51 protein-coding genes and 3 tRNA genes (2 of these 54 running past the window's edge) are annotated in these 56,966 nt (G+C 64.6%); 18 read left to right on the top strand and 36 right to left on the bottom strand.

Annotated elements, in window-relative coordinates; genetic code table 11:
* The 6 genes from RT614_RS10975 to RT614_RS10950 form a co-directional block, all read right to left on the bottom strand.
* Positions 1-745, bottom strand: the 5' portion of a protein-coding gene (locus RT614_RS10975) for a YrbL family protein (protein WP_313622146.1). The gene continues 32 nt to the left of window position 1, outside the view; the window shows 745 of its 777 coding nt (coding positions 1-745); its start codon is at positions 743-745; its stop codon lies off the left edge, out of view.
* A 9-nt stretch (positions 746-754) separates the two neighbouring features.
* Positions 755-1,876 carry a glycosyltransferase family 4 protein gene (locus tag RT614_RS10970; protein ID WP_313622145.1) on the bottom strand — a complete coding sequence of 374 codons (1,122 nt, stop codon included), beginning with the start codon at positions 1,874-1,876 and terminating at the stop codon, positions 755-757.
* A 551-nt stretch (positions 1,877-2,427) separates the two neighbouring features.
* Positions 2,428-2,512: transfer RNA gene (locus RT614_RS10965), tRNA-Leu, on the bottom strand.
* 297 nt (positions 2,513-2,809) lie between these two features.
* The gene (gene secG, locus RT614_RS10960; protein WP_313622144.1) at positions 2,810-3,286 is read right to left on the bottom strand and encodes a preprotein translocase subunit SecG; all 477 of its coding nucleotides are present in this window, start codon (positions 3,284-3,286) and stop codon (positions 2,810-2,812) included.
* A 21-nt stretch (positions 3,287-3,307) separates the two neighbouring features.
* Complete coding sequence (gene tpiA / locus RT614_RS10955) at positions 3,308-4,054, bottom strand: triose-phosphate isomerase (RefSeq protein ID WP_313622143.1); 747 nt, start codon at positions 4,052-4,054, stop codon at positions 3,308-3,310.
* Positions 4,055-4,309: 255 nt separating this feature from the next.
* Positions 4,310-5,287: an NAD(P)H-quinone oxidoreductase gene (locus RT614_RS10950; protein ID WP_313622142.1), complete on the bottom strand. Its 978-nt coding sequence runs from the start codon at positions 5,285-5,287 to the stop codon at positions 4,310-4,312.
* A gap of 131 nt (positions 5,288-5,418) precedes the next feature.
* Between RT614_RS10950 and RT614_RS10945 the strand changes: the two genes are divergently transcribed.
* Positions 5,419-5,506, top strand: a tRNA-Ser gene (locus tag RT614_RS10945).
* Positions 5,507-5,683: 177 nt separating this feature from the next.
* Here the strand turns inward: RT614_RS10945 and RT614_RS10940 are convergent.
* A complete protein-coding gene (locus RT614_RS10940) occupies positions 5,684-6,676 on the bottom strand; it encodes a polysaccharide pyruvyl transferase family protein (RefSeq protein ID WP_313622141.1) in 993 nt (330 codons plus the stop codon).
* A 275-nt stretch (positions 6,677-6,951) separates the two neighbouring features.
* Here RT614_RS10940 and RT614_RS10935 point away from each other — a divergent pair, with 275 nt between their 5' ends.
* Positions 6,952-7,389, top strand: a complete 438-nt coding sequence (locus RT614_RS10935) for a universal stress protein (RefSeq protein ID WP_313622140.1) — start codon at positions 6,952-6,954, stop codon at positions 7,387-7,389.
* Position 7,390: 1 nt separating this feature from the next.
* On the opposite strand, the gene RT614_RS10930 is transcribed toward RT614_RS10935, so the two are convergent.
* The 4 genes from RT614_RS10930 to RT614_RS10915 form a co-directional block, all read right to left on the bottom strand.
* On the bottom strand, positions 7,391-8,305 hold the full coding sequence (locus RT614_RS10930; RefSeq protein ID WP_313622139.1) for a hydroxymethylglutaryl-CoA lyase: 915 nt from the start codon (positions 8,303-8,305) through the stop codon (positions 7,391-7,393).
* A 25-nt stretch (positions 8,306-8,330) separates the two neighbouring features.
* Complete coding sequence (locus RT614_RS10925; RefSeq protein WP_313622138.1) at positions 8,331-9,290, bottom strand: tripartite tricarboxylate transporter substrate binding protein; 960 nt, start codon at positions 9,288-9,290, stop codon at positions 8,331-8,333.
* A gap of 77 nt (positions 9,291-9,367) precedes the next feature.
* Positions 9,368-10,576 (bottom strand): CaiB/BaiF CoA-transferase family protein, encoded by a 1,209-nt coding sequence (locus RT614_RS10920; protein WP_313622137.1) that lies wholly within the window; start codon positions 10,574-10,576, stop codon positions 9,368-9,370.
* 184 nt (positions 10,577-10,760) lie between these two features.
* Positions 10,761-11,684, bottom strand: a complete 924-nt coding sequence (locus RT614_RS10915) for a LysR family transcriptional regulator (protein ID WP_313622136.1) — start codon at positions 11,682-11,684, stop codon at positions 10,761-10,763.
* A gap of 172 nt (positions 11,685-11,856) precedes the next feature.
* Here RT614_RS10915 and RT614_RS10910 point away from each other — a divergent pair, with 172 nt between their 5' ends.
* The 5 genes from RT614_RS10910 (at position 11,857) to RT614_RS10890 (ending at position 17,267) form a co-directional block, all read left to right on the top strand.
* Positions 11,857-12,918 carry an RDD family protein gene (locus tag RT614_RS10910; protein WP_313622135.1) on the top strand — a complete coding sequence of 354 codons (1,062 nt, stop codon included), beginning with the start codon at positions 11,857-11,859 and terminating at the stop codon, positions 12,916-12,918.
* A gap of 29 nt (positions 12,919-12,947) precedes the next feature.
* Positions 12,948-14,483, top strand: a complete 1,536-nt coding sequence (locus RT614_RS10905; protein WP_313622134.1) for a tetratricopeptide repeat protein — start codon at positions 12,948-12,950, stop codon at positions 14,481-14,483.
* Positions 14,484-15,075: 592 nt separating this feature from the next.
* Positions 15,076-15,765, top strand: a complete 690-nt coding sequence (locus tag RT614_RS10900) for an SOS response-associated peptidase (protein ID WP_313622133.1) — start codon at positions 15,076-15,078, stop codon at positions 15,763-15,765.
* A gap of 81 nt (positions 15,766-15,846) precedes the next feature.
* On the top strand, positions 15,847-16,536 hold the full coding sequence (locus RT614_RS10895; RefSeq protein WP_313622132.1) for a glutathione S-transferase family protein: 690 nt from the start codon (positions 15,847-15,849) through the stop codon (positions 16,534-16,536).
* Between the two features lie 188 nt (positions 16,537-16,724).
* Entirely contained in the window at positions 16,725-17,267 is a 543-nt protein-coding gene (locus RT614_RS10890) for a PIN domain-containing protein (RefSeq protein ID WP_409558448.1), read from the top strand.
* Between the two features lie 57 nt (positions 17,268-17,324).
* Here RT614_RS10890 and RT614_RS10885 read toward each other — a convergent pair whose 3' ends face one another.
* From RT614_RS10885 to rpsO, 6 genes are all read right to left on the bottom strand, one after another.
* A complete protein-coding gene (locus RT614_RS10885; protein WP_313622130.1) occupies positions 17,325-18,830 on the bottom strand; it encodes a tripartite tricarboxylate transporter permease in 1,506 nt (501 codons plus the stop codon).
* Between the two features lie 10 nt (positions 18,831-18,840).
* Entirely contained in the window at positions 18,841-19,263 is a 423-nt protein-coding gene (locus RT614_RS10880; RefSeq protein ID WP_313622129.1) for a tripartite tricarboxylate transporter TctB family protein, read from the bottom strand.
* A gap of 557 nt (positions 19,264-19,820) precedes the next feature.
* Positions 19,821-21,038, bottom strand: a complete 1,218-nt coding sequence (locus tag RT614_RS10875; protein WP_313622128.1) for a threonine ammonia-lyase — start codon at positions 21,036-21,038, stop codon at positions 19,821-19,823.
* A gap of 13 nt (positions 21,039-21,051) precedes the next feature.
* Positions 21,052-21,777 carry a hypothetical protein gene (locus RT614_RS10870; protein WP_313622127.1) on the bottom strand — a complete coding sequence of 242 codons (726 nt, stop codon included), beginning with the start codon at positions 21,775-21,777 and terminating at the stop codon, positions 21,052-21,054.
* Positions 21,778-21,979: 202 nt separating this feature from the next.
* Entirely contained in the window at positions 21,980-24,142 is a 2,163-nt protein-coding gene (pnp, locus tag RT614_RS10865; RefSeq protein ID WP_313622126.1) for a polyribonucleotide nucleotidyltransferase, read from the bottom strand.
* Between the two features lie 90 nt (positions 24,143-24,232).
* Entirely contained in the window at positions 24,233-24,502 is a 270-nt protein-coding gene (rpsO, locus tag RT614_RS10860) for a 30S ribosomal protein S15 (protein WP_006223612.1), read from the bottom strand.
* Between the two features lie 313 nt (positions 24,503-24,815).
* On the opposite strand from rpsO, the gene RT614_RS10855 reads away from it, so the two are divergent.
* On the top strand, positions 24,816-25,334 hold the full coding sequence (locus tag RT614_RS10855) for a hypothetical protein (protein WP_313622125.1): 519 nt from the start codon (positions 24,816-24,818) through the stop codon (positions 25,332-25,334).
* Between the two features lie 54 nt (positions 25,335-25,388).
* On the opposite strand, the gene pssA is transcribed toward RT614_RS10855, so the two are convergent.
* From pssA to RT614_RS10835, 4 genes are all read right to left on the bottom strand, one after another.
* Complete coding sequence (pssA, locus tag RT614_RS10850) at positions 25,389-26,162, bottom strand: CDP-diacylglycerol--serine O-phosphatidyltransferase (protein ID WP_105237630.1); 774 nt, start codon at positions 26,160-26,162, stop codon at positions 25,389-25,391.
* 187 nt (positions 26,163-26,349) lie between these two features.
* On the bottom strand, positions 26,350-27,366 hold the full coding sequence (gene ilvC, locus RT614_RS10845; RefSeq protein WP_313622124.1) for a ketol-acid reductoisomerase: 1,017 nt from the start codon (positions 27,364-27,366) through the stop codon (positions 26,350-26,352).
* Between the two features lie 74 nt (positions 27,367-27,440).
* Positions 27,441-27,932, bottom strand: a complete 492-nt coding sequence (gene ilvN, locus RT614_RS10840) for an acetolactate synthase small subunit (RefSeq protein WP_006223608.1) — start codon at positions 27,930-27,932, stop codon at positions 27,441-27,443.
* A gap of 11 nt (positions 27,933-27,943) precedes the next feature.
* Positions 27,944-29,659: an acetolactate synthase 3 catalytic subunit gene (locus tag RT614_RS10835; protein WP_409558447.1), complete on the bottom strand. Its 1,716-nt coding sequence runs from the start codon at positions 29,657-29,659 to the stop codon at positions 27,944-27,946.
* Positions 29,660-30,131: 472 nt separating this feature from the next.
* On the opposite strand from RT614_RS10835, the gene RT614_RS10830 reads away from it, so the two are divergent.
* The gene (locus tag RT614_RS10830) at positions 30,132-32,357 is read left to right on the top strand and encodes an FUSC family membrane protein (protein WP_313622123.1); all 2,226 of its coding nucleotides are present in this window, start codon (positions 30,132-30,134) and stop codon (positions 32,355-32,357) included.
* 81 nt (positions 32,358-32,438) lie between these two features.
* Here the strand turns inward: RT614_RS10830 and yaaA are convergent, their stop codons facing one another.
* From yaaA to RT614_RS10815, 3 genes are all read right to left on the bottom strand, one after another.
* Positions 32,439-33,212 (bottom strand): peroxide stress protein YaaA, encoded by a 774-nt coding sequence (gene yaaA / locus RT614_RS10825; RefSeq protein WP_313622122.1) that lies wholly within the window; start codon positions 33,210-33,212, stop codon positions 32,439-32,441.
* A 15-nt stretch (positions 33,213-33,227) separates the two neighbouring features.
* A complete protein-coding gene (locus tag RT614_RS10820; protein WP_313622121.1) occupies positions 33,228-34,010 on the bottom strand; it encodes a 3-hydroxybutyrate dehydrogenase in 783 nt (260 codons plus the stop codon).
* Between the two features lie 106 nt (positions 34,011-34,116).
* Positions 34,117-35,352, bottom strand: a complete 1,236-nt coding sequence (locus tag RT614_RS10815) for a cation:proton antiporter (RefSeq protein WP_313622120.1) — start codon at positions 35,350-35,352, stop codon at positions 34,117-34,119.
* Positions 35,353-35,591: 239 nt separating this feature from the next.
* Here RT614_RS10815 and RT614_RS10810 point away from each other — a divergent pair.
* A tRNA-Ser gene (locus RT614_RS10810) sits at positions 35,592-35,682 on the top strand.
* A gap of 261 nt (positions 35,683-35,943) precedes the next feature.
* Here the strand turns inward: RT614_RS10810 and RT614_RS10805 are convergent.
* The 4 genes from RT614_RS10805 to RT614_RS10790 form a co-directional block, all read right to left on the bottom strand.
* Positions 35,944-37,560 carry a methyl-accepting chemotaxis protein gene (locus RT614_RS10805; RefSeq protein ID WP_313622119.1) on the bottom strand — a complete coding sequence of 539 codons (1,617 nt, stop codon included), beginning with the start codon at positions 37,558-37,560 and terminating at the stop codon, positions 35,944-35,946.
* A 343-nt stretch (positions 37,561-37,903) separates the two neighbouring features.
* Complete coding sequence (locus tag RT614_RS10800) at positions 37,904-38,521, bottom strand: flavin reductase family protein (protein WP_313622118.1); 618 nt, start codon at positions 38,519-38,521, stop codon at positions 37,904-37,906.
* A 3-nt stretch (positions 38,522-38,524) separates the two neighbouring features.
* Positions 38,525-39,484, bottom strand: coding sequence for a carbon-nitrogen hydrolase family protein (locus tag RT614_RS10795; RefSeq protein WP_313622117.1), 960 nt, complete (start codon positions 39,482-39,484; stop codon positions 38,525-38,527).
* Positions 39,485-39,506: 22 nt separating this feature from the next.
* Positions 39,507-41,159: an MFS transporter gene (locus RT614_RS10790; RefSeq protein ID WP_313622116.1), complete on the bottom strand. Its 1,653-nt coding sequence runs from the start codon at positions 41,157-41,159 to the stop codon at positions 39,507-39,509.
* A 171-nt stretch (positions 41,160-41,330) separates the two neighbouring features.
* On the opposite strand from RT614_RS10790, the gene RT614_RS10785 reads away from it, so the two are divergent.
* Positions 41,331-42,179, top strand: a complete 849-nt coding sequence (locus RT614_RS10785; RefSeq protein ID WP_313622115.1) for an IclR family transcriptional regulator — start codon at positions 41,331-41,333, stop codon at positions 42,177-42,179.
* 67 nt (positions 42,180-42,246) lie between these two features.
* Here the strand turns inward: RT614_RS10785 and RT614_RS10780 are convergent, their stop codons facing one another.
* Positions 42,247-43,227, bottom strand: a complete 981-nt coding sequence (locus tag RT614_RS10780; RefSeq protein ID WP_313622114.1) for a tripartite tricarboxylate transporter substrate binding protein — start codon at positions 43,225-43,227, stop codon at positions 42,247-42,249.
* A gap of 148 nt (positions 43,228-43,375) precedes the next feature.
* Positions 43,376-44,503 (bottom strand): mandelate racemase/muconate lactonizing enzyme family protein, encoded by a 1,128-nt coding sequence (locus tag RT614_RS10775; protein WP_313622113.1) that lies wholly within the window; start codon positions 44,501-44,503, stop codon positions 43,376-43,378.
* Positions 44,504-44,642: 139 nt separating this feature from the next.
* Between RT614_RS10775 and RT614_RS10770 the strand changes: the two genes are divergently transcribed.
* Positions 44,643-45,545, top strand: a complete 903-nt coding sequence (locus tag RT614_RS10770) for a LysR family transcriptional regulator (protein WP_313622112.1) — start codon at positions 44,643-44,645, stop codon at positions 45,543-45,545.
* Here the strand turns inward: RT614_RS10770 and RT614_RS10765 are convergent.
* Together RT614_RS10765 and RT614_RS10760 are read right to left on the bottom strand one after the other, a co-directional pair.
* Entirely contained in the window at positions 45,542-46,732 is a 1,191-nt protein-coding gene (locus tag RT614_RS10765; RefSeq protein WP_313622111.1) for an amidohydrolase family protein, read from the bottom strand. The two genes, RT614_RS10770 and RT614_RS10765, sit on opposite strands and share 4 nt — an antisense overlap.
* Position 46,733: 1 nt before the next feature.
* Positions 46,734-46,931, bottom strand: coding sequence for a hypothetical protein (locus RT614_RS10760; protein ID WP_313622110.1), 198 nt, complete (start codon positions 46,929-46,931; stop codon positions 46,734-46,736).
* 191 nt (positions 46,932-47,122) lie between these two features.
* Here RT614_RS10760 and RT614_RS10755 point away from each other — a divergent pair, with 191 nt between their 5' ends.
* Positions 47,123-47,635, top strand: coding sequence for a hypothetical protein (locus tag RT614_RS10755; RefSeq protein ID WP_313622109.1), 513 nt, complete (start codon positions 47,123-47,125; stop codon positions 47,633-47,635).
* A gap of 296 nt (positions 47,636-47,931) precedes the next feature.
* Entirely contained in the window at positions 47,932-48,252 is a 321-nt protein-coding gene (locus RT614_RS10750; protein ID WP_313622108.1) for a virulence factor, read from the top strand.
* A 234-nt stretch (positions 48,253-48,486) separates the two neighbouring features.
* On the opposite strand, the gene RT614_RS10745 is transcribed toward RT614_RS10750, so the two are convergent.
* From RT614_RS10745 to RT614_RS10730, 4 genes are all read right to left on the bottom strand, one after another.
* On the bottom strand, positions 48,487-48,735 hold the full coding sequence (locus RT614_RS10745) for a hypothetical protein (protein ID WP_313622107.1): 249 nt from the start codon (positions 48,733-48,735) through the stop codon (positions 48,487-48,489).
* Between the two features lie 232 nt (positions 48,736-48,967).
* A complete protein-coding gene (gene serS / locus RT614_RS10740; RefSeq protein WP_313622106.1) occupies positions 48,968-50,314 on the bottom strand; it encodes a serine--tRNA ligase in 1,347 nt (448 codons plus the stop codon).
* Between the two features lie 45 nt (positions 50,315-50,359).
* The gene (locus RT614_RS10735) at positions 50,360-51,700 is read right to left on the bottom strand and encodes a replication-associated recombination protein A (protein WP_313622105.1); all 1,341 of its coding nucleotides are present in this window, start codon (positions 51,698-51,700) and stop codon (positions 50,360-50,362) included.
* A 109-nt stretch (positions 51,701-51,809) separates the two neighbouring features.
* Positions 51,810-52,601: a deaminated glutathione amidase gene (locus RT614_RS10730; RefSeq protein WP_313622104.1), complete on the bottom strand. Its 792-nt coding sequence runs from the start codon at positions 52,599-52,601 to the stop codon at positions 51,810-51,812.
* A 181-nt stretch (positions 52,602-52,782) separates the two neighbouring features.
* Between RT614_RS10730 and RT614_RS10725 the strand changes: the two genes are divergently transcribed.
* The 4 genes from RT614_RS10725 to RT614_RS10710 form a co-directional block, all read left to right on the top strand.
* Positions 52,783-54,051: an amino acid deaminase gene (locus RT614_RS10725; RefSeq protein ID WP_313622103.1), complete on the top strand. Its 1,269-nt coding sequence runs from the start codon at positions 52,783-52,785 to the stop codon at positions 54,049-54,051.
* Positions 54,052-54,165: 114 nt separating this feature from the next.
* Complete coding sequence (locus RT614_RS10720; protein WP_313622102.1) at positions 54,166-55,722, top strand: ABC transporter substrate-binding protein; 1,557 nt, start codon at positions 54,166-54,168, stop codon at positions 55,720-55,722.
* Positions 55,723-55,815: 93 nt separating this feature from the next.
* Positions 55,816-56,757 (top strand): ABC transporter permease, encoded by a 942-nt coding sequence (locus RT614_RS10715; RefSeq protein WP_313622101.1) that lies wholly within the window; start codon positions 55,816-55,818, stop codon positions 56,755-56,757.
* Between the two features lies 1 nt (position 56,758).
* Positions 56,759-56,966, top strand: the 5' portion of a protein-coding gene (locus RT614_RS10710; protein WP_313622100.1) for an ABC transporter permease. The gene runs 674 nt beyond the window's last position; the window shows 208 of its 882 coding nt (coding positions 1-208); its start codon is at positions 56,759-56,761; the stop codon falls past the right edge of the window.

The raw sequence follows: 56,966 nt of genomic DNA, 5'->3' as shown, positions 1-56,966 counted from the left end.
GCAATTGGCGGCGCTCGCTCGCGGCAATCAGCTTTTTCGCCATCCGGTCGTATCGGCGCAGGATGCGCCGGCCATTCAGCGTCTTGCTCCAGGAATACACGGGAAGCAGTTGCTTGGAACCGTATCCATCCACCAGATAAAGGCCTTCCCGCCCGCTGGCATTGAAGCCCACGACGATGTTGCTGGCGCTGACGTCATTGAAGACGACGTGCGCATCCACCAACGCCATGATGAACTCGTGTACCCGAGCGCGCAGGTCGGGTCCGAAGCCCTGCTGCCTCACCACCTCTTTCAGGGTGGGCGCAAGATCTCCGTGAGCATCGACGATGCGCTCCACGACCAGCCCCAATCCCTTCGAGGTCAATACCAGGCCGAAGATGCGCGCCATCAGCATATTGCCCATGTGCGCGCCTTGCTGCGCCGTCGTGGCGATGTACTCGACGGTTTCCGCGATAAAGACCCCATGCTCGTCCTCGCGCTGGAAACGCTTGTACCAGGGCCGCTTCGCGCTCATTTGACTGCTGCGGACCCGATTGACGATTTTGATCAGCAGGGAATTGTCGGTGGGGTGCAGATACACGTCGCGCTCGCTGCCAGCCGCGGCAATGGCAAGCGGTTTCATGTCGAGGATCTCGAACGGACCGACTGACCGCACAGGGGCCAGATCCTGTCGGGGCAGAACTTCCACGCCCTTCAAGGGCGTCGGCGTCTTGGTCAGGTCTCGCCGGACAGTTGCATTCAGCATGGCCAAGCCTCAGTCCGCCCGCTGCATAGCGGTCGATCCGGGACAGCCTCGCTGTGCGAGCCACTCGCCGTAAACCTGTTCGGTGCGTGCTGCCAACCCCGCCAGGGAAAACTTGCCCTCTCCATACACCATGCGCTTGCCCGCCTCTCCCATGCGCGTTCGCAACGCGCCATCATCGATCAGGCTGGCCAACGCCGCCCTGAGCTTCACGATATCGCCAGGGGGCACCAGGATGCCCGTCTCGCCGTCGTCCACCATTTCGCTGACACCGCCCACATCGACCCCGATGACGGGAAGGCCGGCGGCCGAGGCCTCGACATATACCGTACCCGACGCTTCCTTCTGTGTCGCAAGCGCGAAAATGTCGCTGCCAGCCAGAATGCTGGGGACGTCATGCCGGAATCCCAGCATATGAATGCGGTCGGCCAAGCCGATTTCCGCGATAAGCGCCTGCAGCTGATCGAACAACGGGTCGCCGTTGCCGACCAGCACCAAGTGTACGTGAGGCCGCGCCTCCATCAGGGGCCGCAGCGCTTCGATAAGTTCTCGGTGTCCCTTCGTCGCCCGCAGGATCGCCACACAGCAGACCACGATGGCGTCTGCTGGCAGATTGAGTTCTTCGCGCAGGCCGGACTGGATGCCTTTCGGCGGCAGCATGATGGGGGAGTAAACGGTCTCTACGCGATCGGCGGGCACTCCGCGCTCGATCAGGTAGTCCCGGACGTGATTGCTGACCGTGGTGATTCGGTGCGGCACCCACGTATAAGCCAGCATGGAGTTGACGCGATTGGTCAGGTGACGCGTGCGTACGATCAACGGCGTGCCCGCAAGGCGTGCGCCCAGGCCCGCAAGCAGCGTGTCGATACGGCTGTGCGTATTGAGAACATCGAAGCGTCCCTTTCGCAGGATGCGCGCCACCTGCGGCGCGCCGCGTAGCAAATTCAACAATCCCCCCATCTGCAGCGTATGTACGGTGATGCCGACGTCAGTGGCGGCTTGAACGAGTTTTGCCTCCGGCCTGCAAATCAGTTCCACGTGATGGCCGCGATCGCGCATGGCTTGCATTTCTTTGAGGATTCGGCGTTCCTGACCGGCAAAGCCCAAAGCGGCTTCAGCATGCGCAATGCGCATGGATCGTGGTGTTTCAGAAGGCATAGAGAACGAGGCAATCCGTTGGATTCAAACGGCTGCGGAATGTCTTGATGACGTAGTGGCCATATGGTATTCGCGCGAATCCAAGCACACAAGCGGCCGATTATGCCCTGTCAGAGCGGAAATTCGGAAAAAAATACCGTTTTGACGGTCTGTCTGAGGCTGCGCCGCTTTGTTTCACGATCTGGAAATGTGTTTTCCAGACCGGTCGGCATGCGGCGTTTTGTTGCGTGGGGGACACAGTGATTGCGCACTCATGAGTCGAAACTCGTGACCCCAGACTGCCAGATCGCCCGAACTTCCTGCTTGAGAGCATGCAGTTCTCTTCACGCGCGAAGCGCGCTCATCCAGGGCGGCAGTGGCGCGTGCCGTCGGTGCTGGTATCGCTGCACGCGTCCGCAGCAACCGCGACCGATATCTGTAGGGCGTTCGACGTTGGCGGCCTATTCAGCCGCCACGCAACAAAAAACCCGCGATCTCTGAAGAGAATTGCGGGTTCTTTCTTGCGCCAGGATTACCTGGAAAATTCTTGGTGCCGACGGCGAGACTCGAACTCGCACAGCTTTCGCCACTACCCCCTCAAGATAGCGTGTCTACCAATTTCACCACGTCGGCTTGACCAACTCCAGAAAGGCTTACCTTCCTGGAAAGTCGAGCATTCTATCACGTAAATTTGAAAGCAGGAAACCTGGCCACTTTATCCGTGAAGATCGCCCCACCGGCCCCGCCCGGCTCGCTTCATGTGCGGCTCCCAGCTGGCCGGTGTCATGCTCAATTGCCGCGCACAGCCTCGGCACACTGGGGCGCCATCATCGACGTCTTCCAGCGCTTTTCCATAAATCCGCTTTGCGGTCACTGGCCTGCGCGCATAAAAAAAGGCCGGCATGCGCCGGCCTTTTCGCTGCTGCCACCTTACTTTGCCGGAGCGGCGGGCGTTTCCGCCGGCTTTTCGCCAGCCGGTGCGGCAGGCACGGACGGCACGGAGGCGTCGGGCTTGGCGGCGGGGGCCGGAGCCGCGCCGGGAACCGACGACGCGCCGGGCACCGAGGACGCGCCAGGAGCGGCAGGCACCGAACCCGGGGCTTGCGGGACCGAGCGGTCGGCCGGGAAGCTTTGCATCACGCCGGAATCAACGGCGGGGCCGCTGGTTCCCTTGTGGCTGACATACGCCAGACCGGCGGTGGACGCGAAGAAAACCACGGCGGCCCACTTGGTAGCGCGCGACAGGAAGTTGGCCGCGCCGGTGGCGCCGAACAGGCTGCCGGACGATCCGCTACCGAAAGCGGAGCCCATGTCGGCGCCTTTGCCCTGCTGAAGCAGGACCAGGACGATGATAGCCAGCGCCGAGATCACTTGGACGGCCAGCAGGATTTTGAGCATCAGGGGCATTACAGACTCCGGAACGGAAACTTAGATGGCGGCAATTCGCAAAAACTCTTCGGCCACGAGCGACGCGCCGCCGACCAGGGCTCCGTCGATATCGGTCATGGCGAACAAACTGGAGGCGTTGGCGGCCTTGACGCTGCCGCCGTACAACACTTGCACTTGCGCGGCGCCCAGCGCGCGCAGCGCGGCGCGGATCGCGCCGTGGACTTCCTGGGCCTGCTCCGGCGTGGCCGTGCGGCCGGTGCCGATGGCCCAGACGGGTTCGTAGGCCAGAACCATGCGCGACACGGCATCGGCGCCCAGGGCCAGCACGGGCTTCAACTGGCGCTCGATGACCGCCAGGGTATTGCCGGCTTCGCGGTCAGCCAGGGACTCGCCCACGCAAACCACGGGGGTCAGACCTGCAGCCAGCGCGGCCTGGGCCTTGGCGGCAACCGCTTCGTCGGTTTCGCCGTGCAGCACGCGGCGCTCGGAGTGACCGGCCAGCGCCCAGCGGCAGCCGAATTCCTTCAGCATCGAGCCAGATACCTCGCCCGTGTAGGCGCCCTTGTCATGCGCACTGACGTCTTGCGCGCCCCAGGACACGCTGCTGCCGGTGAGGGCAGACGCAGCCTGCGCCAGGTAGGGGAACGGAACACAGATGCCGATTTCGCAGTGGCCCGCAGCATCCGCGGCACGAAGCTCGGTCAGCAACGCGGCGTTCTCGGCCAGGTTGCCGTGCATCTTCCAGTTGCCCAACACGAGGCGGGCGCGGTTTTCGACTGAAGTCATGGCGAATATGTCTGACGAATGGGTCTGAGTTGGGCCTGCGGTGGTCAGCCGGGAAAAGCATGCGCCCTGAACCTGAAGGCGGCCCCGGGCGCGAAACATTGCAGCCCGCCTGGAAAACCAGCAATTTCCAGCGTTTGGGATCCTGATACAGGGGCCTGGCGCAGCAACCGCCCACGGGCCTGCCTGGAAAAAATTCCAGGCGAAACCCGAGATTGTATCCTGTTGCGCGGCGATGCGCCGAACGCCGCGCGTTTCTTACACAGTCAGGATGATTTTGCCGATGTTTTCCCCGCCCTCCATCATGGCGTGCGCCTTGGAAGCTTCGGCAAGCGGGAACGTCGCGTGGACGATCGGTTTGATGGCCCCTTTTTCCAGCAAAGGCCACGCATGCTCGCGCAGGGCGCGGGCAATGGCGCCCTTGAAGGCGACCGGACGGGGCCGCAAGGTGGAACCCGTGATGGTCAGGCGACGGCGCATGACCTGCGCAGTATCCACATTGGCGTGCGAGCCGCCCAACTGGGCGATGATGACGATGCGCCCGTCATCGGCCAGGCACTGCATGTCGCGGGCGATGTAGTCGCCGGCAACCATGTCCAGGATCACGTCCACGCCGCGCCCACCGCTGGCGTCCAGGACTTCCTTCACGAAATCCTGGGTCTTGTAGTTGATGCCCTTGTCGGCGCCCAGCGCCTCGACGGCGCGCGCGCGGTCGTCGCTGCCCACCGTTGCATAAACCTTGTGGCCCATGGCGCGGGCCAGCTGGATCGCCGTGGTGCCGATGCCGCTGGCGCCGCCGTGGACCAGCAGCGCCTCGCCTTCGGAAAGGCGGCCGCGGTCGAACACGTTGCTCCACACGGTGAAATAGGTTTCCGGCAGGCCGGCCGCCTCGATATCGGACAGGCCCTTGGGGATGGGCAGGCATTGCGCGACCGGTGCGACGCAGTATTCGGCATAGCCGCCGCCCGCGACCAGCGCGCAGACCTTGTCGCCCACGGCAAAGCCGCTGCCCGCCACGTCGCCGCCGACAATCTCGCCGGCGACTTCAAGACCCGGCAGATCGGAAGCGCCGCGAGGCGGGGCATAGTTGCCCTTGCGCTGAAATACGTCCGGACGATTGACGCCCGCGGCGGTCACTTTGATCAGAACTTCGCCTGCGCCGGCCTCGGGCGTGGGACGCTCCACGGGGACGAGGACCTCGGGTCCGCCGGGGCGGGTGATTTCAACAGCGTGCATCGCGTGCCTCCTTTGCAGCAAATGGATTATTATTGCGCCCTTTACGGCGTATCGCATCGCCGTTCAGGCAGAATGTTTGCCAGGCGGCCGCTTCAAATCGGCAAGCCCGGGCAACTGCAAGGCAAGACCCAGGAAGCGTGGCAGAGTGGTCGATTGCACCGGTCTTGAAAACCGGCAACGGGCAACCGTTCGTGAGTTCGAATCTCACCGCTTCCGCCAAAAGGCCTTTGCTCACGTCAGGCCCATGAGTACGCGTGCCCCGGGGACGCATAGCCCCGCGACGCGCAGCCCCGGAACGCGCAGCCCCGCGTGTCACGATGCATGCTGGGCAGAGCAGTATCGGTCCTTGCGCGGGCGCGGCGCAGCCTTGCCGCCCCGCCCCCGCCCGTCATCCGTTCAACGTTTCCCGAAGATTCTCTTGAGACGCCGCCGCAGCTTGGACTGCGTGCGCGGCTGCAACACGGGCGCTGCATCAAACGTCTTCGCAAGCACAGCCATGTCCTCGGCTTCGGGCTTTGCGCCTTGGACCAGTTTTCCGGCCACGCCGATCATCGCTCCCTTGAGCGATTCAACCTCGTGCGAGACCACGTTCCAGCCTATCGACGAAAACTCTGACGGCGTGTAGACCGGCACCATCCGGTCGATCGCCGAAAAGCGGTCGTCCCTGTCCCGTCGCGCCAGCACGACGGGGATGCCCATGGCCAGACAGGGGCTTGCCACATGAAGCAGCGGCGTCACGACGACAGAAGCCTCGTTCATGTAAACGTCCAGATAGCTCTGCGCCAAGGAGTCCATCTTCTTGACCGCGTCATCGCTCAGCGGCACTTCGTTCACGGGCTCGCGTTGATAGATCAGCCGCGCATGCTCCAGGATGGGCTTGGGTATGTTTTCAAGCAGATTCTGTTGAAGCACGCCCGACCCCGCGCCAAACGCAATGACTGGCCTGCCGCCGGCAGGCGGCGCCTTGCGCTTTGCCAGCGTAAGCGTCGCGCACCCCGTCACGAAGGCGGCGATGCGATGCTTGTCGAACAGTCGCTTGGTGGCGTTGTCGCGACAGCCGATCGGCTGATGCTTCAGAAACAACGCCTTGTTCTTGGTGATGACCGATTCGGTTTCCGCATTGAACCCGAAAAAAACGGGTTCGATTTGCGGGGGAAGCGGGAAACAGTCGTCATGGAAACAACCGTTCATGATGAGTTTGACGGGCTCTCCGTCGTAGTCGCGCAGGGAGTCGCGGTCGATCCCGACGATGCGGGTGTCCTGGACATCCAGGCGATTCAACAATCTGCGCACCGCGATGGATTGAATGTTGTCGCCAACGTTGACGGTGCGCCGCTTGGGGTTATTGCCGTACCGGAATTCCAGATAGCCGAACTTTTGGGGATGCATGAGTTTCGAATGTGAAGATCTGCGCAGACAGATTGACCACCCGCAGGCCTGGTCGTAAGCGCAATTGCGTGAGGCTCATCGCTTTCAGGAAGGTCCGTAACGGCTACCCGAGGGCCTTCTCTCGCTGAGAGGTGAAGCCGCCATGAACGACATAAATTGTAAATGATCAACACAAAACGAAAGTTGGAGCAGGATCAAAACTTCACGCTGCCCGCGTTTGTCTGGCTCGCTCCCTTCAGGCGTACCATGGACCCAGATTCCCCCTGGAGGTTGCCATGTACAAGCACATACTCATCCCCATCGACGGATCAAGCCTGGCCAATTCGGGCCTGGCGCAGGGCCTGGCGCTGGCCCGCGCGCTGGAGGCCAGCGTCACGGTGCTGACGGTCTACAGCCTTTTCCACGTCCCCTCCATGGAGTCCGTGCAGCTACAGGGCGTACGCGAGGTCTACGAAAACCAGGCGCGCGAGCTGGCCGCCTCGTACCTGTCGGAGGCCGCCGGCAAGGCCAGCACGGCGGGCGTCGCGTGTGTGACGGAGATGCGCGAGAGCGACACCCCCTATCAGGTGATCGTGGATGTGGCCTTGACTCGCAACTGCGACCTGATCGCCATGTCCTCGCACGGGCGCGGCGGCATGGCCGCCCTGCTGCTGGGCAGCCAGACGCAGAAGGTGCTGGCGCATTCCACGCTGCCGGTGCTGGTGTACCGCTGATTTATCCGGCGTAGGTGCGCGGGATGCCCGCGGCGGCCACGCCGCTGCGCAGCGTTTCCTGCGGCAAGGATTCCGCCAGCAGCTCGCGCGCCGCCAGCAGCCGGGACAGATCGATGCCGGTCCGGTACCCCATGCTTTCCAGCATGAAGACCAGGTCCTCGGTGACGATGTTGCCCGACGCGCCCGGCGCGAACGGGCAGCCGCCCAGCCCACCCAGGCAGGAATCGAAGGCGCGGATGCCTTCGTAGAGGCCCGCCAGCGCATTGGCCAGTCCCAGCCCCATCGTGTCGTGCAGGTGCAGCTTGGTCAGCCGCGCGCCCACCGCGTCCTGCGTGGCGCGCACGGCCTCGCGCACGAGCGCCGGATGGGCGTAGCCCACGGTGTCGGCCAGCGCGATTTCGTCGGCGCCGGCGCGCGCCACCGCTGCCGCCATTTCGGCGACACGCCGCACCGGCACCTCTCCTTCCATCGAACACCCGAACGCCGTGGCGACCGCCGCATCGATGCGCATCGGCCGCGCCTGCGCGCGGACCCAGTCGACGATGGACGCCAGCATCTCGACTTGCGCATCCGTGCCTTTGCCGACGTTGGCATGGCTGTGGGTGTCGCTGACCGACACCGGAAAGGCCAGCACGTGCGCGCCCGCCTCGTGGGCGGCGATGGCGCCCTTCAGGTTGCACGCCAGTGCGCAGATCGTCAGGCCGTCGATTTTCAGGACCTCGGGCAGGATGTCGCCCGTGTCCGCCATCTGCGGCACCAGCCGGGGCGACACGAAGCTGCCCACTTCGATCTCGCGCAGCCCGGCGTCGGCCAGTTGCCGTATCCAGCGCAGCTTTGCTGCGGCGGGCATCATGCCCTTCGCCATCTGCAAGCCATCGCGCGGCCCCACTTCGCAAAGCCTGATTTCCTTGTTCATGTGCTGTCCTGTAATCCTTGCGCGCCTATTGCTGGATGACGATGCCGGCGCTCTTGATGGTCTGGCGCGCCTTGCCGATGTCCGACTGGATCAGCGCCGCAAATTGCTCGCTGGACACCGGATCGGTCTCCAGCCCCTGCGACGCCAGCGCCTCCTGCACGTCCTTGCGCGCCAGCAACTTATTGAAGTCCGTGTTCAGGCGCGAGACGATGGCGGGCGGCGTCTTGGCTGGCGCCAGCACACCGTAGTAGGTCACCACGCTGAAATCCTTGTATCCCAGCTCCGCCACCGTGGGCACATCGGGCAGCGCCGGATTGCGCTTTGGCGACGTCACGGCCAGCGCGCGCACCTTGCCGGATTTGATGAGGGTTGCGGCCGACGAGATCGACGAGCCCGCGAACTGCAGGTGGCCGCCCATCAGGTCCGCCAGGGCCGGCGCCGAGCCCTTGTAGGGCACGTGCTGCATCTTGAAGCCGGCTTCGTGCTGCAGCATCTCCATGGCGATGTGCACGCCGCCCCCGGTGCCGGAAGTGCCGTATGAGATCTTGTTGGGCTCTTTCTTGGCCGCTTCGATCACTTCCGGCAGCGTCTTATAGGGCGATTGCTCGGCCACCAGCAGCACCATCGGCGTGGTGGCCACGAGCGCCACGGGCGCCAGGTCCTTGACCGGGTCGTAAGCCACTTTCATCAAGAGCGGAATCAACGTGACGTTGTCGGACTGGCCGATCACCAGGTCATAGCCCTGGGCGGGCGAACGCGCTGCCTCGGCCAGCCCCAGCGCCGTGCCGGCGCCGGGCTTGTTTTCGGGCACGACCGCCCAGCCGTTCAATTCGTGCAGCTTGGTGCTCATCAGCCGGCCGATGTAATCGGTGCCGCCGCCCGGCGTGGACGGGATGATGATGCGGATGGGCTTGCTGGGATAGTCCTGCGCATGAGCGGCGCATGCGACGGCCAGTGCGGCCAGCGCAACGAGTTTGCGGATCATCGGGTTGTCTCCTCTTTGATGGACGTCTTGGCGGTCTGGCGCCGCCTCGACAGGGATCAGGCGCTAGCGCCTGGTCTTCATGCAATGACTCCCGCGGTGCGCAAGGCGTCGATGCGTTCGGCATCCAGGCCCAGGTCCTGCAGGATGGCCTGTGTATGCGCGCCTTGCGCCGGGGGATCGAACCGCTTGCCCGCCTTACGGCCATCGAACTCGATGGGCAGCGCGGCGGCCGCTATTTCTCCGCCGTCCGGCAGGCGGGTAGCAAGCAATGCGCCGCCCGCGTTCAGGTGCGCATCCTCCAGCAGGTCGTGCGGCTGGCGGATCGGGCCATAGGACAGGTTGGCGTCCTCCAGCGCGGCGCACAATTCATCGGTCTTCCAGGTCTTCAGGATCTCGGCCACGCCGGGCACCAGCCAGGAACGCGCCGCCTCGCGGTCGACGGCCGTGGCCAGGCGAGGATCGGCGGCCCATTCGGGCGGCAGGAATTTCTGCGCGAAATTGCGCCATTGCGCGTCGCCCACCACGGCGACGAACACGCGGCCGTCGGCGGTCTCGAAGACGTCGTACACGCCCCATGGCGGCTTGCGCTCCGCGCCCATGGGCTTGGGCGCCGTTCCCGTCAGCTGGTACTGCGCGATGAACTGCGCGACCAGCAACAGGTTGTTTTCAAACAGCCCCGACCGCACGTGGCGTCCCCGGCCGGTCGCATGCCGGTCGTGCAGCGCGGCCAGCGCGCCCACCACCCCGAACGTGCCGCCCAGGATGTCGTTGACGGATGCCGCCACCCGCTGCGGCGTGTCTGCCCCGCCGTTGATATAGGCCAGCCCGCCCATCATCTGCACCACTTCGTCCAGCGCGGTGCGATGCTTGTAAGGCCCGGACAGGAAGCCCTTGAGCGAGACGTAGATCAGCCTCGGGTTCTCGGCCGACAGCGACTCGTAGTCCAGTCCATACTGGCGCAGGCTGCCGTCGCGGAAGTTCTCCACCACCATGTCGGCCCGCAGCGCCAGTTTGCGCACGACCTCCTGCCCCTCGGGGGATTTGAGATCGATGGCCAGGCTCTGCTTGTTGCGATTGAAGACGGGAAAGTAGCCGCTGCCAGACCCTTTCAGGCGGCGCGTGCGATCGCCATCGATGGGTTCGACCTTGATCACGTCCGCCCCCAGGTCCGCCAGCGACAGGCCGGCGGCCGGCCCCATGATCATGTGGGACAGTTCCAGGACCTTGATGCCGCGCAAGGGCAGTTCGGTGCTGTCCATGAAAGGTGAAGCCGGTGCTGCTGTCATCAACGATTTCCTCTTGCCTGCCTGTTCAACGGGTGCGCGACGGCGAGGGGTAAAAATCGAGTCTGCCGCCGTCGGCATGCATGCATCATCGCGGGCATGCGCGGACCGCGGGTAGCGGTCTTTCAGCACGGGGGCATTCTCGTTTCGGAACGTCCGGGTTAGCCCTGACGCCCGCGTCCCGCCATCAGGCCGGGGCCGCAGGCAGCACGCCAAGATGGGCCAGCAGCGCGCGGGCGGCGGGCGACAGCGCGTGCAGATCCCGCACCGCGATGCACAACGGCGTGCTGGACCAGGGCCCGCGCAATGCAATGAAGCGGATGTCCAGGTGCGCCAGGCGCGCCTTCAGGTAGTGCGGCACCACGGCCACGCCCATGCCGCGCGCCACCAGCAGGCAGATGGTCTCGTGAGAGCTGACGCGGGCGCTGATGCGTCGCGTCACACCCGCTTCCCGCGCCGACTGCTCGAAGACGCTGCTGATGCCGTTGTCGCGATTCAGCTCGATCTGCTCGAACGGCAGCAGTTGCGCGTAGTCCAGCGTCTCGCGGTCGGCCAGCAGGTGCTGGCCCGGCACCACGGCCGCCAGCTCGCAGTGGCCGCAGGGAAACACCTGCAGGCCGTCATGGCCGAAATCGGACCCCGCGGCCACGTCTGCCTGGCCTTCCAACACCGCGCGAAACGCCGCCTGGGTCGTGTCCTCTTCCAGCGAGATGTCGATCTGCGGATAGGCCCGACGGAACGACTGGATCTGCGCCGGCAGGTCCCCCGACAAAGCCGCGAAGCTGACCGCCAGCCGGATGTGTCCGCGCACGCCGGTCGCAAATCCTGCCATGTCGCGATGCATGCGATCCATGTCTTGCAGCACGCGGCGCACATGGGCGGCCAGCGCGTCGCCGGCTGGCGTCGGCTGCACGCCCTTCACGCCCCGCTCCAGCAGCGGCACGCCAAAGGCGTCCTCCATTTCCGACATGCGCTTGCTGACGGCCGAGGGCACGATGTTCTCGCGCGCGGCGGCGCGCGCGAGACTGCCCTCCTCCAGCGCGGCCAGGAAAAGACGCAGGGAAACGGGGTCGATATCGCGGGTGGGCGAGGCGGTCGGGATCGGCTTCATGGCGCAAAGTGTCGTTCCTAGTTCATCTTGGCAGGGATGGGGGTTTTCCCGCACGACTCGTACGAGCCCCCCGGGCGCCAAATCCCCGTCTGATCGCCATTTTTCCGACGCCCAAGGCGCGTATGATCCACAATTCCGCCGACCCGGCCCCAATATCCGCATCCACCCCTTCATGCAATGCGCCCGCTGCAACTGGCAAAACCCCGCCGCTCATAAGGTCTGCTTCAACTGCAACGCGCCCTTGTCGCTGGCCCCTTCTGCTGCGGGTTCTCCTGCGCCGGCCGCCGCACGCGACACGCGCGTCTTCGCCAGCTTCTGGGCCCGGCTTGGCGCGACCGCGATCGACGCGAGCTTCATGGTGGGGGCGATAGTTGTGCTCTGCCTGGCCGCTTCCTACACCTACCAAGGCCTGACGGGTGATCATAGGCCCACCGTGCTGCTGCTTGCGGCCGGGCTGCTGGGCTGGCTGTTGCCCGCTTTCATGGACGCGTGGGGGAATGGATCGCCGGGAAAGCGGCTGTTGAAACTGCGGGTGGTCACTCGGCAGGGCAGCGCGCCGGGCCTGCTCCGCTCCTTCTGGCGGCACACTCTGAAGTACACACTGAACGTCGCCCTGCCCGGCATCTTCCACCACCTTCAGCAGACCATCTTTGGCGAGCGCGCCGTGCACAATTCGCTTGCCGGAACGCATGTGGTGTCCAGCCAGGCCGATCCCCGGAAGGTGAACGCGGCAGTGGCCACGGCGCCCGCCGTTACGGGCGCCGGGAAATTCCTGATCACGGTCTTCGGCGTGCTGGCCCTGGTCCTGGCGGGGATCGTGCTCGGCGCCGTCGCCCTGGACAAGGACGAGGACAGCCCGCTACGCGCCGAAGTGGCGCACCTGGACCGCGTGTCCGACCCCATCCGCCGGGTTGCCGAAAGCCACTACCAGCGCACCGGGACCTTCGCGCCTGACATCGCTGCCCTCGGCATCACGCAGGCATCGCTGGACGCCATCGGCTTCAGCAGGCTGGATCTGAATCCGGTCAACGGCGTGCTTCGCTTCACCATCGCCGGCGAACCCGGCACGGCCGAGTCGCCTTCGCTGGGCGGAAGGCATCTGGCCTACCTGCCCGAGCTCCGTTCGGAGAAGAAGGGCGGCGGCGTGCGCCGCTGGCAGTGCGGCAGCGACGACATCCCCCGCGAAGACCGCCCCTATGGCTGCCGCCACGAAACGGGCGCTTTCGCCCGATAGCCCGCCGACCCTTGATTCCGGAATTCCGCATGTCCAGCCTGATGGAAGCCATACACCGCGCCGACGATGGCGACGACCACGCGCAAATGCTCGCCTTGTGCGAACAGGGAGTACGCGAACAGCCGGGTTCGGCCGTGATGTGGGCGTTGCGCGCCCGCTATCACGACAAACGCCGGGCGTACGCCCAGCGGGACGCGGACCTGGAGCGCGCCCTGGCGCTGGATGCCCATTGCAGCGAGGCCACCCGGGTGCGCGCCACGGCGCTCTACGACGCGGGGCAGCAGCAGGAAGCCTGGCGCATTTTGAGCGACGCCCTGCGGCGCGCGCCTTCGCATTTCGGGCTGTTGATGGCGCAGGGCTACCTGCTGATCAACGATCGCCGGCTGGACGACGCCATTGCCAGCTGGACCCGCGCCACGCAGATCCGTCCCGGCGCCGCGGCCCCGCACTGCTATATCGGTTCGAACCTGCACAATGCGGGCCGGTACCAGGATGCCGTGCCCCATCACCGGCGCGCCGTGGAACTGGCCCCCGGCAATGGCGGCTTCCTGTACGACGCAGGCAACAATTACCGACGGCTGGGCGACCTTGCCAACGCAATCGCCATGTTCGATCGCGCCCGCGTGATCCTGGGCGAGGACAATGCCGTCCAGCACAACCGGGCCTCCTGCCTTCAGGCGCTGGAGCGCCACGAAGAAGCGGTGGAAGAATGGACCGCGTTGCTGCGCCGCGAGCCTGACTGGGACTGGCCGCTGGAGGGCAAGGCGCGCTCGCTGCACCGGCTGGGCCGGGCGGATGAAGCCACGCCGCTGTGGCTGCGGCTGGACGTCCTGTCGGACGAAGGTTGGGCCGGCCGCCGCGAGCAGGCCAGGGAGTATGTGCGCAGCGGCGAACCGGCCTTGGCCGAGCGGGCGCTCCAGGGCCTGGATCCGCTGGCCAGCGGGGATTCGCAGTTGTTGTTCGTCGCCGGCAACGCAAAGCGCGACTCACGCCGCTGGGACGAGGCGCTACCCTATTACCTGCGCGGCTACGAACTCGATCCGAATAATGACTTCCTGCCCGGCAATGCGGGCGACATGCTGAATCGCCTGGAACGATATGCCGAAGCCCTGCCCTTGTCGGAAGTGGCCATCTCGCTGGACCCGGACTGGCTGAAATGGCGAAGGGTTCGCATCGAGGCGCTGACCGGCCTGGGCCGCAGCACCGAAGCCGTAACCGACGCGGACGCCGCCTTGGCGCGGTGGCCCGACGATGCGCCCTTGCAGGGCGAGCGCATTGACGCGTTGATTGCCGACGGCCAATACGACAGGGCGCTGTCCGCCTGCGACGCTCTCGTCGCGCTGGACCCCAGGCATCAGGGCTGGGTGATGTTCTCGCGTGGGGAAATCTACGGCCACATGAAACGCCATGCGGAATCGGCGCTGGCCTACCGCCAGGCCAGCGCCGCTTTCCAGCAGAACGGCAAGGCTGACATGCAGGCGCTTTCCCTGCAAAACGCGTTGGCGGCCGAAACCGCCGCGGCCGCGCCTCGCGGGTTCCTGCGGCGCCTGTTCGGCGGCAAATAGCATCCCGGGCGCGCCAGGACTTGCGCCGCGGGTTACGGTCCCCGCCCGGCCCCCATCTTCTGGCCGTGGTCCGAACTCCTCCCCCGTCCGTCCCGTTCATTGCGTGATTACCCTCGCTGGGGCCATGCGCAGCAATTCCCTGTGTCCAAGGTGGTATAGTCTCGCCCGCTGCCGGCCCGACAGGGTTGCGCATCGCCCGAGTGGTGAAATTGGTAGACACAAGGGACTTGAACTAATTTGAGCCCTTTGGGGGAAACTCCAAAGGTGTAGCCCGTCAAACTCGGTGAAGGCCCTGGACCCGTTCCGCGCTAATGCCGAGCCAAGCCCCGATCGAACGATCGGGGAAGGTGTAGAGAGCAGACGGCGGGCACCTAAGGCCGAACGGCTATGGTGAAGGCGTGCTCCAGACCACGAACAGCAGTGCCTGCTGGCGGCGAAAGCCGAAGTGGTACGAAAATCCCTCGGCCTCGCGGCCGTACCGGTTCGATTCCGGTCTCGGGCACCATCATTGCTGGACAACATGCGCTCCCCCGGAGCAAGCTTCCACATCAGGATGCGGCTTGCCGCCGCTTCGGAAGTCCGGGAGCCGCGCATGTGTTCGCACTATCAGACGCTTAAGGATGCCGAACTGCTGCTGAAGAAATTCGGCGTCAGGCGGAAACCGGCCGCGCTCGGCAAATACGATATGTGGCCCCGATACGAGGGTCTGTTCGTGCGCCGCCCCATCGAGCATGACGCCGGCGACGAGGCCGTGCCTGAGCGCGAGGCCGTTTCCGGCCGCTGGGGCCTGATCAGCGCGATGACGCGGGCCGACGGACTGGATCGTGCCGGCAAGCTGTCCACCTTCAATGCCCGTGCCGAGACGGCCGCCACGTCGTTCACCTTCGGCAATGCCTGGCGCCGTGCCCAGCACTGCATCATTCCTGCCGACGCGATCTTCGAACCCGACTGGACGTCCGGCGTCGCCGTCGCCACCCGCTTTACCCGCCTGGACGGGGAGCCACTTGGCATTGCCGGACTGTGGGACCGGTATCGCGATGCGGCCGGCCAATGGCATGAAAGCTACACCATGCTGACCGTCAATGCCGACAACGACCCGGTTTTCAGCCGCTACCACCAGGCGGGCAAGGAGAAGCGCATGGTCGTCATCCTGCCCGAAGGCGCATACGGCGACTGGCTGACCGCCAACCCGCTGCACAGACGGGATCTCCTGACGCCTGTCCCGTCCGACATGCTGCTTGCCGCACCCATGACGGAGTCCGTCCAGCTATCCATCCTCTGACCGGGCCCGTCTCCCTGATGACGTGGATTTTTTCGCAACGTGCAACGCGGCCGCATGATCCGGCTGCCTGGGAGCGGCGCCATGATGACATTGCATTCCTATCCCGGACTCTTCGGCCTGGAAGACAACAATCCGTACGGCCTGAAGGTCTACGCCTTCCTGAAGCTTTGCGGTCTGCCGTTCAACCATGAACATGGGATCGACGTCAGCGCCGCCCCCAGGGGACAACTGCCCTACCTGACCGACAACGGCCTGCCCCTCGGCGACAGCGACGCCATCATCGGCTACCTGAAGCGCCAGTACGCGCTGTCGATCGACGCCGCGCTGAATCCTGCGCAACGGATGCAGGACCTGATGATCCGGCGCACCCTGGACGATCTGTATTGGGTGATGTCCTATTCAAGATGGCGTGATGAGCGCTATTGGCCGTTATTTCGCAAAGCGCTGCTGGACACGCATCCCGACGTGACGCCCGAGCAGTTGGAAGCCGCCCGGCAGTTCAATTTCCAGCGTTACCACTTTCAGGGCATCGGCCGGTACGCCCCCGAGGACGCTTACGCGCGCGGCATCGCGGACCTGGATGCGATCGCCGGCCTGCTGGGCGACAATGGCTTCATGTTCGGCCCGCTACCCGTCAGCACGGACGCCGGGCTGTATGGCTTTCTGGCCAACATCTACTATTACGACATCGATACGCCGCTCAAGCGCGAATTGCTGGCCCGGAAGAATCTGGTCGACCACTGCCTGGCGCTGCGGGCGGAAATCTCCTGAGCCCTGCGGTCCGCACGACACGGCGATCGAAAAACCATTATTCTTCAGCCTCTTCCCATCCTGAACCGTCCGGGCGGCATGGCCTTGCCGCCCCTTCCGCATGCCTCGCGGGCCGTCCTGCGTTATTTCCGATCTTGACCTCCACCCCACCCTCTCCTCCCTTCATCGTCCTGGACGCCTGTGTCCTCATGTCCGGCATCTTGCGCCGGCTCTTGCTGCGCCTGGCCGAGGCCGGCGTGTTCCTGCCGGTCTGGACCGAACGAATCGGCGAGGAATGGCGGCGCAATGCATCGCGCATCTGGGACATCCCGGCCGAAGTGATGACCGAGTTCTGGACGGACATGAACGCGCGGTTCCCGGCCGCGATCGAATCCGACACGCAAGTGTATGAAGCGTCGCTGCGCTACAGCGACCCCAAGGACTTCCATGTGATCGCCGCCGGTCTGGCGCGCCGGGCGCGTTGCGGCCTGCCCCAGACGCCCGTCGTCCAGGTGCTGACCTGGAATCTGAAGGATTTCAACCGGTCGGAGCTGCGTCGCCAGGGCCTGGATGTCTACAACCCGGACCGCATGCTCGTGCATTGGTGGCAGGCGAACTCGGATCGCATGCGGGACGCCATTGCCCAGATTCCGGCCGACTACGTCGCGCTGGGCCGCGAGCCCGAGCCCCTTGTGGCGACGCTGCATCGCGAACGCCTTTACGGGCTGAAGAGCCTGGTGGCCCGGCAATAAAAAGAAGCCTGGGCGGCTTGCGCCGCACCAGGCCAAGAGCCAATCTGTGCCTGCCTGTCAGTCGACTTCGACGAAGGCTTCCTCGCGCTTCTTGCGCAGCGCCGGCATTGCCACCAGCACCAGCAAAATCGCGGCAAGCCCCAGCAGCGTGGCCGACAGGGGCCGCGTGACGAAGGTCGAGAATTCACCGCGCGACAGCAACAGCGCCCGGCGGAAGTTCTCTTCCATCATGGGCCCCAGCACCAGACCCAGCAGCAGCGGCGCGCCTTCGCAGCCCAGCTTGCTCCAGACGTACCCGATGATGCCGAAGATGGCGAACATGAAAATGTCGAACGCGTTGTAGTTCAGCGAGTACACGCCGATCGTGCAGAAGACCAGGATCGCGGGAAAAAGCATGCGATATGGCACGCGCAGCAGCTTCACCCAGATGCCGATCAGGGGCAGGTTCAGGATCACCAGCATCAGGTTCCCGATCCACATCGACGCGATCAAGCCCCAGAACAGCTCGGGGTGGCTGGACATAACCTGGGGGCCCGGCTGGATGTTGTGGATGGTCATTGCGCCCACCATCAGCGCCATCACCGCGTTCCCGGGGATGCCCAGGGTCAGCAACGGAATGAACGAGGTCTGCGCGCCGGCGTTGTTGGCCGATTCGGGGCCCGCCAGGCCCGCAGGATGGCCCTTGCCGAACCGCTGCGGCTCTTTGGAGAGCTTCTTTTCCAGCGTGTACGACGCAAATGCCGACAACACCGATCCGCCGCCGGGCAGAATGCCCAAGGCAGAGCCCAGCGCGGTGCCTCGCAAGATGGCCGGCGCGGCCTCGCGGAATTCCTCGCGGCTCGGATAGAGCGACCCGACCTTGTCGGTGATTTCCACCCGGTTCTCTTTCAGTTCCAAGTTGGCCATGATTTCCGACAGGCCGAACACGCCCATGGCCACGATGGCGAAGTCGATGCCGTCCTGCAGCTCCGGAATGCTGAAGTCGTAACGGGCAACGCCCGAATTGACGTCGGTGCCCACCATGCCCAGCAGCAGGCCCAGGAGGATCATGCAGATCGCCTTGGGCAACGAGCCCGACGCCAGCACCACTGCGCCGATCAGGCCCAGCGCCATCAGCGAGAAGTACTCGGCAGGGCCAAAGGCGAAAGCCACTTCGGCCAGGGGCGGGGCGAAGGCGGCGATCAGCACGGTCGCGACGCTGCCGGCGAAGAACGACCCGATGGCAGCCAGCGACAACGCGGCGCCCGCGCGGCCGTTTCGCGCCATCTGGTGTCCGTCCAGCACGGTCACCACCGCCGACGTTTCACCAGGCAGGTTGACCAGGATGGCCGTGGTTGACCCCCCGTATTGCGTGCCGTAATAGATACCGGCCAGCATGATCAGCCCGGCAGTCGGAGGCAGCACGTACGTGATGGGCAGCAGCATGGCGATCGTGGGCACCGGTCCAAGGCCGGGCAATACGCCGACGAGCGTGCCCAACAGGCAGCCGATGAATGCGTAGGTCAGGTTCTCGGGCGTAAAGGCGACCGAAAACCCCAGCATCAGGTTGTGTAGCAGTTCCATGTCCGGTCTCCTAATTGGTCAGCACGCTGGGCCACAGCGGAAAGATCAAGCCCAACCCACGGATAAAGGCAACGTAGGAGAACGCCACCAGGAACAGGCCGTTGGCCACGGCGACCTTCCAGTTGAATTCGTGACTGGCATAGCTGCTGACCAGAACCAGCAGGAATACCGAGATGTACAGCCCGAGATAGCGCAGGGCGAAGCCATACATGAACACGGACCCCACGACCAGAAACAGGATGCGGAAGTCGTAGCGGCTGATAGTGGTGGTCTCGGCGCGCGGGGACAAGGCGCTCATCAGGACGGTGGCGCCCATCAGAGCCAGCACGATGCCGAGCCAGAACGGGAAATAGCCGGGTCCCATGCGGGCCGCGCTACCCATGGAGTACTGGGTCGCCTGCACCGCAAAACCTCCCCCCAACGCGATGAACATGACCCCGGACCAGAAGTCCTGTCTATTTCTTATCAATCTGCTTTCTCCCAAATCTTCCGCGCTCCGGTGGTCATGGTCCGGGCTGGCGCGCATTTCTCATTCAGCGCAACCGATCGCACCCGCGTGGAAACGCCCTGAATGCCGGATGATATATCGCAAGACGACATAAATAACACCCGGGGGAACCATGATCTCGCTGGGGATATCCCTAGACCACGGGTTGGACAGGGCCTTGGCAGCAGACGCAGTGCCGACGACAACTAGTGGGGATAACCCCTTTCAAACGCTTGATTCGAAAGAGGGTTGGCGGTTTCCAGGAAAGTTCCAGGGCGAACGGAGATTTCCGCAGGAGAAATATGCAGATGCATTTTTCCTGATCACGCGCGCGCTGACCTTAGCCCACCGATGGAGACGCCAGCCGGGAGGCGTGGCTCCAGTCGGGGCGCTGCGTTGAAGCCATCCGCAAAGCACGCAGCCGGTCATGCCGCGTGGCGGCCCGACCGACGGCTTGATGAAAGCGGATTGAAAGTAGCGCCGCGCGGCGCCACTCCGGCGACTCAGTGATCGTGATTGCTGGCGGCGAAGCCCGCCGCATTCAGCACGTCGATCACTTCCTGGATATGGTCAGGGCCGCGAGTCTGGAGCACGAAATCCACCTCGACATTGCGTACGGGCAAAGAGGTGAACGCGCGCTGGTGATGAACCTCGGTGATGTTGGCCTGCGCATCGGCGATGAGCTTTGTCGCATGGGCCAGCGCGCCCGGCAGGTCGCGCAGATCGACGCGGATGCGCGCCAGCCTGCCCGCCCGCACCATGCCGCGCTCGATCAGTTCGCCCAGCATCAGCGGGTCGATATTGCCGCCCGTCAGGACCAGGCCGATGCGCTTGCCCTTGTAGCGCTCGCTGCCTTCTTCCTTGGCGCGCAGGATTGCGGCAAGCCCGGCCGCTCCAGCACCTTCGACGACGGTTTTTTCGATTTCCAGCAAGACCACGATGGCGTGCTCGATGTCGGCTTCGCTGACCAGCTCGACGCGGTCGACCAGGCGCCGCACGACAGGCAGGGTCAGGTCGCCGGGAGATTTGACGGCGATCCCTTCCGCGATGGTGTACTGGCCCGGCGGCATGGACACGCCCTTGACCGCCGCATACATGGCCGGAAACCGTTCGGTCTGCACGCCGACGATCTCGATGGCGGGATTCAGCGCTTTGGCGGCCGTGGCAATGCCGGAGATCAGGCCGCCTCCGCCGATGGCGATGACCAGCGTGTCGAGCTGCGGCTGGTCCTCCAGCATTTCCAGGGCCACGGTGCCCTGCCCCGCGATCACGGCTTCGTCGTCGTAGGGATGAATCATGATCAGGCCGCGCTCCTGGGCCAGTTCATAGCCGCGGGCCTTGGCGTCGTCGAACGTATCGCCCGCCAGGACGACCTCGGCGCCAAAGCGCCGCGTGTTCGCGACCTTCACCGTGGGCGTGAAGCGGGGCATCACGATCACGGCGGGCACGCCCATGCGTTGCGCGTGGTAGGCCACCCCCTGCGCGTGGTTGCCCGCCGACACCGCGATCACACCCTTGGCGCGTTCCTCGTCCGACAGCGTGAGCATTCGGTTCAGCGCGCCCCGTTCCTTGAAGGAGGCGGTGAACTGCAGGTTCTCGAACTTCAGCCAGATCTCGGCGCCAAAAATGTCTGACAGCGTCCTGGACAGGGTAAACGGGGTCTTCAGCACCTGGCCGCGCAGGTTCTCGCGGGCGGTCTGTATGGAGGCGATATCGATCACGGTGGAAATCCTGTTAACGCACAGGCAGGAAATTGAACAGCAAAAGGCCCTGGGCGTAGTTGATCCCGATGCGCCGGGAATTTTCGCCGAGCAGGTTGGCGATCAGGTCGAGCCGGCCGATGATGGCGCCGAACTCGCGTTCGAAACTGAGGTTCGTGACAGTCGGCGATATTTCGTTGGCCAGCAACAAGGGTTCGCCCTGGTTGTTGCGGCGCGACGCCAGCAGCCAGGCCGCCGCCTCGACGTTCCGTGCGGCATTGTAGACCCGCTGCCCGTCCAGCGTGTCGGTGGCGTAGAGGCGCGTCTTGCCGTTGTGCGCGGCGATGATGGTGTCGGCCATGCCATAGATGAAGGCGCCGACGCGGTCGCCCGAATAGTTGGGATCCAGCGCCACCGCCAGGATCTGGATGTCGCGCAGGCCGGTGAGACCGCTGGGCGGGACGCGGACCTCGATGGAGTGTTTGACCCGATTTACCGCCGTAACCAGATCCGGCGCGCCGGTCTTGCGCCATTCACGCGGATTGCGTCGGTACAGCTTGTCCAGGAGCGAATACAGACTGGCCAGGTTGTCCCGCACTTCCAGCGTGACGGTGCGGTTGAAGTCCGTCTGCGCGAGCTGGTCGGCAGTCATGTCTTCGCCCTTGGGCCCTCGTTGGCCGGGCCCGGGGCTGGACACACAGCCGGTCAGCAACGCGGCAAGCAGCGCCGTCGTGGCTGCGGTAATCGGCCACGCGGTCATGCGTCGCTCATCCGTGATCCCCCTTCGAATCGTGCTTCGAGCGCGCACCGAACATCCGGGCGGCGCCTCTCTCGCGCAAGACTTTACAGTAAGGCCGGCAAGCTGGGGAGCCGCCTGACGGAAGGTGCGAACATCCAGGCCATCGAACCCCGAAAAAAAACGGCGCCTCGCGGCGCCGTCTTTCAATCGGGATCCAGCAGCCTTATTCGGCTTGCGGTTCCGACTGAGGGGCAGCTTCCGGAGCCGCAGCGGCTTGCTGTTGCTCGATGCCGCCGATCGCCTTGATGGACAGGCGCAGGCGGCCCTTGTCGTCGGCCTCGATGACCTTGACGCGGACTTGCTGGCCGACCTTCAGCACATCGTTGATGTTCGCGATGCGGTAGTTGGCGATTTCGGAGATGTGCAGCAGGCCGTCGCGGCCCGGCAGCACTTGCACGATGGCGCCGAAGTCCAGCAGACGCAGGACCGAACCTTCGTAGATCTGGCCCACTTCGACGTCGGCGGTCAGTTCGACGATGCGGCGCTGAGCTTCCTTGGCCTGAGCTTCGTCGACGCTGGCGATCACGATCGTGCCGTCGTCGGAGATGTCGATCTGCGTGCCGGTTTCTTCGGTCAGCGCGCGGATGGTGGCGCCGCCCTTGCCGATCACGTCACGGATCTTTTCCGGGTTGATCTTGATGGTCAGCATGCGCGGAGCGAATGCGGACAGTTCGCCACGCGAGCCGTCCAGCGCTTCCTTCATCTTGGTCAGGATGTGCAGGCGGCCTTCGCGGGCTTGAGCCAGCGCCACTTGCATGATTTCCTTCGTGATGCCCTGGATCTTGATGTCCATCTGCAGTGCGGTGACGCCGTTTTCGGTGCCCGCAACCTTGAAGTCCATGTCGCCCAGGTGATCTTCGTCGCCCAGGATGTCCGTCAGCACGGCGAACTTGCCGCCGTCCAGGATCAGGCCCATGGCCACACCGGCCACGTGATCCTTGACCGGCACGCCGGCGTCCATCATGGCCAGCGAACCGCCGCAGACCGACGCCATCGACGACGAACCGTTGGATTCCGTGATTTCCGAGACCAGGCGGATCGTGTACTGGAAGTCTTCCGGAGCCGGCAGCAGCGGCACCAGCGAGCGCTTGGCGAGGCGGCCGTGGCCGATTTCGCGGCGCTTGGGCACACCGATGCGGCCCGTTTCGCCGGTGGCGAACGGAGGCATGTTGTAGTGCATCATGAAGCGGTCACGGTATTCGCCCATGAGCGCGTCGATGATCTGTTCATCCTGCTTGGTGCCCAGCGTGGCCACGACCAGCGCCTGGGTTTCGCCACGGGTGAACAGTGCGCTGCCGTGCGCGCGGGGCAGCACGCCCAGGCGCACGCTGATCGGGCGCACCGTGCGGGTGTCGCGGCCGTCGATGCGCGGTTCGCCGTTCAGGATCTGGCCGCGGACGATGGCCGATTCCAGCGAGAACATGATGTTGTCGACGGTGACGGCGTCCGGGGCGGATTCACCCTTTTCAGCGGCGGCGGCAGCCAGCTTGGCCGACACGTCGGCCGACACTTCGCGCAGCTTGGCCGTGCGGGCCTGCTTTTCACGGATCTGGTAGGCGGCGTTCAGGCCTTCCTGGCCGGCGGCGGTGACCGCGGCGATCAGGGCTTCGTCCTTGGCGGGCGCTTGCCAGTCCCAGTCGGGCTTGCCGGCGTCCTTCACGAGTTCGTGAATGGCGTTGATGACGGCTTGCATCTGCTCGTGGCCGTAGACCACGCCGCCCAGCATGATTTCTTCGGACAGCTGGTCGGCTTCCGATTCCACCATCAGCACGGCGTTTTCAGTGCCGGCGACGATCAGGTCCAGCTTCGAGGACTTGAGCTGCGAGGCGGTGGGGTTCAGGGCGTATTGGCCGTCGATGTAGCCCACGCGAGCGGCGCCGATGGGGCCATTGAACGGGATGCCCGAGATGGCCAGTGCGGCCGAGGCGCCGATCATGGCGGCGATGTCGGGATCGATTTCCGGATTGACGGACAGCGTGTGGATGACCACCTGGACTTCGTTGTAGAAGTCTTCGGGGAAGAGCGGACGCAGCGGACGATCGATCAGGCGCGAGGTCAGCGTTTCCTTTTCGGACGGCTTGCCTTCGCGCTTGAAGAACCCACCCGGGATACGGCCGGCGGCGTAGGTCTTTTCGATGTAGTCGACCGTGAGCGGGAAGAACGTCTGGCCCGGCTTGGCCTTCTTGGAAGCCACGACAGTGGCCAGGACGACGGTGTCCTCGATCGACACCACAACGGCGCCGGAAGCCTGGCGGGCGATCTCGCCAGTTTCCAGGACGACCGTGTGCTGGCCGTACTGGAACGATTTAGTCACTTTATTGAACATGACGATTATTCCTTACAAATGAAAAACCGTGGCCGTCGCGACATACGTCGCACCGACCACGGTTGCGTCATGGGGAGCCAGCCCCGTCGATCACTTGCGCAGACCGAGTTTTTCGATCAGTGCGCGGTACGAATCGGGATTGCGGCCCTTGAGATAGTCGAGCAGCTTGCGGCGACGGCTGACCATACGCAGCAGACCGCGGCGCGAGTGATGGTCCTTCATGTGTTCTTTGAAGTGACCAGTCAGTTCGTTGATACGGGCGGTGAGCAGAGCCACCTGAACTTCGGGGGAGCCGGTATCGCCCTGAGCGCGTTGGAATTGCGCAACGATATCGGATTTCTTGATGTCAGCTACAGACATTGATGACCTCTTCGGACATGCGACAGGGCCGAGGCGCCCTGACGTGGTTTGGAAAAATTTGCGCGAGCCTTGGGTAAATTCGCTTTCTCACTGCTGCCAATGGCGGGTTGGGCAGAACCTGTACATGGGGCATGCGCGCCATGTTCCAAGCACCTGCGTCTACCACCAGCGGCTGGCGCAAAGTATCTTGCAAAATCAATACACTTGATAAAGCTCGATGATTATAGCTGATTCGCTAGAATTACCCCAGCAGCCGCTCCAGGGCCTCCCCTGGGGCGGACCTGGCGCGGCGCGCACCAAAAAGGAGCAGGACATGGCAAGTCATTACAGAGCGGCCCGCATGGCCGTGGCGTCGTTTGCGCTGGCCGGGCTGGCCGCCTGCGCGAACATGACCCAGGTGGCGCCCGGCACGCCGCTGGCCCAGGTGCAGGCCCAGTTCGGCGCCCCCAATTTCGAATGTCCGCAGGCCGATGGCGGCCGCCGGGTGATCTGGACCCAGCAACCCATGGGCCAGTACGCCTGGGGCGCCAACGTGGGACAGGACGGACGGGTCGACCGCGTGTTGCCCATCTTGACCGACGCGCACTTCAAGGTCCTGGAAACCGGAGATTGGGGGCCGGAACGTGTCCGCTGCGAATTCGGGCCGCCCGCCCGCATCTCCGAGGCCGGCCTTGGCGAAAAGCGCGAAGTCGTCTGGTCCTATCGCTACAAGGAAAACGGCGTGTGGAATTCGCTGATGTACGTCTACATGAGCCGGGACGGCAGCAAGGTGACTCACTTCCACCCCGGGCCGGACCCCATGTACGACGATGACCGGTTCAATTTCTGGTAGCCCCGCCAATGAAAAACCCCGCCTGTTTTCGTCAGGCGGGGTTTTTGTTTTGGGTCAGGACGAATGCCCGCGGCGCTCTTGTTGCAGGCGACGGACCTTGTTCCACCGCCACAGCCACGTGACCCACCCAGACAGGCCATACAGCACAAACAGGCCAAATAGCACGACCGGAGGATCGCTGGAAACGAATACGAACACGGCGACGACCAGCAGGATGCCCCAGAACGGCACGCTGCGGCCCAGGGCGAAACTCTTGCCGCTGAAGAACGGCGCGTTCGACACCATGGTGATGCCTGCGTACATGGTGAGCGTGAACGCCACCCAGGCCATCAGGCTGTCATGGATGGGCAGCTTGTTGTCCACGGCCAGCCAGACGAATCCGGCCACCAGCGCCGCCGCTGCCGGACTGGGCAAGCCCTGGAAAAAGCGCTTGTCCACGACCGCGATATTGGTGTTGAAGCGCGCCAGGCGCAGCGCCGCGCCAGAGACGTAGACGAATGCCGCCAGCCAGCCCCAGCGACCCAGGTCGTTCAGTATCCATTCGTACATGACCAGCGCGGGCGCCACGCCGAAGGACGTCATGTCGGACAGGGAATCGTATTGTTCGCCAAAGGCGGACTGGGTGTTGGTCAGTCGGGCCACCCGGCCGTCCATGCCGTCCAGCACCATGGCGACGAAAATGGCGATGGCGGCGACTTCGAAGCGGTCGTTCATTGCCTGCACAACGGCATAGAACCCGGCGAACAAAGCGGCGGTGGTGAACGCGTTGGGAAGCAGGTAGATGCTTCGGTGGCGGTTCTCGGAATCGCGCATGGAAAAATTGGGCATGGTCTCAATAACTTACAACGGACTTTGAAAGGTTAACCTATCTGGCCCTGCTTGCGGGATACAGCAAGGATCGTGCCCGGCCCCAAATTTGCCCCGACGGCGCAAAGGGCCAAAAAAAGCGGCATGCCCTTGCAGGCATGCCGCTTCGATCCTGACCGGCGGGGCCATGCCCCGCCCGCCGCGAGGATCAGTTCTTGGACTTGTCCACCAGCTTGTTGGCGGCGATCCAGGGCATCATGGCGCGCAGCTTGCCGCCCACTTGCTCGATCTGCGATTCCGCGTTGATGCGGCGGCGCGAGGTCAGCGTCGGGGCGCCGGCGGTGTTTTCCAGGATGAACTTCTTGGCGTATTCGCCGGTCTGGATGTCCGTCAGACACTGGCGCATGACCTTGCGGGTTTCTTCCGTGACGATCTTCGGACCCGTTTCGTATTCGCCGAATTCGGCGTTGTTCGAAATCGAGTAGTTCATGTTGGCGATGCCGCCTTCGTAGATCAGGTCGACGATCAGCTTCAGTTCGTGCAGGCACTCGAAATAGGCCATTTCGGGCGCGTAGCCGGCGTCCACCAGCGTGTCGAAGCCGGCCTTGATGAGTTCGACGGTGCCGCCGCACAGCACGGCCTGTTCGCCGAACAGGTCGGTTTCGGTTTCTTCGCGGAAGTTGGTTTCAATGATGCCGGCACGGCCGCCGCCGTTGGCGCTGGCGTACGACAGGGCCACGTCGCGGGCGGCGCCCGACTTGTCCTGGTACACGGCCACCAGGTGGGGCACGCCGCCACCCTGCTTGTACGTGTTGCGCACGGTGTGGCCCGGAGCCTTGGGGGCGATCATGATGACGTCGATGTCTTCGCGCGGCACGACCTGGCCGTAGTGGACATTGAAGCCGTGGGCGAACGCCAGGGCGGCGCCAGCCTTGATGTTGGCGTGGACTTCCTTGTTGTAGACCGAAGCGATGTTCTCGTCGGGCAGCAGCATCATGACGATGTCGGCCGACTTGACGGCGTCCGCCACTTCCTTGACTTCCAGGCCGGCGTTGGCGGCCTTGTTCCACGAAGCGCCGTCCTTGCGCAGGCCGACGATGACCTTCACGCCCGATTCATGCAGGTTCTGCGCGTGCGCATGGCCTTGCGAACCGTAGCCGATGATGGCGACGGTCTTGCCTTTGATGAGGGACAGATCGCAGTCTTTATCGTAGAAAACTTTCATGTTGTGCTCCAGATTCCAGTATTTGGATATTTGTGTGATTCAGATGTAGGGTGAGGCAAGGCCAGCAAGGCCGGTCAAATCTTCAAGATCCGTTCACCGCGTCCGATGCCGGACACGCCGGTGCGCACGGTTTCAAGGATGGCACTGCGGTCCAGGGCCTCGAGGAAGGCCTGCACTTTTTCCTGCACCCCGGTCAGTTCGATGGTGTAGGACTTGTCGGTGACGTCGATGATGCGGCCGCGGAAGATGTCCGCCATGCGCTTCATTTCCTCGCGTTCCTTGCCCACGGCGCGCACCTTCACGAGCATCAGCTCGCGCTCTATGTGGGCGCCTTCGGTCAGGTCCACCACCTTCACGACATCCACCAGGCGGTTCAGGTGCTTGGTGATCTGTTCGATGACTTCATCGGAACCGGTCGTCACGATGGTCATGCGCGACAACGTGGAGTCCTCGGTGGGGGCCACGGTCAGGGTTTCGATGTTGTAGCCCCGCGCCGAAAACAGGCCCACCACGCGCGACAGCGCGCCGGGTTCGTTCTCGAGGAGGACGGAAATCACGTGCTTCATGGGTGGCCTCCTTACAGGTCTTCTGAGCCGAGCAGCATTTCAGTCAGCCCGCGGCCGGCCTTGACCATCGGCCACACGTTTTCGGTGCGGTCGGTGATGAAGTCCAGGAAGACCAGGCGCTCTTTGTGCTTGCCGAACGCTTCGCGCAGCGCCGGTTCGACGTCGGCCGGGCGCTCGATGCGCAGGCCCACGTGGCCATAGGCCTCGGCCACCTTGACGAAGTCGGGCAGCGAATCCATATACGACTCGGAATAGCGCGAGCCGTAGTCGATCTGCTGCCACTGGCGGACCATGCCCAGGAAGCGGTTGTTCAGGCAGATGATCTTGGGCGACAGGCGGTACTGGTGGCAGGTCGACAGTTCCTGGATGTTCATCTGGATGGAACCTTCGCCCGTGATGACGGCTACGTCATGTCCGGGATTGGCCATCTGCACGCCCATCGCGTAGGGCAGCCCCACGCCCATGGTGCCCAGGCCACCGGAATTGATCCAGCGGCGCGGCTTGTCGAACTTGTAGTACTGGGCCGCCCACATCTGGTGCTGGCCCACGTCCGAGGTGACGAAGGCGTCGCCGCCGGTCACTTCCCAGAGCTTTTCCACCACGTACTGCGGCTTGATGACTTCCGTCGAGTTGGCGAACTTCAGGCATTCCTTGCCGCGCCAGGTCTCGACCTGATCCCACCATTTGGCGATGTTGGCCGGCTTGTGCTCAGCAGTGGCTGCTTCGTATTGCGCGCTGAGGTCGGCCAGAACGTCCTTGACGTTGCCCACGATCGGGACGTCCACGCGCACGCGCTTGGAGATCGACGAGGGATCGATGTCGATATGGATGATCTTGCGGGCGTTCTGCGCGAAGTGCTTGGGGTTGCCGATCACGCGGTCATCGAAGCGGGCGCCGATGGCCAGCAGCACGTCACAGTGCTGCATGGCCATGTTGGCCTCGTACGTGCCGTGCATGCCCGGCATGCCGACGAACTGGCCGCTGCTGGCCGGGTAGCCGCCCAGGCCCATCAGGGTGCTGGTGCAAGGCGCGCCCAACTGCGTCACGAGCTTGTTGAGCTCGGGCGCCGCGTTCGACAGGATGACGCCGCCGCCGGTGTAGATCATCGGCCGCTCGGCGGCCAGCAGCATCTGCACGGCTTTCTTGATCTGTCCCTGATGGCCCTTGTTGACGGGCGCGTAGGAACGCATCGAGATCTCGCCCTTGGGCGGCGTGTATTTGCACTGCGCGATGGTGATGTCCTTGGGGATATCCACCAGCACCGGGCCGGGACGGCCGGTGCGCGCGATATAGAACGCGCGGCGCATGGTTTCGGCCAGGTCCTTGATGTCGCGCACAAGGAAGTTGTGCTTGACGCAGGGACGCGTGATGCCGACGGTGTCGCATTCCTGGAAGGCGTCCTCGCCAATGGCCGCAGTGGGCACCTGCCCGCTGATGATGACCATCGGGATGGAATCCATGTAGGCGGTGGCGATGCCGGTGACGGCATTGGTCACGCCCGGGCCGCTGGTCACGATGCAGACGCCGACCTTCTGCGACGAGCGCGAATAGGCATCGGCTGCGTGCACGGCGGCTTGCTCGTGACGAACCAGGATATGCTGAAATTTGTCTTGCTTGAAGATAGCGTCGTAGATGTAGAGCACCGCGCCGCCAGGGTAGCCGAAAACGTGTTCCACGCCTTCATCGGCCAGGCAGCGCACGACGATATCGGCGCCATTCATTTCCATGTTGTAGTTCCTTTCAGTACCGGCCCTGCAACCCTGACTGCTGCTCGCCCGGATACGACGGCAACTGAACCCATACCGGTTACGACAACATGATCCGGCGCTTAGCGGCTCACGGAGCCACGCCACCCGGACACCTTGCCGACCCGGCACACGCTCGACAGAACGCAGTGCAAACGCCCCTGGGGGACGCTGGAGGTCGAAATGGAAGCCTTGGCAACACACGCTTGTGGCGCGGCCAACGGCAGGTGTGACTTGTTGCGAAACGGCTGGGATGTGACCCTTGCCGTGTGCATCAACGCTCCGGTTTCGGATAGGCAGACCGAAGCAAGTGGAGCAATTTACCGCGTTGCGTCAAAGGTGGCAAATCGGCGTTCGGCAAGCGTTGCGCGGAAGGTTCGGTAACCATCCGACCCCAAAACGTCTGGCCGCGTCTCTATACTTGTTGCGTCGTTCAGAACCGAGCCCCGCCCCCATGGATTTGCGCATTGCCAGCATCCGCCGCTTCCTCTACAGCCACTACTTCTTCGGAGGCGTGCGGCAGGGGGTGGGCATGCTGCTGCCCGTGCTGGTGCTGGGAGGCATTTTCGGCAACTACACGACCGGCCTGGTCGCCACTTTCGGCGCGCAGTGCCTGGCCATCATCGACCAGCCGGGCGGCCCGCAGCGCCATCGCACCAACGAAATGCTGGGCGGCGCGGCGCTGGGGACGATCACGGTCATCATCACCGGCCTGGCGTCCACGCACCCCGTCCTGATCTGGCTGGTGGTCATCGCGCAGTGCTTTGTCTATTCGATGTTCACGGTCTTCGGCAAGCGTGGCGGGCTGATCGGCTTTGCGGGCCTGCTTCTGATGACGCTGACCATGCATTCGCCGCTGGAACCGCAGGTGGTGCTGGGCCATGCCGCCGCCACCCTGGGCGGCGCCTTGTTCTACGTGGCGTTCAGCCTGGGATTTTCACGGCTGTTCTGGCTGCGCGAAGAGCAGCAGGCCATGTCGGTCGCGCTTTTCGCCACGGCCGATTATGTGGCGGCGCGGGCGTCCTTCTACGATGAAACCGCCGACCTGGATGAAACCTACCGCACCCTGATCCAGCGCCAGTCCGTCATGACCGAAAAGCACCAGGCCGCGCGCGACATGGTGCTGCGCGCCCTGCCCCGCGGCAAGGGCCTGGGCGACCGCCAGCGCGTCATGCTGTGGAACATGTTCGTGGACATGCTGCAGCTTCTGGACACCCTGGTTGCCACGCACACCGACTACGCGGCGCTGCGCCGAACGCTGGCCGGCAACGACTGCCTGATGTTCATGCGCGACGCGCTGGTGAAGATGTCCCTGGAACTGAACCGGATCGCGCTGGACGTGTCGCGCGGCCGCAAAGTGCAGTACCGCAGCAGCGCCAAGGCCGAACTGCGCGCCATCGAATACGAGATCGAACAACTCAAGCAGCAGGGCCTGGGCGAGCGCGACCCGGAAATGCTGGCGCTGATCATCCAGGTGCTGCGGCGCCTGCGCAATTCGGCGCGCATCGTGGACCGGCTGGCGGACCACACGGCGGCCTCGCCGGACGCCAAGCCCACCGACGTGCTGCGCATCAACAAATCGCTGACCCGCTTCATTTCGCGCCAGGAGTTCCGCTTCGGCCTCCTGACCAGCAATCTGCGGCTGGATTCTCCCCACTTTCGCTACGCGTTGCGCGTGACGGCCGCCGCGGCGATCGCCATGACGCTGGCCAGCCGCTGGCTGTCGCCGGAGTTCTCGGCGCACAACTACTGGATCATGCTGACCATCGTGATCATCATGAAGCCGGGCTTCGCGCTGACGCGCCAGCGCAATGGCTGGCGCCTGATGGGCACCCTGATCGGATGCATCTGCGCCCTGCTGCTGTTCAACGTGACCGACGAGCCCAGCGTCCTGTTCGCCGTGCTGCTGGGCGCCTGCATCATGGGCAACAGCCTGGTGCAGCTGAACTACATGGCCAGCGCCATCTTCAACACCCTGTTCGTCGTGCTGGTCTTTCACTTCGTGTCGCCGGGCACCGTGTCCATGTCGGTGATCGGTGAACGCGCGATCGACACCCTGCTTGGCTGCGCGCTGGCGCTGGTGTGCAGCTACATCCTGCCGTGGTGGGAAGCCCGCTACCTGAAGCCCCTGGCTTCGGCCGCGACCCGCGCCAACCGCGAATACCTGCTGGCGGGGTTGCGCTACGTCGACGCCATGCAGGCTCACGGCGCGCCCGTGGGCGCGGCGGCCGCCGAGACGCCTGCCGTGACGGACGCGGACCTGGCCTGGCGCCTGGCCCGCAAGAACGTCCACATCGCGTTCAGCAATTTCGCCGAAGCGTTCTACCGGATGATGAGCGAACCCAAATCGCATCAGGTCGACGTGCCGGAACTGAACAACCTGCTGATCCAGAACCACGTGCTGGCGTCGCAGATCACCGCCGCGATACCCATCCTGGCGGCGCTGCCGGCCACGCCCGAACCCATTCAGCAGGCGCTCAGCGGCATGGCCGGCCTGCTGGATGAAAACAACCCGCGCCCCCCAGCCAATCTGCCCACGCAGTTCGACACCAGCGGCGAGCAGGCTGCTCTGGTCTATCCGGTCAAGCAGATGCTGAAGGCCACCCACATGATCCGCCAGGAACTGCAGGCGCTGGCCGACCCGCTGCACACGCCGCCCGTCGCGGCGGCGGCATCGTAAGAACTGCGGTCGACATCGCCGGGCAAGAAAAAGCCGGCCCGGATGCAACCGGGCCGGCCTTTTTTTAACGCAGCGTACGTGTCAGTCCAGCTTGCGGCGGAACACCATCTTGTCCGCCGACGACGCCGAGGCGTCGAACGCGTAGCCTTCCAGGTCAAAGCCCTGCAGGCCTTCCGGCTTGGCGACCTTGTGCTGGATGGCGTAGCGCGCCATCAGGCCGCGCGCGCGCTTGGCGTGGAAACTGATGATCTTCCATGCGCCGTTCTTCCAGTCCTGGAACACGCACTGCACCACGCGCGCCTTCAGGGTCTTCAGGTCGACTGACCTGAAGTATTCCTCGGACGCCAGGTTGACGATGACGGGCGTCTTCTGCCCGGCCTGGCGTTCGTTCAGGTAGTCCGCGATGCCGCTGCCCCAGTATTCATACAGATTCTTGCCTTTGGGGTTTTGCAGGCGCGTGCCCATTTCCAGGCGGTAGGGCTGCATCAGGTCCAGCGGGCGCAGCACGCCGTACAGGCCGCTGAGGATGGCGACATGTTCCTGCGCCCAGTCCAGTTGCTTGGCAGACAGCGTGGCGGCGTCAAGACCTTCGTAGACGTCGCCATTGAACGCCAGCACGGCCTGGCGGGAATTGGCCTGGGTGAAGCTGCGCTTCCAGTGCGCATAGCGCTGGACGTTCAGTTCGGACAGCGCCGGGCTGAGGCTCATGAGGTCCGAGATGTCCTCGGCCGTCTTGGTCTTCAGGACCTTGATCAAGCCGGCGGCCTGATCCACGAACAGTGGCTGGGTGTGCGTCTCGATGTGCAGCGGCGAGTCGTAGTCCAGCTTCTTGGCGGGGGAAAGCAAAAACAGCATTCGGTGAGTCCTTTGTTAGCGGGCCGTCCATCCGCCATCGACGGAGACGGTCGTGCCGGTAATTTGCGCGGCGGCGTCGGAGGCCAGGAACACGGCCGTGCCGCCCAGTTGCTCCGGCGTCACGAATTGCAGCGAAGGCTGCTTTTCGCTGAGCAGGTCGCGAGCGGCGGCTTCCTGATCCACCCCGTTCTTTTCCGCCAGCGCGGTGATCTGCTTTTCAACGAGCGGCGTGCGCACCCAGCCCGGGCAGATGGCGTTGGCGGTAATGCCCTGGCCGGCCGTTTCCAGCGCCGTGACCTTGGTGAAGCCCACCACGCCGTGCTTGGCGGCCACGTAGGCCGACTTGCTGGCCGACGCCACCAGGCCGTGCGCCGACGCGATGTTGATGATGCGGCCGGAACCTTGCTTCTTCATGTGCGGCAAGGCCGCAGCCGTACCGTGAAAAACGGCCGACAGGTTCAGCGCCAGGATGGCGTCCCATTTCTCGGCCGGGAAGTCTTCGATCAGTGCGGTGTGCTGGATGCCGGCATTGTTGACCAGGATGTCGATGCGGCCCATCTGGCGGACGGTGTTTTCGACGAGTTCGCGTACTGCAGCGCCCTTGGAGAGGTCCGCGCCGTCGTAGATCACCTTTACGCCATGCTTTTCGGCAAGGCTCGCGCGCAGGGATTCGATTTCGGTCGCATCGCCAAAACCATTCAGGACGATGTCGGCGCCCTGCTGGGCGAAGGCGGTGGCGATACCCAGGCCGATGCCGCTGGTGGAACCGGTGACAAGCGCTACTTTTCCTTTGAGCATGAGCTTTCTCCTGTGAGCTGGCACATTAATCGGGAACCGAAAACGGGCTTCAAGTGTAGCTGCCCGGCAAGGCGGTAATCATGCCATGCCCTTACCCTCGGCGGGGTCAAGCGGCGGGCGGCTTGTCCGCCGGAGAGGACGCCGGCGCGTCGCCGGCCTGCTGGGCGACTTCGGCGGCGGGCGTGTCGACCACGGGCAGGTCCGCCATGCCGCCGAATCGCTCCGGCACGCGCTCGAGCAATTTGATCAGCATGGGCACGACGCCCATCGACACCGCCACGATCACCGACAGCACGTCGCGCTGCTCCAGGTTCACCAGATGGTTGTCCCAGGCTTCGTTGAAGATCGCGAAGCTGAACTCGCCGCCTTGCGCCAGCACAAGGGCAAACAGCAGGCGGTGGTAGCGGGGCAATCCAAGAAAACGGGCGAACCCGTACAGGATCACCGCCTTGACGGCCAGCAGCGCGGCCACGCCGGCAAAAATGAACAACCAATGGTGGGCGACCACGTTCAGATTGATCGACATGCCGATGGCCACGAAGAAAAGGCCCAACAGCAGGCCCTTGAATGGCTCGATGGCGTTTTCCAGTTCGTGGCGGTAGCGCGATTCGGCCATCAGCACGCCGACCAGGAATCCGCCCAGCCCCGCCGACAGGCCCGCATAGTCGAACAGTTGGGCGGCGCCCACCACCATCAGCAGCGCGGCCGCGGTGAAGAGTTCGTTCAATTCGGCCTTGGCGGCCCAACCCAGCAGCCGCAGCCGATAGGCCAGCGCCACCACGGCGACAGCCACCAGCGCTTCCTTGAACGACGGCGCCGAGGTCCCGTCCGATCCCAGCAGGCCGGCCGCCACCAGCATCGGAATCGCAGCCATGTCCTGGAACAGCAGCACTCCCAGCGCGGATCGCCCTATCGGCGCACGGGTCAACTGGCGTTCGTCCAGCAGGCGCAGCGCCACCGCGGTGGAAGACAGCGCCAGCGACAGGCCGCACAGCACGGCCGCCTGCCATTCCATGCCGGCCAGATGGCGCAGCGCTGCGCCGAACACCAGCCCCAGCAGCAGGCCGCAGACCAGCATCTGCAGCGAACCCAGCATGAAGACCTCGTTGCGCATCGCCCACAGGCGTTTGGGCGACAACTCCAGGCCGATGATGAACAGCATCATCACGACGCCCCATTGCGAGACGCCGATCATCGTATCCACGTTGGTCACCAGCTTCAGGCACGACGGCCCCACCAGCACCCCGGCGATCAGGTAGCCGGGAATGGCGCCCAGACCCAGCCTTTGGGTGATGGGCACGCAAAGCACGGCCGCGAGCAAAAGGATGAGGATCAGGTCCATGGAACGGGCGATAGGCGGGATGGGAAGAATTCTGGCCAAAGATTGCGTCGACCGAAAGCCGGATGAAACCCGCTGTGGTCCTTTTACCCTTCCTCTTTTCCCACCCCTTTACACAAACAAAAAAAATCCTGTAGAATTGCGGGCTTCGCTGCTCCGACAACGAAGATCTTTCCGACCAGGGATCTTTTTGTGAAAGTCTTCACCGAGTGAAAATTTTCGCCGTTACGGAATCCAGCCACGGAGAGGTGGCAGAGTGGTCGAATGTACCTGACTCGAAATCAGGCGTACGGTATCCCCGTACCGTGGGTTCGAATCCCACCCTCTCCGCCAGTATTCAAGAACGAAGCCCCTGAGCAATCAGGGGCTTTTTTCTTTTCCAGGCGACGGCTTTGCGGACGAGACTTTGCGGGTGACCGCTTTGCGGGCGACTGGGTTTCCCCCGCTTGCAACGCCCCGCAGGCCGGACCGAGGGCCGACGCTAGCGCGGCTGGCCGGGACCTTGCCGGCCCCGGCCTTCCCTCTGTCAATCAGTATCGACGAATCAGTACCGCCGACCGAATACCGCAGACCGCCGAATCAATACCGGCCCAATCAATACGCCGCGAGCCGCAGCGCCGCGGACGTCTGGACGGCCTCGACCGAGGCAATCGCCATTGCGCCGTGCCCCGCACCCGGCAGTTTGAACGCACTGACCGCGCGAGTCAGGTCCGCCGCCTGGTCCTGCATCGACCCCGCCGCCGCGGCGGCTTCTTCCACCAGCGCTGCGTTCTGCTGCGTCACTTCGTCCATTTGCGACACCGCGCGATTGACTTGTTCGATGCCGTCCGCCTGCTCGGCGGACGCGGCTGCGATCTCGCCCATGATGTCGGTCACGCGTTGCACCGAACTCACGATCTCCTGCATGGTGGCGCCGGCGCGCTCGGCGCTGCCCGAGCCCTGGCTGATCTTCTGCACGGTGTCTTCGATCAGGGTCTTGATCTCTTTGGCGGCCTGGGCGCTGCGCTGCGCCAGCGTGCGCACCTCGGAGGCGACCACCGCGAAGCCCTTGCCCTGCTCGCCGGCGCGCGCCGCCTCGACGGCGGCGTTCAGCGCCAGGATGTTGGTCTGGAAAGCGATGCCGTCGATGACTGAAACGATGTCCGAGATCTTCACGGAGCTGGCCGAGATGGCGTTCATGGTGCTCACGACTTCGGACACGGTGGCGCCGCCGCGCGACGCCGTTTCGGACGCGGCGGCGGCAAGCTGATTCGCCTGCTTGGCGCTGTCGGCGTTCTGCTTCACGGTGGACGACAGTTGCTCCATGGAAGCGGCGGTTTCCTCCAGGGATGCGGCCTGCTGCTCCGTGCGGCTGGACAAATCGGTGTTGCCCGCCGCGATCTCGCCGGAAGCCGACGCCATGCTGTCCACGCCGGTCCGGATCCGGGCGATGGTGCTCGCCAGGTTGGCGTTCATGGATTCCAGAGCACGCATCAGCTGCCCGATCTCGTCGCGGGATTTCACGACGATCGTGCTGGTCAGGTCGTTGGCGGCCACGGTGCTCGCCACGCGCACGGCGGCGGCAAGCGGACGGGTGATGCTGCGGGTCAGCAGCACGGCCAACAGCAAGCCGCTCACGACCGCGATGGTCCCGATCACGATCATCCAGAAGTTGGCGGCGCCATAGGCGCTATCGATTTCGCCCGCCCGCACATCGATGTCGGCGCGTTGCAGATCTGACAGACGCGTGATGTTGTCGATGAACTGGCGCGTCGCCGGCACGAATTCCTGCGAGAAGATCTTGTTGGCGGCCTCGACGTTGCCTTCCTGCTTGGCCTTGAAGATGCCGTCGCGCGTGCGCAGGTAGTCGCCGCGGGCTTTGCTGATGCCAGCCCAAAGCTGCTTTTCCTCGTCGCTCTCGATCAGCGGCTCGATCTTCTGCTGAAGGGCCGACGAGTTTCGGGACGACGTTGCGGCTTCCTCCGCAAAGAAGCTCGCCAGGCTGGCGTCGGCGCTTTTGGCGATCGCGGTGGTGCGGGTGACGCCGCTCTGGATGTTGCGCGCCCAGTCGTTGATCAGGCGTTCCTTGGTAAGCGAACGCTGCGTCAGGGTTTCGACCGATTGGTTGATATTCGCCAGGCTGACCAGGCCCACGATACACATGACCATGATCATGGCCAGCAAGATGGCGAATCCGCCCGCAAGGCGGGTTCCAAGCTTCAAGTTTTTCATACTGCCTCCGGCTGCTTCCAGGGCAAGTGTGAATGCGCGCTCGGGCGGATGCCTCGGCGACGGGCTTGCGCCGCCGCCAATTCAAGCCAGATGCCCGCAAGCCCCTGGATATCCGCCCCCAATAATGGTGTCCGTTGTGTCTGAGAATTGCCGGCGCTGAGTTCGATTCCGAGGGTTCACGCGACGGTCGAACGGATGCTAGCAGCCCCGATTTCGCGGGCATCGGGGGAAATGGAGAACTTATTGGCGCAAGCTCTTCCCTTTGCGCGATATGGCCTGAAGCGTTGTAAAAACGCCTCTGCCAAAGGGCAAAAAAAGGCGGCCGAAGTGGCCGCCTGGCGGGTCATGGCGGCGTCGTCGGCCGCGCAAGTTGAAAGGTATCGGTGCTGCGCGCATACCAACCGCCGCCGTGCATGCGGGCGATCAGCCCCAGGGCCGGCGTATCCACGTGGCCACGCTCGGCGTCGCGCACGTGGGCGTCGTCGACGTGCGCCCCCAGCACCCGGCCGATGACCACGATTTGACGCGGGCCGGTCACGACCGTGGCTTGGCTGACACACTCCAGCGACACCGGGCTGCCCTGGATGCGGGGCGGGCGCACGTGCGTGGCCGCAAGCGGAGTCAGGCCCGCCGCCGCCAGCTCGTCCACGTCGGGCGGGTAGTCCGCGCAAGTCTGGTTCATCTGGTGGACCAGCGATTCCGGCACCAGATTCACCACGAACTCGCCGTTCTCGATGATGTTGGCGCCGGTATCCTTGAAATCCCCGTTGGAATGGCGCATCAGGCCGATGGCGACCGTCGGCGGCTGATGCCCCATCACATTGAAGAAGCTGAAGGGCGCGGCGTTGACGACGCCTTGTCCCGACACGGTGGTGACCCACGCGATCGGGCGCGGCGTGACGGTCGAGGTCAGGATGTTGTAGACCGTCTGTGCCGGCAAGGCGCTGAAATCAAAATGCATCGGTCACGCCTCCTGCGGACCGGCGGCGCCGGTTGCCGATACGGCGCGCTTTTCGCGGGTGTCCACCTGGAGCTGGAAGACGTCGGGACGCGCGTAATGCCCGGCCACGTCGAAGTCGTATTTGCCGCGCAGGATCTGGTTGGGATCAATGTCGGCGTACAGTATCGTTTCGTCCGAAAAGTCGGGGCCGGCCAGCACCTCGCCCAGCGGGCCGATGATGGCGCTGCCCCCGCGCATCAGCACGGTATCCGGCGCGTCGCCCAGGGCGCACTCGAAATCGTCCGGGTAGGCGCTGCGGCGCAGGTGCTGGCAGGCCGTCAGCACGTAGCAGCGGCCTTCCAGTGCAATGTGGCGCATGCTGGGAATCCACGTGTCTCGGTCGTCGGCGGTAGGCGTGCAATACAGCCCCACCCCTTGGCTGTACATGTACATGCGCAGCATGGGCATGTAGTTTTCCCAGCAGATCACGGCGCCGATCTTGCCAAACGGTGTGTCGATGACAGGCATCGTCGAGCCGTCGCCAAAGCCCCAGATCAGGCGCTCGCCGGCGGTCGGCATCAGCTTGCGGTGCTTGCCGACCAGGCCTTCCTGGCCATTGAAGTACAGCACGGTGCAGTAAAGGGTGCCGCCGTCGGCTTCGATGCAGCCCATGACGACGAAGCTGCCGGTGTCGGCCGCGGCCTGGGCCACCAGCGCGACTTCCTCGCCGTCCAGCCGGATCGCCTGACGGTGATAGCTGGCAAACGCGTCCCGGCCTTCGGGCTTGCGCATGCCGATAGGCGCGCCGAACGAGTTGCCCTTGGGATAGCCGCCCAGAAATGCTTCCGGAAACACCTGGACGCGGGCGCCCTGCTCGGCCGCCTGGCGGATCAGCGACGCCGCCTTCTGGGCGCAGGCCACGCTGTCGGTCGGGATGGAGGCCGCCTGGATGACGGCAGCCTTGAAGCTCTGTTGCACGGACATGTCTCTGCTCTCTTGTCTGTGGTTAGTGGGCCGGATCTTCGTCGATCGCCTGGGCGCGGGTGTTGGGCAGCAGCAGGCTGCCGATGATGCCGACGACGACCATTACCGCCACCGGATACATCAGGCCGCCGAATATATTGCCGCTGGCCTGCGCCAGGTAGGTGGCGGTAAAGGGCACGATACCCCCGAATATGCCCGCGCCGATGTGATACGGGAACGACAACGCCGTGTAACGGATGCGCGCCGGGAACAATTCAACCAGATAGGAGGCGACCGGGCCATACACCATGGCGACGACGGCGGTCATCAGCACCAGGATCAGGATGATGGTGGCGCGATCGATGCGGGCGGGATCCGCCTTTTCGGGATAGCCGGCCGCCGTCAGCGCCTTGGCATACGCTGCGCGGTCAAAGCCGTTGACGGTGGTTCCGCCCACGCTCATCGCGATCTCCTGACCCGGAATCGGCGCGGCGTATTCGAAGTTGATGCCCTTGCCGACCAGGAATTTCTTGGCCTGCACGCAGACCTTTTTGTGGTCGGCGTGACTGCCGATCATGGCCGCCTGCAGCCCGAAATCGCAGGCGCCGCCGCTGGTGTCCGCATGCACGCGGACCGGCGTCGTCTGCATGGCCTGCGCCAAGGCCGGATTGCCGGCATCGAGCAGCACATTGAACATCGCGTGGTAGCCGACGGCGCCGATGAACAGGCCGGCCATCATGATCCACTTGCGGCCGATCTTGTCCGACAGCCAGCCGAACAGCACGAAGGTCGGCGCGCCGATGATGAAGCCGATCAGGATCAGCGTGTAGACGGTGGTCTGGTCCAGCTGCACGGCCTGCTGCAGGAAGATCATCACGTAGAACTGGCCGGTGAAATAGGTGGCGCCCTGGCCGGCGGTGACGCCGATCAGCGCCAGCAGAACAAGCCTCAGGCTGGGCCACTGGCCAAAGGTCTCCTTGACTGGATTCTTGGACAGGCGGTTCTGCTTCTTCATGCGCGTGAAGACCGGCGATTCGTGCAGCTTGGCGCGCACGTAGATCGAAATGGCCAGCATGACGATGGACAGGATGAACGGCAGGCGCCAGCCCCACTGGCGGAAATCTTCCGCGCTCATCGAGGCCTGGACGCACAGGATGACGACCAGCGACAGGATCAGGCCGGCCGAGGACGTGATCTGGATCCAGCCTGTCAGCAGGCCGCGGCGCCGGGGCTCGCAATGTTCGGCCACGTAGATCACGGCGCCGCCGTATTCGCCGCCCACCGCCAGGCCCTGCACGACGCGCAGCGTCAGCAGCAGGATCCACGACAGATGTCCCGCCGACTCATAGGTGGGCAGGCAGCCGATCAGCACGGTCGCGCCGCCCATCATGACGACGGTGATGAGGAAGGTGTACTTGCGGCCCAGCTTGTCGCCCAGGTAGCCGAACATCACGGCGCCCAGCGGACGGATGATGAAACCCACGGCCAACGCGCCCAGGGCGGCCAGCAGCGCCACCGTGGGGTTGTCCTGCGGAAACAGCACCTGGCTCATGAAGACGGCCAGCGTCCCGTAGATGAAGAAGTCGTACCACTCGAACAGCGTGCCCAGCGTCGATGCGACGACGACCTGGCGTTCCTCTTTGCGGCTGAGCGTAGGCCCGTCATCGACCGCGGGCATTGCCAATTTCGCTTCCATGCTTGCTTTCCCCTGTCTTTTAAAATTGATAATGCTGCATTCATTAACTATTATCAAACTTAAAACAGACCCGGAAAAAGCTAGGGGAAACCCGGCGGCCGGCCGGCGCCCGCGCCAGAATTGGCGCGAAAGCCGCTGCTACACTGCCGCCACGACACAGTGGAGGCAGCAATGGCAAGGCCCGCCGGCAAGGCTGAGAAGAATTCGGAACAGGCGCCGTCCACGGCGCGCAGAGGCATCCAGTCGATCGAAGTGGGGTTCCGGATCCTGGACGTGATCCGCAAGACCGGCCGTCCCTTGCCCCTGAAGGAAATCGCGGACGCCTGTGCGCTGACTGTCCCCAACGTCCATTACTACCTGGTGAGCTTCCAGAAGGTGGGCGTGGTGCAACAGCACGCCGACACGGGCCATTACGGCCTGGGTCCGTACGCCTTGCGGCTGGGCCTGGCGGCCCTGGAGCAGTTCGACGTGTTCACCACGGCGCGGCCCATCATGGCCGAGGTGGCCGCGGCCACCGGGCATACCGTGTTCCTGGGCGTGTGGGGCAACAAGGGCCCCACGATCGTCTATCGGGTGGAAGGCAGCCGCAGCCGGCCGCTGCTGGAACTGCGCGTGGGCACCGTGATGCCCCTTTTGTCCTCCGCCCTGGGCCGCAACTTCCTGGCGCATCTGCCGGACGCGCTGACGCGCGAGTTGCTTGAAGAGGAGCTCGCGTCGTCAACGCCCGAAAGCCACGGCGGCGCGGCCGGCAACTCGTACACCATGGCGGACGTGCAGGCCATCCGCGACGAGGTACGAAAACACCACATCAGCCGCTGCCGGCACGCGTTGCTGCCGCACTTTACGTCGCTGTCCGCGCCCATCTTCGACATGTTGGGCGAAATGAAGGCCGCCATCACGCTGATGGGACCGGTCGGCGCCGTGGACGACGACCTGGAATCCGACACCGCGCGGCTGCTCAGCGAAAAAGCCCGCTCGATCTCGGCGACGGCGGGCTGGGTGGAGACGGACGCGCGGTAAGGCGCGCGATCAGCGATGCGTGGTCGGCGCGGTACCCCGGTTGGTGCGCCGCGCACCGCCGCCCGCTTTAGCCTTCGGCGACGATCTTCGCGTCCTGGATGGTCTTGGCGTACTTCTGCTGTTCGCTCTTCATGAATTCGGCGAAGCGCTGGACGCCGCCGCCGCCGTCTTCCGCGCCCACCTGCGCCAGCTTCTCCTGCACGTCCGCCATCGCCAGCACCTGATCGATATCGCGGTTCATGCGCTGGACCATCGCGTCGGGCATCTTGCCCGGGCCGACCATGCCGAACCAGATGCTGGCCTCGAAGCCCGGGTAGCCCTGTTCGGCCACGGTGGGCACGTCGGGCTGGCTCTTGGACCGCTTCTGCAGCGTCTGGGCCAGGGCGATGACCTTGCCGGACTGGATCAGCGGCGTGGCGGTCGTCATGCCCTCGAAGCAATACTGCACGTGACCGCCCATCAGATCGTTCATCAGCGGCGCGGAACCCTTGTACGGCACGTGCAGCACGTCGATGCCGGCCCGCGCCTTGAAGATTTCCAGCGCAAGATGCTGCGCCGATCCGCTGCCGGCAGAACCGAACACGATCTTGCCCGGCTGCGCGCGGCACAACTCGACCAGTGCCGGCAAGGTCTTTGCCGGCTGGTTGGCGCCCCCGATCAGGATGGTCGGCGTCTTGCCCACCAGCGCGATGGGCGTGAAGTCCTTGTCGACCGAGTACGCCAGCTTGGGCTGCAGCCCCGGCGCGATGCCGTGGCTGTTCACGTGCGCCATCAGCAGCGTGTTGCCGTCGTTGGGCTGGCGCGCCACCTGCTCGGCCGCGATGATGCCCGCCGCGCCCGCGCGGTTCTCGACAATGACCGGCATGTTCCACAGCACGCCCAGCTTTTGCCCCAGCAGGCGGGCCAGCACGTCGGTGCCGCCCCCGGCCGGGAACCCCACCACTATCTTCACCGGTCCGGACGGCAGGTCCTGCGCCCGCGCCGCCGAAGGCAGGACGAGCGCCGCCCCCAGGGCCGCCGCGCTGGTCATGAATTGCCTACGTTGCATAGTTGTCTCCTCGCGCGCCGGTCCATAGGCCGGCAACTGGTTATGGGGATGCTGCGTATCGTCCAGCGCATCCGGCCATCTGCGCGGCCTGGACGCTTTGCTCCTTGCTTTGTTCCTTTACGGCGTCTTCATGACGGATCGCCGATCTTCAGCGGCCGATGCGGGTCCACTTGCCGAAACGCTCGACCATGCGTTCGTCAAAGCCGAATCCCAGGCCCGGTTCCTGATGCAGGACCACGCGCCCTTGCTTGTGCGTCAGTTGGCGATCCACCAGCTTGCGGAAGTTCAGCACCTGGTCGTCCCAGAAGAATTCCACGTATCGCGCGTTCGGCGTGGCGGCGACCAGCGGCGCGTGCACGTCGTGGAACCAGTGCGGGCAGACGACCACGCCATAGCTGGCCGCCGTGGCGGCGATGCGCTTCCATTCGGTGATGCCGCCGCAAACCGCGGCGTCCGTCTGCAGGATGCCGGCGGCGCCCTTGTCCAGCAGTTCCTTGTGGTACCAGCGGCCATAGCCGATTTCGGCGGTGGCGATCGGCAGGTGCGTCAGGCGCGCCAGCTTGGCGTGGCTGTCGATGTCGTCGGGGCTGAAGGGCTCTTCGATGAAGTACGGCTCGTACTGTTCGAAGCGGCGGATGTACTGCATGGCCTGGGTGACGTCCTGCCAGGCGTTGTTGCAGTCCATCATCAGTTCCACGTCCGGGCCCACGGCTTCGCGCGCGGCTGCCAGGCGCGCTTCTTCCTCGCGCGGCGACAGGCGGCCGGTCTTCATCTTGACGGCGCGGAAACCCTTTTCCACATAGCTGGCCATTTCCTCGCCCAGATGCTGCGGCGTCTTGCCGTCCAGGTAGTAGCCGCCACTGGCGTAGGCCGGGACCGTTTCCAGCTCCACGGCGCCCAGGAACTTGTGCAGCGGCAGGCCCGCCGTCTTGGCGTTCAGGTCCCACAACGCGATGTCCAGCGCACTCAGCGCGCGCATCACCGTGCCCTGGCGGCCTTGCAGCAGCGCCTCCTGGTACATCGTCTGCCAGAGGCCTTCGACAGCGTGGGAATCCTTGCCGAGCAGGACGGGAGCCAGCAGGCTCTGCACCGCCGCCTCGAAGATGGCGCCGCCCGCGCTGCCGACATAGCAAAAACCGATGCCTTCCACGCCATCGGTGGAACGCACCTTGACCAGCCCGTAGTGGCGGGTCGACACGGTGCGGTTGGAGAACGAAGTGACTTTATCCAGAGGCACCGCCGCGGCGCATACGTCTATGGATTCAATGATGGGCACGGGAGGCTCCTTGGTTGCGGTTCTGATCTGATGGGCGTGATCGCCCTGGACGTATTCTTCACGCCGCCAAAGAAAACAACAATTATCTTCATGCATCTTTAGAATATGGAAAAAACGTCTTCTAAAGAGGCCTGCCATCGTGGACTCGCGCTTTTTGCAAACCTATGTGCATGTGGTGGAACTAGGTTCCATCGCACAGGCCGCCAGGCACCAGGGGTTGACGCCGGCAACCGTGCAGCAGCGGCTGCGCGCGCTGGAGGCGGATGTCGGCAGCGCGCTCATCGCGCGCTCCGGCCGCACCGTCAAGCCGACGCCGGCCGGCGTGCGCATTCTTGAACGCGCGCGCGCCATCCTGCGGGACGTCCGCGATCTGCGTTCGGCCGCATCCGACACCGACCTGCCCGCCGGCCCTCTGCGGCTGGGCGCCACACCCACCGCGCTGACCGGCATCATGCCGCCCGTGCTGCGCACCTGGGTGGCGCGCCATCCAGGCATCGAGATCTACATCGAGCCCGCGCCGACCACCCTGCTCTACAGCAAGGTGCTGTCCGGCGAACTGGACGGTGCGTTGCTGGTGCACCCGCTATTTCCCATACCCAAGACCTGCGCGTGGCGCGACCTGCGGCACGAACCGCTGGTGCTCGTCACGCCGGCCGGCATGCCGGTCACGGATCCGCTGGCCGTCATCGCCCGGGAACCCTATATCTGCTATGACCGCAGCGTGGTCGGCGGCAAGATGGCCGACGACTACCTCAGGGCGCGCAGCCTGCGGCCGCGGGTCAGGTTTGAACTGGATGGAATCGAGTCCATCGCCAAACTGGTGTCGGAGGGATTGGGCGTGGCGCTGCTGCCCGACTGGGCAAGCACGGGCGCGCCGCTGGCGCACGTGAAGCGCTGGCCGCTACCCGAGCCCTGCCCCGTGCGCACCGTGGGCGCGATCTGGCTTCGGTCGGGCGTGCGCTCGGAACTGATGCGGGCGTTCGTGGAGCTGGCCGAGTCGCAACTCGGCCTGGGAGGAAAGACCGGGGACGCCCCCGGCTAGGCGATGGCGTCTTCGCCGTTGCGCGCGACGATCACGCCGCCGGCCACGACCAGACGCCGGGGCGTTCTTTGCACCACGGCTTGCGCAACACAGGCGGCGTCGACCAGCACCAGATCGGCGCGCGCGCCGCGAGCCAGGCCGTAGTCCGCGAAACCGCAGGCGCGGGCGGCGGCGTGCGTCACGCAATCAAGCGCCCATTCGATCTCATCGTCGCGACGCAGATCGTTGCGCAGGCCGATCAGCGTGGCGCGCTCGAGCATGTCCGGGCTGCCATAGGGCGTCCAGGTGTCGCGGATGCCGTCATTGCCGCCGAATATCGTCACCCCGGCTTCGCGGCAGGCTCGCACCGCCGGCACGGGCCGGGACGCGGGCGCCGTAGTCAGCACGGCGACGTCCAGCAGCGCAAGGCGCTTGAGCAGGCCGTCCAGCCGCTTGGCGTCAATGCCGCCCAGGCAGAACGCATGGCTGATGACGACCTTGCCCCGCATGCCCAGCGCCTGGGCGCGGTCCAGGATCAGGTCCAGCGTGAATGCGCCCAGTTCGCCGGGTTCGTGCAGGTGGATGTCCACCGGCTTGCCGTGCTTGTCGGCCAGGCCGAACAACACGTCCAGGGATTTGGCGGGGTCGCGGTCGATGGCGGACGGATCCAGCCCGCCCAGCACGTCGGCTCCTTCCGCCAGGGCTTGATCCAGCAGTTCGGCCGTGCCCGAGCGGACCAGCAGGCCGGATTGCGGGAACGCCACCGTCTGGATTTCCACACGGCCGGCCAGTTCCTGGCGGGTGGCGTTCACGCCGTGCAGGTGTTTCAGGCCGGCATCGGTGTCGATGTCGACGTGCGTGCGTATGCGGGTCGTGCCTGCGCGCAGGAAAGCCTGGGCCAATGCACGGGAATGGCTGGCGGCGTCATGGCCGGAGGCCGCGCGCCAGGTGCGTTCATTGTCGATGCGGTCGGTAAGCGCAGGCCCCACTTTGTTGACGTACCAGGGCGAACCCCAGGTAGTCTTGTCCAGGTGAGTGTGCCCTTCGATCAGGCCGGGCAGCAACAAAGCGCCGCCCCCGTCTTCGAGCGTGACGTCGGGATCCGCGTGCAGGCCCGGGCCGATGTCGAGGATACGGCCGCCGCGCACCAGAACGTCCACGGAATCGCCCTTCGGCGAGCGGACGTTCTTCAGGAGCAGATCCGCCATGTCAGACCTGGGGCGGCTCGATCCAGAAGAAACGCTCGCCTTGCCGAACCATGTCGGCCACGCCTTCGGCGCCTATGCGATAGTCCGTGCCCATGAGCGTGGCGCCGCCATCTTCATGGATATGGATGACGGCCAGCGGGTCATTGGCCATGGTGTACCAGTAGTAACCGGGCTTGAGATCATGCAGGTCAGTTTTCATCCGTCGAGTATACAAATAACCCTTTGCCGTTTTCAAAAAGACAACACAAATCGGAGGCCATCCTGACAGGTAAGTCGTGACACGTCATACTCTTCACGCAGAGCTTGAATAACGCTCAAGCAAATGGCATGTGCCGGCCCGAACCGCAATAGCAATCGCGCATTGATCGATGCAACGGAAACAGCGAGCAGATGAAACGGCAGTCACTTCAGTTCAGCGAACCGCTCAAACAGGCCATTCTCGACGGCGCCAAGGTGCAAAGTCGCCGCATTCTCAAGCCACAGCCGTCCAAATTCACCACGGCCTGGTACGCTGACGCCGCAGATTCGGGCAGGTGGGTGGCCATGGGCCCTTCGCCGGACAACCCCTCTGAATTGCGCAAAACCTCCAGCTGGGTCCGGTGCCCATTCGGAAAATCCGGCGAAACCATCATCCTGTCCGACGAGGCCGGCGCTCCGTTCGCCAGCGCGGTGGTGGTGGGAGTGCGCATCCAGCGACTGCAGAATCTTTCTGAAGCCGACGCGCGCGCTGAAGGCACCCAGGCCCTTTATCAAAGCTCGGCCCTCTTGCCGGGCGTGCCGCTGCAGACCGCGTTCGCCTTGATGTGGTGCGAGCGCTATGGAGCGCACGCGTGGGCTGCCAATCCGTGGGTCTGGGTCGTGGAATACCGCCACTCCGCGCCTTGGGACGAGTCGAATCGCTAGGCGCTTGGCGCGCCGCCGCAACACCCGTTACGCGCAGCCCTACGCACATAGTGACCGTGTGTAACGACCGCGCCCGACTTCAAGCCATTCCAGCTTATTTCAATCGACTTCAACCGCGGGTTTTCCAGAGCGGACGGCCTCTGCCGCAATGCAGCAGCGGCGCGCCTGAAAAATAAGGGGCGGTTGCGGATTGTCGCTATTGCGGCCGACCCGCTTACGAAAAGCTGGCGCAAACCGACGAAAATTGCACCAACGAATACTCAACTTTGCTGCATCACGCAGCGGGCAGGTGCAACATGAAAAAATGGCTTATCGCAGGTGTCGGTGCGGCGGGTCTGCTGATTTCCAGCGTCGCGCTGGCTCGGGTGGACGTCGGCATATCCATCGGCGTTCCAGGTATCGTGTATCCGGCTCCGGTCTATGTCGCGCCACAGCCGGTTTACGTGGCGCCGCCCCCGCCCGTCTATTACCGTCCGGCCCCTGTGTACGTGGCGCCCCCGGTGGTTTACCCGGCGCCGGTGTATTACCGCGGCGGCCGCTATTACGATCGCGGCCATTATCATGGGCCGAAGCACGGTCACGGGCATTACCGCGGCCGCGGCCACGACCGCGATTAAACCCATGCGGCAAAAAACAAAGGCCACTCTTTTCGAGTGGCCTTTTTTTCCGTCCAGACAATGTCCGGTGCCTGGGGCGGAATGTCCTGTCAGACCGCCGGGGTCTGGACAGGTTTGGCGGCCATCACGGCCGGTTCCTGCGGCACCTGCTTGACCTTGTTGTCGGCCCAGCGCGGCGATTCCTGTACGAGATCAATCCATCGACGCGGCGTACTTGACGCGCGCCACCATCCATTATGCGGACGCATGTGCAAACTCCGGTTCACCGTTGAAACGAACGCCATTGATTCCGTGGAACAACTGTTGGCTTTCCTGTTCGGCTTCGTGCAGGTTCGGGAACGGGGGCTGGCCCGGAACGGTCCAGCATTTTTCCGGTGCGGTGCCGCCAATCCGGCGGGTCCATATTTGCACGCGGTAGCCCTGTTCGTCTTCCTTGGCTACAGAGCATCTCACACGAAAATCTCCAATCATTCTTGAAGTCATGGACAACTCCTTGTTATATAAGTGAATGAAGCGTGTAGAACGCCGGTGTATTGTGCCGTAACTATCCGGCCCTTTTATGCTAAATACACAATTGCTCACATCAAAAATCAAGCACTCACGCGAGCAGAATAGCGTTCCAAAGCGACAGGAATATGTCGCAATGATAAAAAAAAACGGAGCCCGAAGGCTCCGTCTTTTTATCCGCCAAATGGCCGATTGACGCGCGGTTTTATCAGGGCTTGAGCACCGTCACGCCGCCCATGTATGGTTGCAGCGCTTCAGGGATCAGCACACTGCCATCGGCCTGCTGGTGGTTTTCGAGCACGGCAACCAGGGCGCGGCCAACCGCCAGGCCCGAACCATTCAGCGTGTGCACGTATTCCGGCTTGCCCTGCGCGTTGCGGAAGCGCGCCTGCATGCGGCGGGCCTGGAAGGTTTCGCAGTTGGAAACCGACGAAATCTCGCGCCAGGTGTTCTGGGCGGGCAGCCACACTTCCAGGTCGTAGGTCTTGGCCGAACCGAAGCCCATGTCGCCCGTGCACAGCAGCACCACGCGATAAGGCAGGTTCAGCAGTTGCAGCACGCGTTCGGCGTGGCCGACCATGTCCTCGAGCGCATCGTAGGACTGGTCCGGCTGCGTGATCTGCACCATTTCGACCTTGTCGAACTGGTGCTGGCGGATCATGCCGCGCGTGTCGCGGCCACCGCTGCCGGCTTCGGAACGGAAGCACGGCGTGTGGGCCGTAAGCTTGAGCGGCAGGTCGGCGGCGGCCTGGATCGTGCCGCTTGCGACGCTGGTCAGCGTGATCTCCGACGTGGAAATCAGGTACTGGTCTTCGCGCACATAGGGCTTGCCCTGGTCATCGACCTTGGGATCGTCGTCGCCGCCACCCTTGGAGACCGCGAACATGTCGTCCTTGAACTTGGGCAGTTGGCCCGTGCCGAACAGCGTCGACGCGTTGACGATGTACGGCGTGTAGCACTCGGTGTAGCCGTGCGTGCCGGTCTGCAAGTCCAGCATGAACTGGGCCAGCGCGCGGTGCAGGCGGGCGATGGGGCCGCGCATGAACGAAAAGCGCGCGCCAGACAGCTTGGCGGCCATGTCGAAGTCCAGGCCCAGCGGTTCGCCCAGCGCGACGTGGTCGCGAGCTTCGAACGCGAGCGCGGCCGGATTGCCATCGGCGCCCGGGGCGCCGGGCAGCCAGCGGCGGACCTCGACGTTGTCGTCGGCGGATTCGCCCAGCGGCACGCTGGCGTGCGGCAGGTTGGGCACCGACATCAGCAGATCGTTGAGCGGCTGCTGCAAGGCAGCGAGTTCTTCTTCCAGCTGCTTCAGGCGCACAGGCACGGCCTGCGACTCGGCCATGACGGCGCTGGCGTCCTCGCCCTTGGCCTTGAGCTGGCCGATCTGCTTGGCCAGCGCGTTGCGGCGGGCTTGCAGGGATTCGGTTTCGGTCTGGACGGCCTTGCGGCGAGACTCCAGGTCGTTGAACCGTTCCGTGTCGAAGGCGACGCCGCGGGTCTTGAGGCGGTCTACGACGGTTTGCAGGTCTTTGCGCAGCAGTATCGGGTCTAGCATGGTGTGGTCGGTGAGGTTGCGAGAAGCGACGGGCGCGTTGGCCCGTTACCGGTTTTTGGAACGCTCCTGCGCGTCCAGCTCGCGCAGGAATGCCAGCTTTTGCTGGATTTTAGCCTCCAGCCCGCGATCGGTCGGCCGATAGAAGGAAGGCTTGAGTCCGTCGGGGAAATATTGCTCGCCCGCGGCGTAGCCGTGAGGCTCGTCGTGCGCGTAGCGATAGGCCTTGCCGTGGCCCAGTTGCTTCATCAACTTGGTGGGCGCATTGCGCAGGTGGATGGGCACCGGCGCGCTGCCGTGTTCGGCGGCAAATTTGCGCGCCTGGTTGTACGCGTTGTAGACGGCATTGGACTTGGCCGCGCAGGCCATGTAGACCACCGCCTGCGCCAGGGCGAGCTCGCCTTCGGGCGAACCCAGGCGTTCGTAGATGTCGGCGCCGTTGACCGCGAGGTCGGTGGCGCGGGGGTCGGCCAGGCCGATGTCCTCGACAGCCATCCGCACCAGGCGGCGCGACAGGTATTTGGGATCGGCGCCGCCATCGATCATGCGGCAGAACCAGTACAGCGCGGCGTCGGGGTTGGAGCCGCGTACCGACTTGTGCAGCGCGCTGATCTGGTCGTAGAAGGCGTCGCCGCCCTTGTCGAAGCGCCGCAGGTTCTGCGACAGCGAGATCTCGAGCCACGCCGCGTCCACGGTGTCGCGGCCGGCCGCCTGCGCGGATTCAGCCACGACTTCCACCGCGCTGATCAACCTGCGGGCGTCGCCGTCGGCCCAGGCCGCCAGCTGTTCGCGCGCGTCGGGTTCGATGCGGATGGCGTCGCCCGCTTCCAGGCCGTCATTCAAGGCCTCCACCGCGCGGTCCACCAGCTGCTGCAGTTCTTCAGGCGTGAGCGACTGCAGCACGTAGACGCGGGCGCGCGACAACAGCGCCGAATTGACCTCGAACGAGGGATTCTCGGTAGTGGCGCCAATGAACGTGAACAGCCCGCTTTCCACATAGGGCAGGAAGGCGTCCTGCTGCGCCTTGTTGAACCGGTGCACCTCGTCGACGAAGAGAATGGTGCGGCGGCCCTGCCCTTGTGCAATCTGCGCCACCGTCACCGCGTCGCGGATGTCCTTGACGCCGCCCAGCACGGCCGAAATGGCGATGAATTGAGCGTCAAAGCCGTCGGCCATCAGGCGCGCCAACGTGGTTTTGCCCACGCCCGGCGGGCCCCAGAAAATCATGGAGTGCGGACGGCCGGATTCGAAGGCGACGCGCAGCGGCTTGTCCGGGCCCAACAGGTGCGACTGCCCGACCACGTCGGACAGCGTGCGGGGTCGCAGACGTTCGGCCAGGGGGACATAAGGCCGATGCGCGGGATCGGCCGCGAAGAGATCGTTGCTCATTGGCAGCAGATGAGGGAAGACAGCAAGGATTTCAAGTCAGCATTACACCATGCCGGACGCCTGGAATCCTTCGCCGCCGGCTGCCCGGCGCGGCGGCGGGCGGCCGGCGTTAAGCCAGGTCCGGCGACGAGAAACGGCGATTCGCCAGCACGGGCAGCACCTTGCGGGCGTGCGCGAGGCGTTCCGGATCGATGTCGGCGAAGACCAGCGCGGGCGCCTCGCCGGCGCGGGCGGTGACCACGCCGAGCGGGTCGACCACCATGCTGCATCCGATGTTGCGTTCGCCGCATTCGCCCGTGGCGGCGACATAGCAGGTGTTTTCAAGCGCCCGGGCGGTGACCAGCACTTCCCAGTGCATTTCCTTGAGCGGACCGCGCACCCAGGCCGCCGGCAGGACCAGCAGGTCGGCGCCGTCCAGCGCCAGCCGGCGCGCCAGTTCGGGAAAGCGCACGTCATAGCACGTCATCAGGCCGACGCGCAGTCCGGCGATTTCCAGCAGCGGCGGGATCTCCACGCCGGGCGTGACGTTGGTGGATTCCTTCATGGTGAAGGCGTCGTAGAGATGCAGCTTGCGGTACTGCGACAGGATCTTGCCGTCGCGCAGCGTGACCAGCGTATTCCAGACCCGGCCTTCCCCCGTCGGGACGTGGATACACATCATGGTCGCCATTTGCGAACCGCGGCTGGCTTCCAGCAGACGGGTCATGAACGGGCCGTCCAGGGGTTGGGCGGCCTTCAGGACGATCTGCGGATCGGTGATGTCACGCGCCAGGACGCCCTCGGGCAGCACCAGCAGGTCCGCGCCGCCCGCGCCGGCGCGCTCCATCAGGTCGACGCAGACCTGCGCATTTTCTTCCCAGACTCGGCTGACGGCGAACTGGCCCAAGGCGACTTTCAGCATGGCTTTTCCTCTGTGTGGGGCGTCGGCGCGCCAGGGCGCCGCACGCGGGGCATGGACCTATTTTCCCACCGTCGGCGGAGCACCGGCTACGGGAAACTCCTAGCTCCCCGCTGTAAATTTCTTTCACGATAATGAAAAAAATCCGATTTGACGTAAATATTTTCCATAGCGAGCGCCCGCCATGACGAACTCCTCCTCCCCCGCAGCGCCTCTGGACGTGAACGGCAAAGGCCTGGGCGTCTTTCCGGACTCCTGTACCACCGCCGACGTGGCGGCGCTGAACTGGAATGTGCTGGACGAGGACGTGAGCCTGCCCGTGGCGGTGCTGTACGAATCCCGCGTGCGTCACAACCTGCAGTGGATGCAGCAATTCATGGAGGCCTACCACGTCAAGCTGGCGCCCCATGGCAAGACCACGATGAGCCCGGCCCTGTTCAAGCGCCAGATCGACAACGGCGCGTGGGGCATCACGCTGGCCACCGCGCCGCAGGTGTTGGCGGCATACCAGCACGGCGTGCGCCGGGTGCTGATGGCCAACCAGCTGGTGGGCCGCGCCAACATGGCCATCATCGCTCGCCTGCTGCAGGATCCCGCCTTCACCTTCTTCTGCATCGTGGATTCGCCCACCAACGCCGCGCAGCTGGGCAAATTCTTCGGCGAGCAGGGCCTGGTGCTGCCCGTGCTGATCGAACTGGGCCCCACCGGCGGGAGAACGGGCGTGCGCGACGACGCGCAGCTACAGGCAGTGGCCGATGAAATCGCCCGCTGGCCCGGCCTGGCGCTGGCCGGCATCGAAGTCTACGAAGGCGTGCTGCAAGAGGAAAGCGCGATCCGCGCCTTCCTGCGTCGCGCCACGGACGCGCTGCGCGGCCTGGCCGCCGCCGGCCGGCTGCGCAAGAACGGCCCCGCCGTCATCTCGGGCGCCGGTTCCGCCTGGTTCGACGTCGTGGCCGAGGAATTTTCGCAGCTGGACATCGGCGCGCCGCTGGAAGTGGTGTTGCGCCCCGGCTGCTATCTGTCTCACGACGTCGGCATCTATCGCACGGCGGCCGAGCGCATCAACGCGCAGAATCCGGTAGCCCGCAAGATGGAACCCGGCCTGCAGCCCGCGCTGCAGGTCTGGGCCTACGTGCAGTCCCTGCCCGAGCCCGGACGCGCCATCATTGCGCTGGGCAAGCGCGATGCGGCTTTCGACGCGGGCCTGCCCACGCCTGCCCTGCTGTTCAGGCCCGGACAAGCCGCACCCGCGGCGGCCCCGACCCATTGGAAGCTGTCCGCCATGATGGACCAGCACGCCTTCATGCAGATCGTTGAAGGCGACGACATCCAGGTCGGCGACATGATCGCCTTCGATATCTCACATCCCTGCCTGACCTTCGACAAATGGCGCCAGGTGCTGCTGGTGGACGACCAGCACCGCGTCACCGGCGTCGCCGAAACCTTCTTCTGAGCCCCCTTGCCCGCGGCACCGCGCCGGGCCTGGAGGGGGCAACAAGACCCGGGATCCCTGCGCTCAACCAACACCACGCGACAAACCTGTTTCTGACCCTCTGGAGAGAGAATCATGAACTTCCGTACCTCCCGGCGAGGCGGGCTGAAGAGCCTGCTCGCGGCCGGCGCAATTGGCTTGACCGCATTGTCGACCCCCGCCCTCTGTGCCACGCCTGTCAAGGGAGGCACGATCTCGGTCGCGACCATCGGCGAGCCGCCGACGCTGGATCCGATGACCAGCACGGCGGACCTGGTGGGGATCCTGACCCAGCATTTTTTCGAAACGCTCTACACGTTCGACGCGAAGTGGAACCTGACGCCGCTGCTGGCCGACAAGATGCCGGAAGTCAGCGCCGACGGGCTGGTATACACGATCCCGCTGCGCCAGGGCATCACGTTCCATGACGGATCGAAGATGGATTCGTCCGACGTGCTGGCGTCGCTGAAGCGCTGGACCGAGACCGCGACGCGCGGCAAGATGGCCGCCAAGATCATCGCGAACCTGGAAGCCCCGGACGCCAACACGATCCGCATCACGCTCAAGCAGCCCTATGCACCGCTGACCGCCCTGCTGGCGATGAACAACAGCGCCGCCGTCGTCATGCCCAAGGGCAAGATCGCACCCGCGCTGACTGAATTCGTCGGCACCGGCCCCTACCAATTGAAGGCGCGCGTTCCCGACCAGTACGTGCAGCTTGTCCGCTTCGACGGCTACAAGCAGCGGGACGGCGAGCCCAATGGTTATGGCGGCGCGCGCAAGCAATACCTGGACGAGATCCGCTTCGTGCCGGTCAGCAACGCCAACACCCGCGTGGAAAGCGCGGTGGCGGGCCAGTTCGATTACGTCGACTCGCTGCCCGTTGAATCGCTGCCCAAGCTGAAGAACGGCCGCTCGGACCCCGTCATGCTCAAGCCCTTTGGCTGGCCGCGGCTGGTGCTGAACACCAAGCAGGGCATCATGTCGAACCAGGCGGTGCGCCAGGCGGTGCAGCTGGCCCTGAACGAAGAAGACATGCTGTTCGCCGCGTTCGGCGACAAGAACTTCTACAAGCTCAACGGCGACCTGTACCCGGAAGGCTATCCGTGGGCCACGTCGCTGGGCGGCAAGGTCTACAACAAGGCCGACGCCGCCGCCGCCAAGAAGCTGGTGGACGGCGCCAACGTGCAGGACCGCAAGATCCGCATCCTGACCAGCCAGCAGTACGAGTTCCACTACAAGATGGCGCTGGTCGCCGCCGAATACCTCAAGGCCGCCGGCTTCACGGTGGACATGCAGGTGGTGGACTGGGCCACGCTGACGCAGCGTCGCCAGGATCCGGCGGTGTGGGACATCTTCATCACCCATAGCCCGTTCCTGCCCGAGCCCGCGCTGATCGATTTCCCGTCCAAGGATGCGCCGGGCTGGTGGGACACCCCGCGCCGCAATCAGGTGCTGGACGCCTTCAACCAGGCCGGCTCGCAGGAAGAGCGCGTCAAACGCTGGGCCGACGTGCAACAGGCCGTGTATGACGAAGTGCCGTTCATCAAGGTCGGCGACTTCAACGCGCAGGCCGCGAAGTCCCCGTCGCTGCAGGGCACCCAGGCCGTGCCGTGGCCGTACTTCTGGAACGCATGGAAGGCGCCCAAGTAAGCGCCGTTGCGGTGGGCTGCCCCGGCGGCCCACCGCCGACAACACCGCGCGCGGCCGTCAGCGCGCCCGCACACTGATTTCTAGGATTCCACCGTGTTGCGTTATCTCTTGAACCGGCTGGTCGGGCTGGTGGCCGTGATGTTCATCGTCGCGACCATCGTGTTCGTCATCATCCGCGTCACGCCCGGCGACCCGGCCGCCGTGATGCTGGGCCCGCAGGCCAGCCAGCAGGACATCGCCGCGCTGCGCGCGCAGCTGGGGCTGGACCAGCCCGTGGCTGTGCAATACGTCTCGTGGCTGGGCAAGTTGGCGCAGGGCGACCTGGGCCAATCCATCTTCATGAACAAGCCGGTGCTGTCGGCGCTGGCCGACCGCGCCGAACCCACGATTCTGCTGACCTTGATGTCGCTGCTGATCGCCAGCGCCATCGCGCTGCCCGTCGGCATCCTGTCGGCAGTCAAGCGCGGCACCACGCTGGACCAGTCGGTGCTGTCGTTTTCGATGTTTACGTCCAGCGTTCCCAGTTTCTGGCTGGGGCTGCTGCTGATGCAGGTCTTCTCCGTCAAGCTGGGCTGGCTGCCGGTGGCGGGTTACGGCGGCCCGGACGCGTCGCTGGCCACCCGCCTGTCGCACCTGATCCTGCCCGCCGTGGTGCTGGGCCTGGTGAACTCCGCGCTGATCACCCGCTTCATCCGCGCCAGCATGCTGGACGTGCTGCGCGACGACTACGTACGCACGGCGCGCGCCAAGGGACTGCCCGAGCGCAAGGTCATCCTGAAGCATGCGGTGCGCAATGCGCTGATTCCCATCCTGACGGTGCTGGGCCTGACCACGGCGCTGCTGATCAGCGGCGCGGTCGTGACCGAGACCGTGTTCGGCCTGCCCGGCGTGGGCAGCCTGGTGGTGTCGGCGGTGCTGCGCCGCGACTATCCCGTCATCCAGGGTGCGCTGCTGATCATCGCGGCCATCTATGTCCTGATCAACCTGTTCATCGACCTGCTGTACCTGGTCGTCGACCCTCGGGTGCGTTACTAGAATGGCCATCGCAACCACCGCTAATTCAGGCGCCGGCACGGGCGCCGACCGCTGGCAGGTGCTGCGCCTGCTGGTGGCGCGCAAGACCGTGCTGATCAGCCTGATCGTGATCATCGTGCTGGCCGCCGCCGCGCTGCTGGCGCCGTGGATCAGCCCGTACGATCCCTTCAAGCTGTCCATCATGAACCGGCTCAAGGCGCCCGGCGCCG

The sequence above is a fragment of the Achromobacter sp. genome (assembly GCF_032102605.1).
GTDB lineage: Bacteria > Pseudomonadota > Gammaproteobacteria > Burkholderiales > Burkholderiaceae_B > Achromobacter.
Note: the sequence above shows the minus strand (reverse complement) of the source record. Positions and strands in the feature narration are given on the sequence as shown.

Bases quoted from the DNA above. Each gene is read 5' to 3' on its own strand.
- RT614_RS10790 (WP_313622116.1), bottom strand. From the start codon at position 41,159: ATGGAAGCGAAATTGGCAATGCCCGCGGTCGATGACGGGCCTACGCTC.
- serS (WP_313622106.1), bottom strand. From the start codon at position 50,314: ATGCTAGACCCGATACTGCTGCGCAAAGACCTGCAAACCGTCGTAGAC.
- RT614_RS10730 (WP_313622104.1), bottom strand. From the start codon at position 52,601: ATGCTGAAAGTCGCCTTGGGCCAGTTCGCCGTCAGCCGAGTCTGGGAA.
- RT614_RS10805 (WP_313622119.1), bottom strand. From the start codon at position 37,560: ATGAAAAACTTGAAGCTTGGAACCCGCCTTGCGGGCGGATTCGCCATC.
- RT614_RS10720 (WP_313622102.1), top strand. From the start codon at position 54,166: ATGAACTTCCGTACCTCCCGGCGAGGCGGGCTGAAGAGCCTGCTCGCG.
- RT614_RS10920 (WP_313622137.1), bottom strand. From the start codon at position 10,576: ATGACAGCAGCACCGGCTTCACCTTTCATGGACAGCACCGAACTGCCC.
- RT614_RS10820 (WP_313622121.1), bottom strand. From the start codon at position 34,010: ATGCTCAAAGGAAAAGTAGCGCTTGTCACCGGTTCCACCAGCGGCATC.
- RT614_RS10745 (WP_313622107.1), bottom strand. From the start codon at position 48,735: ATGACTTCAAGAATGATTGGAGATTTTCGTGTGAGATGCTCTGTAGCC.
- RT614_RS10905 (WP_313622134.1), top strand. From the start codon at position 12,948: ATGTCCAGCCTGATGGAAGCCATACACCGCGCCGACGATGGCGACGAC.
- RT614_RS10880 (WP_313622129.1), bottom strand. From the start codon at position 19,263: ATGTTCATCGCGTTGGGGGGAGGTTTTGCGGTGCAGGCGACCCAGTAC.
- RT614_RS10940 (WP_313622141.1), bottom strand. From the start codon at position 6,676: ATGCATCCCCAAAAGTTCGGCTATCTGGAATTCCGGTACGGCAATAAC.
- RT614_RS10725 (WP_313622103.1), top strand. From the start codon at position 52,783: ATGACGAACTCCTCCTCCCCCGCAGCGCCTCTGGACGTGAACGGCAAA.
- pssA (WP_105237630.1), bottom strand. From the start codon at position 26,162: ATGCCCAATTTTTCCATGCGCGATTCCGAGAACCGCCACCGAAGCATC.
- RT614_RS10800 (WP_313622118.1), bottom strand. From the start codon at position 38,521: ATGCATTTTGATTTCAGCGCCTTGCCGGCACAGACGGTCTACAACATC.
- RT614_RS10780 (WP_313622114.1), bottom strand. From the start codon at position 43,227: ATGCAACGTAGGCAATTCATGACCAGCGCGGCGGCCCTGGGGGCGGCG.
- secG (WP_313622144.1), bottom strand. From the start codon at position 3,286: ATGCCCCTGATGCTCAAAATCCTGCTGGCCGTCCAAGTGATCTCGGCG.
- RT614_RS10935 (WP_313622140.1), top strand. From the start codon at position 6,952: ATGTACAAGCACATACTCATCCCCATCGACGGATCAAGCCTGGCCAAT.
- pnp (WP_313622126.1), bottom strand. From the start codon at position 24,142: ATGTTCAATAAAGTGACTAAATCGTTCCAGTACGGCCAGCACACGGTC.
- RT614_RS10750 (WP_313622108.1), top strand. From the start codon at position 47,932: ATGAAAAAATGGCTTATCGCAGGTGTCGGTGCGGCGGGTCTGCTGATT.
- RT614_RS10890 (WP_409558448.1), top strand. From the start codon at position 16,725: ATGTCCGGCATCTTGCGCCGGCTCTTGCTGCGCCTGGCCGAGGCCGGC.
- RT614_RS10795 (WP_313622117.1), bottom strand. From the start codon at position 39,484: ATGTCCGTGCAACAGAGCTTCAAGGCTGCCGTCATCCAGGCGGCCTCC.
- RT614_RS10755 (WP_313622109.1), top strand. From the start codon at position 47,123: ATGAAACGGCAGTCACTTCAGTTCAGCGAACCGCTCAAACAGGCCATT.
- RT614_RS10870 (WP_313622127.1), bottom strand. From the start codon at position 21,777: ATGACCGCGTGGCCGATTACCGCAGCCACGACGGCGCTGCTTGCCGCG.
- RT614_RS10885 (WP_313622130.1), bottom strand. From the start codon at position 18,830: ATGGAACTGCTACACAACCTGATGCTGGGGTTTTCGGTCGCCTTTACG.
- RT614_RS10915 (WP_313622136.1), bottom strand. From the start codon at position 11,684: ATGAAGCCGATCCCGACCGCCTCGCCCACCCGCGATATCGACCCCGTT.
- RT614_RS10765 (WP_313622111.1), bottom strand. From the start codon at position 46,732: ATGGCGGATCTGCTCCTGAAGAACGTCCGCTCGCCGAAGGGCGATTCC.
- RT614_RS10760 (WP_313622110.1), bottom strand. From the start codon at position 46,931: ATGAAAACTGACCTGCATGATCTCAAGCCCGGTTACTACTGGTACACC.
- RT614_RS10950 (WP_313622142.1), bottom strand. From the start codon at position 5,287: ATGCACGCTGTTGAAATCACCCGCCCCGGCGGACCCGAGGTCCTCGTC.
- RT614_RS10930 (WP_313622139.1), bottom strand. From the start codon at position 8,305: ATGAACAAGGAAATCAGGCTTTGCGAAGTGGGGCCGCGCGATGGCTTG.
- RT614_RS10815 (WP_313622120.1), bottom strand. From the start codon at position 35,352: ATGGACCTGATCCTCATCCTTTTGCTCGCGGCCGTGCTTTGCGTGCCC.
- RT614_RS10925 (WP_313622138.1), bottom strand. From the start codon at position 9,290: ATGATCCGCAAACTCGTTGCGCTGGCCGCACTGGCCGTCGCATGCGCC.
- ilvN (WP_006223608.1), bottom strand. From the start codon at position 27,932: ATGAAGCACGTGATTTCCGTCCTCCTCGAGAACGAACCCGGCGCGCTG.
- RT614_RS10735 (WP_313622105.1), bottom strand. From the start codon at position 51,700: ATGAGCAACGATCTCTTCGCGGCCGATCCCGCGCATCGGCCTTATGTC.
- RT614_RS10830 (WP_313622123.1), top strand. From the start codon at position 30,132: ATGGATTTGCGCATTGCCAGCATCCGCCGCTTCCTCTACAGCCACTAC.
- yaaA (WP_313622122.1), bottom strand. From the start codon at position 33,212: ATGCTGTTTTTGCTTTCCCCCGCCAAGAAGCTGGACTACGACTCGCCG.
- RT614_RS10785 (WP_313622115.1), top strand. From the start codon at position 41,331: ATGGCAAGGCCCGCCGGCAAGGCTGAGAAGAATTCGGAACAGGCGCCG.
- rpsO (WP_006223612.1), bottom strand. From the start codon at position 24,502: ATGTCTGTAGCTGACATCAAGAAATCCGATATCGTTGCGCAATTCCAA.
- RT614_RS10900 (WP_313622133.1), top strand. From the start codon at position 15,076: ATGTGTTCGCACTATCAGACGCTTAAGGATGCCGAACTGCTGCTGAAG.
- tpiA (WP_313622143.1), bottom strand. From the start codon at position 4,054: ATGACTTCAGTCGAAAACCGCGCCCGCCTCGTGTTGGGCAACTGGAAG.
- RT614_RS10970 (WP_313622145.1), bottom strand. From the start codon at position 1,876: ATGCGCATTGCGCATGCTGAAGCCGCTTTGGGCTTTGCCGGTCAGGAA.
- RT614_RS10895 (WP_313622132.1), top strand. From the start codon at position 15,847: ATGATGACATTGCATTCCTATCCCGGACTCTTCGGCCTGGAAGACAAC.
- ilvC (WP_313622124.1), bottom strand. From the start codon at position 27,366: ATGAAAGTTTTCTACGATAAAGACTGCGATCTGTCCCTCATCAAAGGC.
- RT614_RS10855 (WP_313622125.1), top strand. From the start codon at position 24,816: ATGGCAAGTCATTACAGAGCGGCCCGCATGGCCGTGGCGTCGTTTGCG.
- RT614_RS10910 (WP_313622135.1), top strand. From the start codon at position 11,857: ATGCAATGCGCCCGCTGCAACTGGCAAAACCCCGCCGCTCATAAGGTC.
- RT614_RS10835 (WP_409558447.1), bottom strand. From the start codon at position 29,659: ATGGAAATGAATGGCGCCGATATCGTCGTGCGCTGCCTGGCCGATGAA.